This is a genomic window from Faecalibacterium sp. Marseille-Q4137, from assembly GCF_017377535.1.
GTDB lineage: Bacteria > Bacillota > Clostridia > Oscillospirales > Ruminococcaceae > Faecalibacterium > Faecalibacterium duncaniae.
The window spans coordinates 1-57671 of record NZ_JAFREK010000015.1 but is presented as its reverse complement, the minus strand read 5'-3'; the positions used below and the strand labels follow the sequence as shown (position 1 = coordinate 57671).

Below are 57671 nucleotides of genomic sequence, written 5' to 3'. Positions count from 1 at the left end.
TCAGCTCTTTCATTTTACGATATTCTGTGATATATTTAGTGTACCATCCCCGTAAGGGGGCGAAGACTAACAATGCGGTACATTCGGCTTGGCCTGAATGGTACCATCCCCGTAAGGGGGCGAAAATTGAGACCAGACCTTTCGAACCATCGGCTTCTTGGTACCATCCCCATAAGGGGGCGAAAACCATAATCTTGTACCTCCATGTTGTTGCGTGTTTGGTACCATCCCCGTAAGGGAGCGAAAACCCGAGAAGCAGGGCGGCATCTGCGTCGCCGTGGGTACCATCCCCGTAAGGGGGCGAGAACCCCGCTCAACATACGCCTTACGCTCATCCTTGAGTACCATCCCCGTAAGGGGGCGAAGACGGGCAAGCAAGGCCTCCCAAATCAACCGCTTGGGTACCATCCCCGTAGGGGGCGAAAACTGGACTATTGTTGCAGTCTGGATAGAGATTTTAGTACCATCCCCGTAAGGGGACGATAACGCGAATCTTGCGATTGCGCTTGCTAGCTTTGCGATTGATTGTAACTTATCCCCGTAAGGGGACAAAAAACTCCGCACCAAAAGATGCGGAGTTTTTCTTTTGCAAATCTTAACTCTTTGTCTTCCATGGGCTGTCCCTCTATGAACGGAACGATTGCAGCTGCTGTGATATTTTCTCTGCTGCGGCTTTTGCATAGCTACAAAATGTGTTATAATAAAGCCAATTCCAAGCATCTCTTACAAAATCAGCAAATACGTTTTCCGTTTATTGTGCAATTGTTCCACAATCCGTAAAGGAGATGGTATTTTGAACGTTCTCACCCTGCAGTCCACCTATGGCGGACTGCTGCACGACACCGGCAAAGCGGTGTACCGTGCCGGTGGGCAGCGCGGCAGCCACAGTGAACAGGGCTACCAGTTTTTGCACGGCGTTTTGTTCGGTGCAGGCTGGGCACCGGCGCTGGACTGTGTGCGCTACCACCACGCCGCCGCGCTGCGCGGTGCTGCAAAGGCTCTGCCAGCCGATTCCCCGGCCTATATCGTTTATCTGGCAGATGATCTTTCTGCCGCCGCAGACCGCCGGGAGGTCGAAGGCGAAAGCAGTTCCTTCCGGCGGGATCTTCCGCTGGACTCGGTGTTCACCCACCTGAACGGTTCTCACCCCGGCTGGATGATGCCTGCGCAGCCACAGGACGGCAGCCTGAAGCTGCCACGGCAGCAGCAGCCGCTTTCCGCTTCCGTCTATGCAGATGCCGTACGCAAGCTGAGCGAGTGTCTGCCGGATCTGCAGCCGCAGCCGGAGTGGATCAACTCGCTGCTGGGGCTGCTGGAAACGCAGTTCAGTTGTTTTCCGTCCAGCACCTTTACCGGCGAAAGCCCGGATGTTTCCCTGTTCGACCACGCCAAGACCACCGCAGCCATTGCGGCATGCATCAGCGAATATGTGCAGGCAAACAACATCACCGACCTGCGCAAGGCACTTTTTGAGCAGGAGAAGGATTTTTGCCAGAAGGGCGCGTTTCTGCTCTATACCGCCGATTTTTCCCGCATTCAGAAGTTCCTTTATACTGTCCATACCGAAAACGCCCTGCGCTCCCTGCGCAGCCGGTCGTTCTTTCTGGAGCTGCTCATGGAGCACTATCTGGACGAGCTTCTGGCCGGGTGCGGCGTGTCCCGCGCCAACTTGATTTACAGCGGCGGCGGGCACTGCTATGTGCTGCTGCCCAATACTGCCGCCGTGGCCGATACCCTGACCCGGTGGAACCGGCAGTTCAACCGCTGGCTGCAGCAGCAGTTCGGCACCCAGCTGTTTCTGGCCAACGCATGGACACCGTGCTCCGGCAACGACCTGACCAATACCCCGGCTGAAAAAAGCCCCTACAAAGAGCTGTTCCGCCGGGTGAACCGTCTGCTGGAGCAGCACAAGTTCCACCGCTATACCGCAGAGGATCTGCGGCAGCTGAACAGTACCGCCGCTTACCCGGATGGCCGGGAATGCAAGGTGTGCGGCACCAGTGCCAACCTGAAGGATGATCTCTGCCCTTGGTGCAAACTGTTCGTAGATCTTTCCATTAAGATCCAGAACAAGCGCGTTCTGGTAGTAAGCCGTCAGCCCTCGGCTGCCGATGACTGCACGCTGCCTGCACTGGATGGCGGCAGCGAATATCTGTCCCTGACGGATCAGCTCTCTGCCCGCAAACGGCTGGCTTCCGGCGAGCCGGTCGCGCGTGTATATACCAAAAATGTACCGTCCACCGGCCTTACTTACAGCACCAACCTGTATGTTGGCGATTACACCGCCAGCAATAGCATGGAAGAACTGGCAGAGCAGTCCGAGGGCGTGCGCCGCATTTCGGTCTGCCGTATGGATGTGGATAACCTCGGCCATGCCTTCATCTCCGGTTTTGAACAGGAGAACGAGAAAGACCCGGTCAAACGGATGCACTATGTTACCTTGTCCCGCACCTCGGCGTTCTCCCGGCAGATGTCGCTGTTTTTCAAGTGCTACATCAACGGCATTCTAGAGGGCTTGCATGTAAGCATCGTCTACGCCGGTGGCGATGATGTGTTCCTTGTGGGCGCATGGAACGATGTTCTGGAAGCAGCACAGCGCATCCAGAGTAATTTCACTGCATTTTCCTGCGGGGCACTGACACTCAGCGCAGGCATCGGCATCTTTGATGACCATTACCCCATCCGGCTTTCCGCCGAGGAAACCGCCGCGCTGGAAGAAGCCGCCAAGCATCTGCCCGGCAAAAATGCAGTGGCACTGTTCACGCCGGAGCGCAAAGCCGTCCGGGATGCAAAGGGCAATCTGCTGGTGCAGCCGGAGCAGGGACATATCTATGCGTGGGATACGTTCCGCACAAAGGTCCTGACCGAAAAGGTCGGCTGCCTGCAAAGCTTCTTCGGCAGGGATAACGCTGAGCACGGAAACGCCCTGCTCTACAACCTGCTGGCACTGCTGCGGGAAGCAGAAAACGACCGCATCAACCTTGCACGGTACGCTTACCTGCTGGCGCGGCTCTCCCCCAAAAAGAGCGCGCCGGACTATCCGCTCTACAAGCAATTTTCTCACAGCATGATGGACTGGGCTTTAGACGCCGTGCAGCGTCACCAGCTCATCACCGCAATTTATATTTATGTCTATCAGAACAGAAAGGGTGGCGACACAGATGGCAGGATGGAATGATAATGGCCGCAGCTATGGCGGCGGTAGCTATAACAACAGCCGAAGCGGATATAGCAACAGCTACAACGGAAACCGCAGCGGTTCCAGCAGCTATAACAGCCGTAGCAGCTATGGACCGCAGAAAGAGCTGCCGCCGGAGATCACGCCGAAAAAGGTGCCGGAAGATTATGTAGACGAAGCCGAGCGTATTATGCGCAGCCTGATGAGCCAGCCCAAAAAAGTGACCACTAGCAAGATCCGCAACCTGCTGAGCCTTGTGACAGATATCTATAACGAGGAAAACATCCGCACCGAGGAGAAACTGCGACCCGAAAGTGTGGTCAAGCTCAACCTGATGCGTGTGCGGGTGGCTTACGAGTGTGGACGTGACAATCGTGATGATACTGTAAAGACCTTTGTAAGGCAGACAAACCTGCTGGAATACCTCAAAGGCATTTCCGATGACCGTGCGGATCTGATCCGTTTTGCTCATTACATGGAAGCGCTGGTGGCTTTTCACTGCTACTTTAGCAGCAAGGAGGGGTAATTATATGTATGGAAAAATTCTGATCCGGTGCGATCTGGAAGTGCGCACTGGTATGCACATCGGCGGTTCCTCTGCCTTTTCTGCCATTGGTGCTGTGGACAGCCCGGTGGTGCGTGACCCCTATACCGGTTATCCCATCGTACCCGGCAGCAGTCTGAAAGGCAAGCTGCGTACCCTGCTGGCTCGCAGCACATATCAGGATATCGAAGCAATGGCAAAAGCCGGAAGTTGCGACAAAGACCCCGAGCAAATCCTCCGCCTGTTCGGTTCCTCGGAACCGGTGCGTCGTTCCCGCCTGCAGTTTGCGGATGCCTTTTTGTCCAATGCCAAAGAGCTTTCCAATGTGGGTGTGACCGAGGTCAAGACCGAGAACGCAATTTCCCGTGCAAACTCCGTGGCCAATCCCCGCCAGATTGAGCGTGTGATCGCCGGCGCAAAGTTCGGTGTCAGCATCGTTTACGATGTGACCGACCCGGCACAGGTCGAGGAGGATCTTTCTCTTCTGGCCAAAGGCATGAAGCTGCTGCAGATGGATTATCTGGGCGGCCATGGTTCCCGCGGCAGCGGCCGTGTCAGCCTGAAAAACTTTGCGCTGGAAGGCTATGGCGCGCAGGTGGATCTCAGCCGCCTGAAATCCCTCTTTGATGAGGTGGATAGTTATGAACTATTTTCTGCTTAAGCTGCAGTTTGACACAGCTGTTCATTTCGGAGGAGCCGACTCCGCATTGTCACTTTATACCTCCGAAGAAACCCTGCGGGCAGATACCCTGTTTTCTGCCTTCTGCCATGAGACCCTCGTCCAGCATGGAGAAGAAGCCCTAGAACAGCTTTGTGCGCAGGTCCGGCAGGGAAAATTCCTGCTCAGCGATACAATGCCCTGGTATGGCGAAACGTTTTACCTGCCAAAGCCCATTGCCGCATCGGAATCCACTGAGGAAGTGGAAACCACCCTGCGTAAAAAGGTAAAAAAGCTAGCATGGGTCCCTGTGTTGGAATTTGACCGCTACGCCAGAAGCCTGCATGAAGGTCATTTCACCCCTGACGAGCAACCGGAAAGCTTTGGCACCCACTATGAGCAGACCAAGGCAGCCGTTCCCATGCAGGGGGATACCACGCCGTATCAGGTTGGACTGTTCCGTTTTGCGCCGGACTGCGGACTGTATTTCATCTGCGGATTTACCGAAGATGGTCAGGATGAAGATCTGGAGTATTTGCTGGATTGGCTGGGCGCTACCGGCATCGGCGGCAAAGTCAGCTCTGGTTATGGAAAGTTCCATATTGTAGACAAGATTTATCTGAACGAACCTTTTGACGATCAGACGGAGTGGATGTATCACGCTCTTTCTGCCGAGCATGCTCCTTATCTGCTGCTGAGCACCAGCCTGCCGCAGACAGATGAACTGGATAATGCATTAGAGGGTGCCTCCTTCCAGCTGGTGCGCCGCAGCGGCTTTATGGCCTCCGATCGTGTGGAAACTCCACTGAAGAAAAAAACGCAGTATGCCCTTTCGGCAGGATCTGTCCTGCAAAATCGTTATCAGGGTGCTTTGTATGATGTTGGTTTGTCGGATGTGCATCCGGTATACCGCTATTCCAAACCGATCTTTATGGGGGTGACATTATGATTCAGCAGGATCATCTGCAGATCTTTGACCTTACTCTGAATGTATGGGCACCTCTGTTTGTTGGCAATGGCAGCAGTTATACCAAAAAAGAGTACATGTACAACACCCGCAATGGCAAAGTCTCCTTTCTGGACGAGCAAAAATTTTTCAGCTTTCTGGTCGAGCACGATCTGGTGGACAAGTACGGGCAGTTTATGCTTAGCGAGCAGTCCAATCTCTGGGCATTTCTGAGCAAAGACTGCGGCATTTCCGATGCAGAACTGAAAACACTGACGCGCTATCAGATCGAGGTGGGAGATGCTCTGGATGCTGAGCACTCGCTGAAAGAGATCCATGCCTTCCAGCGTGATGCACAGGGCCACGCCTACATTCCCGGCAGCAGCATCAAGGGTGCGCTGCGTACCGCATGGCTGCTGAGTGCGGTATTGGCTGACCGCAGTACCGGACACAGCCTTGCGCCAAACCGCCGGGCCACCTTTCCGGAAGAGAAATATGTCAACCAGCTGCATCTGCACACTCTGAAAGATGGAAACATCGCTTCGGACGCCGTTAACAGCATTTTCCGTGGCATTCAAGTTTCCGACAGCCTCCCCATCCCGGATACGCAGATGGTCCTTGTCGGAAAATTTGATGCACTTGTGAACGGTTCCTTTGCGAAGGGCAGTAATCGCGGCATCCCCATGTGTCGGGAATGCGCAGCGTCTGGTACTAAGGTACGCTTCAAGCTGACGCTGGATCAGTCGGTGCTGAAGGGGCGCATTACCAAGGAGTCCCTTCTGGAGGCCATTCAGCAGTTTGATACTTATTATGCGCAGACGTATAGCAGGCACTTCACTCCGCCAAGCGGTGCAGTCAACCTGCCGCGGCAGCCACACCTGATCCTTGGCGGCGGCTCCGGCTTTTTTGCCAAGTCGCTGGCGTACCCCTATCTGGGTGAAGAAGAGGGGCTGCGCTGGACGGCAGAACAAATGAAACAAATGTTCCGCAACCACAAGCATGAGCGTGATGCCGAAAATGGCATTTCCCCGCACACCATGAAATATGCTCGCTTTCGTGGTCGGCTTTATCCCTATGGATATTGCGGGGTGAGTATCTTATGATCCAGCAGATTCAACTGGTTTTATCTCCGCCCAATGATGTGCGGATTCCCCAGTCGTGGTCCTATCGTCTGTATGGCTGGCTGATGTCACAGATTTCTTCTGAATTTGGAGAGCAGATGCATCTGCAAGGGGAACATCCCATTGCGCATTTTCTATGTTTTTCACCGGAAAAGCAGTCTTTGATCTGGACGGTCAATCTGCTGAATGACGCTGCTCGACAGGTAGTTTTCCCCGTTTTGGAATCTGCAAAGGAAATCCCTCTGCATGAATTAACACTCCCCGTTTCAGAGGTTCGCATCTTTCCGGCAGTCTCCGCTGAAGAACTGATCCGTTCTGGACGTTCCCACAGCGAAACCCGTGCCAAAATTGCTTTTCTGTCGCCTTGCGCCTTCAAGCAGTCCGGCCGCTATACTATTTTCCCGCAGGAAACTCTGCTTTTGCAAAGTCTGATTGCGCATTGGAACACTGCCTTTCCAGAATATGCCCTTATCGATCCTGATGCACTGCAAGCTTTACAGCAGGGGCTTCATATTGTGGATTATAATCTCCATACCACACGTTATCTGTTGAAAGAAACGCGCATTCCAGCCTTTCAAGGCAATGTGACCATCGAGGCACGCCTTGCACCGCCGCTTCTGGAACTTTGGAACGCGTTGCTCTCTTTTGCATCCCATGGCGGAGTTGGCATCAAAACCACTCTTGGAATGGGAGGCACTGCTGTGGATTTTTATAAAAAAACACCCGTTATATAAGCCTCATTGCTATCGAGAGACTGTTGCACTGCATCAGTCTCTTTTTATTGTAGCATCATACAAATTATCACGAGCTCTATTATTTTTAATAAAAGCAATGCAGATACCGTATATTTTCTGAGATTAAGAACTTCTTTTTCAATCAGATGCGGTTTATCCTCGATCATTGAATATTCTTCTAACGGGCGCTATAATAAAAGAAAACGGTAAGGAAGTGCACCTATGCTCTACCCCGGTCTGTACGAACAGGTCATCAATAACGCACTGAACCGCGAGCTTGCAGAGATCCCGGAAGCCCGCAAGTCTACTGCGCCCATCGACACGGCGGAGGCTGCCAAGGTGCTGGCGCAGTATCTGACCGACGTGGTGCAGAAGGGTCTTGAGAACGTGCAGGACAACGGCGGCGGCATCGAGGCGCAGATCCAGCTGGCAAACCAGATCGTGACCACCATCCAGAACACCACACAGGAAGCTGACTTTGCCGCGCTCGGTGTTGACCAGCGGGCAGAGCAGCTTCTTGCGCTTTTGCAGCAGAATGACCCGCGCCTTGCTACAGGAAAAAGCGCAAAGGACCTTGACCGCCCGGAGACCTCCATTGCGCAAAGTTCCTTGTTTACCGGCGCTATCCATGAGCCGCAGATGTACACGGAGCTGAAAAAGGAGATCGTTTCCGCCGACCGCATTGATATGCTGGTCTCCTTTATCAAGTGGAGCGGCTTGCGCCTCATCATGGGCGAGCTACGGCAGTTTGTGCAAAGCGGCGGTGAGTTGCGCATCATCACCACCTCTTATATGGGCGCTACGGACGTAAAAGCCATCGAGGAGCTGCGCGCGCTGCCCAATACAAAGATCAAGGTCAGTTATGACACCAAGCGTACCCGCCTGCACGCAAAAACCTATGTGTTTTACCGGGACACCGGCTTTACCACAGCGTATGTTGGCTCCTCCAACCTGTCTAATGCGGCAATTTCCAGCGGTCTGGAATGGAACGTCAAGGTGACCCGAAAGGACCTGCCGGAGACCATCGAAAAGATCGCAGCCACCTTTGAAAGCTACTGGAACTCCAGCGAGTTTGAATATTACGATGAAGGGCAGCGGGAAAGGCTGACCCGCGCCCTGAAAGCCGAAAAATACAGCGAGGCCGACCACAGCGGGATCTATACCCTGGATATTTTGCCCTATTCCTACCAGCAGGAAATTCTGGACCGACTGGATGCCGAGCGCACCGTTCGGGGTTACAACCGCAACTTGGTAGTCGCCGCCACCGGCACCGGCAAAACTGTGATCTCCGCACTGGATTACAAGCGCTTCTGCAAACAGCATCCGGGGCAGCCCTGCCGTCTGCTGTTTGTGGCACACCGAGAGGAGATTCTGAAGCAGAGCCTGTACACCTTCCGGGCGGTGCTGAAGGATGCCAATTTCGGAGAACTGTATGTGGGCAGCCACAAAGCCGACAGCATTGATCATCTGTTTGTTTCCATCCAGACCTTCAATTCTCAGGAGCTTGCCGCTAAAACGGCAGCGGATTTCTACGATTACATCGTTGTAGACGAATTCCACCATGCAGCTGCGCCCACCTACCAGAAGCTGCTGGAGTATTACCAGCCGAAGATCCTGCTGGGGCTGACTGCTACCCCGGAACGTATGGACGGCAAAAGCGTTCTGGACTATTTCGGCGGGCGCATTGCCGCCGAGATCCGTCTGCCGGAGGCCATTGACCGGAAACTACTTTGTCCCTTCCAATATTTCGGCGTCACTGACACCGCAGATCTGAGCAGTCTGAAATGGCGTACCGGCGGCTACGACAAAAACGAGCTATCCAACCTGTACACCCTCAGCGGCATGGTGGCGGAGCGCCGCGCTGACCTTGTGGTGAACTCCATCCTGAAATATGTCACCGATATCGACGAGGTGAAGGGTCTGGGCTTCTGCGTTTCCATCGCTCATGCCCAATTCATGGCGCGCTACTTTAATACCCACGGCATCCCGTCTATGGCACTGACCGGCGACTCTCCTGACGAGGAGCGCAACGCCGCCAAGCAGCGGCTGGTTTCCGGGGAACTCCGTTTTCTCTTTGTGGTGGACATTTACAACGAGGGCGTGGATATCCCCGAGGTAAACACGGTGCTGTTCCTGCGTCCTACCGAGTCGCTGACCGTGTTTTTGCAGCAGCTGGGGCGAGGCTTACGTCTGGCAGAAAACAAGGATTGCCTGACTGTTTTGAATTTCATCGGGCAGGCCAACAAAAAGTATAATTTTGAGGAGAAATTCGCAGCACTGCTCTCCAACACCACCCGAAGCGTCAGTCGGGAGCTCAAGGAGGGCTTTGTCTCCGCGCCTAAGGGCTGCTACATTCAGCTGGAGAAAATTGCTGCAAAATATGGTGCTGGATAATATCAGCGCCTCCTATGACCGCACCTCCGGGCTTGTGGCGCGGGCGGCTGCCTTCACCGAGGATACCGGCCTGCCCCTGACACTGGGGAACTTCCTCGACTACTATCATCTTGACCCCCGTGCAATTTACAGCAAAAAGGTCTGCTTCAGCAGGCTGTGCGTCCGCGCAGGGGCGGCATCCGATTTTACAGAACCTTTGGAAGAAACTATGACCAAAGCCTTTGCACGCTTTGCGGTCATCGATTCCCGCAGGTGGATTCGTTTTTTGCTGGGGCTTCTGCCAAAATTGGACAACACCGACTTTGCGGCTCTATCACCAGTAGAGAAGAGGATGATGCAAATGTTCTGTGTAACTCTCTGGGGTAAGGCTGCAGAAAGCTGGGAGGATGAAGAAGTTCTCGATAACCTGTATGCCCTCTCGGATAGTCCCGTTTTGCTGGGGGAACTGCAGGCACTTTTGCAGTATCAATATGACCGCATTGATTTTATCGACGAACCTGTGGATGTAGGCTTTGATTGTCCGCTGGACCTGCACTGCACCTATACCCGCGACCAGCTGCTGGTAGCACTGGACTTTTTGAAGCCCGCCACTGTCCGCGAGGGCGTGAAGTGGCTGCCGGAAAAGCAGCTGGACGTATTCTTTGTGACCCTGAACAAAGCGGACAAGGATTACTCTCCCACCACCATGTACAAGGATTATTCCATTAATGAAAGCCTGTTCCACTGGCAGAGCCAGAGCACCACCGCCGAAAACTCTGCCACCGGGCAGCGCTACATCCATCACCGGGAAAAAGGAAGCCGCGTGCTGTTATTCGTGCGTGAGTTCAAGGCAGATGCCCGTTTTGGCGGGGCAGGAGCGTATACCTATCTGGGCACGGTGAACTATGTGAAGCACGAGGGCTCCCGCCCCATGAACATCACATGGAAGCTGGACCGCCCGATCCCTGCAAAGTTCCTCAAAAAGACCAACAAGCTGGTGGTCGGTTAAAAGGAGAATATCATGAAGGTTGTTCGCGTTGTTGCAGCTGTGATCTGCGACGATATTCAGACGAAACATAAAATTTATGCCACCGCCCGCGGCTACGGTGAGTATAAGGGCGGATGGGAATTTCCGGGCGGCAAAATCGAGCCGGGTGAAACCCCGCAGCAGGCGCTGAAACGAGAAATCAGGGAAGAGCTGGATGCCGAGATCGCGGTAGGCGATTTGATTGGTACCATTGAATACGATTATCCGACCTTTCATCTTTCCATGGACTGTTTCTGGTGTGAGGTGGTCTCCGGCAAACTGGTGCTGAAAGAAGCCGAGGCTGCACGCTGGCTGACTAAAGAGGAGCTTGATTCTGTTCCGTGGCTTCCGGCGGACCAACTTCTTTTAGCGCAAATTCGTCCTGCATTATAATTTTTTATGATAAATTCCTCTCTTTAGCTTTCTCAAATTTCCATTTTTCACCCAGATATAATAATCATGATCCAAAGCCTCTGAGTCGAAAGACTCAGGGGCTTTTTATGTCTGGAGGTGAGCACTTTGTTATTCCGCACCATCACTATCATTATTACCATCGTATTTTAAAGCGCAGCTGCGCAGAAAGGAGAAAGCATTATGAACTTTTGGTCCGAAATCGTCAAAGAGGTTGGCACCGTCCTGGTGGAAGTCCTCGTCCGCATCGCTGAAGAAATGGAAAACAACAATTGATCACAGTACACTGAAAAGGAGATTTTACTATGCCCGCAAATGTTGAAACGATGTTCTCTGTCCGTGAGACCCCTTGGCACGGCCTTGGCCGTATCATCATGGATGCCCCTGCAAGCCGTGAAGCCTTGGAACTGGCCGGTCTGGATTGGCAGGTGGAAAGCCGTAATATCTATTCCGGCACGGGTGCTATGATCCCCGGCTATCGCGCAAATGTCCGCAGCACTGATGATGCTGTTCTGGGCGTGGTATCTGACCGCTACCGCATTGTGCAGAACGAAGAAGCATTTCAGTTCACCGATGACCTGCTGGGTGAAGGTGTTACTTACGAAACTGCCGGTTCTTTGCAGGGCGGCAAGAAGGTCTGGATGCTGGCAAGGCTTCCGAGGAAATATCTTATCGCTGGAGATCAGGTAGTACCATATCTTGTGATCTTCAACAGTCATGACGGCAGTTCTGGTGTGAAAGTGGCCACGACTCCAATCCGTGTGGTCTGCCAGAATACTCTGAACCTTGCGCTGAATACAGCAAAGCGCAGCTGGACTGCACGCCACACCGAAAATGTTCTGCTCCGCGTGCAGGATGCCCGTGAAACCCTGCAGCTGGCCAGCAACTATATGGTTGAACTCGGCAACCGTGGCGAAGAGCTGGCTCGCATCGATTTATCCGATCACAAGGTGCAGGAGTTCATCAATGAGTTTTTCCCGATTTCTGAGGACCTGTCCGATTGCCAGCGGAAGAATAACCTGCGCTTGCAGGAAGATCTGAAGGCTCGCTATTATAACGCACCGGATCTGGAATGGGTCGGCAAAAACGGTTGGCGCTTTATCAACGCAGTCTCTGATTTTGCTACCCACGCAGATCCTCTCCGCAAGACCAAAAACTACAACGAGAACCTGTTCCTGCGCACCGCAGAGGGCAACCCCATGATCGACAAGGCTTACAAGATGGTGCTGGCCGCAGCATAAAGGAGCAAGCCATGAATGATGTAAATAACCGCATTTTCAGGGAATTCACGGAATTTTTTGACAACGTTGAGAAGAGTGCTTCTGAAATCAGCGTTACCATGGCTTATGAGATCACGATGAAAAGTACCATCAGCACCGCCATTATTGTTTTGGAATCCGAGGGCAGACTGGAGGAGCGCTACTGGAACCATCTCAGGGTGCAAAATAATATTCTGGATTTTCTTTATGACCTGTGGGTTGGCTCTTGCCATTCATTGGCCAGCGACTTTTCCACCATCATGAAAGACTTGGTGGAATATGACTTCATTCTTGCGAATCTATTATGAAAGAAAGGATGCAAAGCGCATGAAAAGATTGATTTCAACTTTGAACCTGTCCAAAGAGGATTGGCTCCGCTACCGCAAATGCGGCATTACCGGCACGGATGCCGGGGCTATCCTTGGCCTGAATCCCTACCGCTCGGCATTTCAGGTGTACCACGATAAAATCAGCGATACCATTGAAAATATCGACAACGAAGCCATGCGGCAGGGCCGTGATTTGGAGGATTATGTAGTACAACGCTTCACCGAGGCCACCGGTCTGAAGGTACGCCGAGCAAATGCCATTTACCAGAGTGAGGAACATCCGCTGCTTCTGGCAGATTTTGACCGCCTGATCGTTGGGCAGAAAGCCGGGTTGGAGTGCAAAACGGTCTCGCCGTTTTCTGCGGACAAATGGGCTGATGGAAAAATCCCTGCACATTACATGGCTCAGGTCAATCACTATCTGGCTGTCAGCGGTTTTGACTGCTGGTACATTGCTGCTCTGATTTTCGGGAAGGAGCTGGTGATTCACAAGATCACAACCGACAAAGAAGTTCTGAACAACCTCATTGCCAGAGAAGAGCACTTCTGGAAATACAACGTGATGCCCGAAATTCCGCCTGTACCTACCGGAAGCGAAGGGGATACGCAGCAGATCAATCAGCTGTACTCTGCAGATGATCGAAACAAAACTGCCGATCTGAATCCCATCCGCAATCTATTGGACAAGCGGCAGGAGCTTTCTGATCAAATCGAGCAGATGGGACAGGAGAAAACAGCTATTGAGCAGCAGATCAAGCTGCAAATGCAGGATGCCGCCTATGGCACAGCACCGGGCTATAAGGTGTCGTGGATATCCTCCGAAAGTAAACGGGTAGACTCCCAGCGTTTGAAGAAAGAACAGCCCGATATTTTCAATCGGTACAGCAAGAATGTAAGCAGCCGCAGGTTTACCATTATCCATGCAGCATAATTTTTGTACGCCTATAGACACACAAAATTTGCGCTTCAGCTATTTTTGTTTAATAGAAAAGCACAATACTGTTTACACAACAATAATTGTATGCTAAGATAAGAATATGAGGTGATGCACGATGGTTCTGCGCAAAAGTTATTTGGATAAGATCATTCCTTTTATCGATCAGGATCTGATCAAAGTTCTGGTTGGAATCCGGCGCTGTGGAAAAACAGTCCTTCTCGGTCAGATCAAGGACGTGCTCCTTCAGCGCAACATTCCCGCACAGAACATTATTCAGGCCAATTTTGAGTCCATGCGCTTCCGCAGCACCCGTACTGCAGAAACGCTTTACGACTACATCGCAGAAAAAGCGGAAGGCTGCACCGGCAAAATTTATATTCTTCTGGATGAGATTCAGGAGGTGGAGCGCTGGCAGATTGCAATCAATTCTCTTCGTGTCGATTTCGATTGTGATATTTACCTGACCGGCTCCAATTCCAAGCTGCTTTCCGGCGAATTGGCAACCTATCTTTCCGGACGATACATCCAGATTCAGGTTTTCCCCTTTTCGCTGGCCGAAGCAAAACAGCAATGCATTGAAAACGGAACCTATACTTCGGACGAAAAGCTCTTCGCAGACTATTTGAAGTACGGCGGTTTTCCGCAGCGTTTCTTCCTCCCTGACGATCATTCAATCACCACCTATCTGGACGATCTTTACGAGGCTATCATTGTCCGTGACATCATGCTACGCCACAATATTCGCGAACAGACCGCATTACGTAATGTCCTTGCATTCCTGCTGGACAATATCGGCAATCCGTTTTCTGCCCGTAATATCAGTGGACGCATGGTTTCGGAAGGAATCAAGACAACCACTGCTACCGTACTGAACTACGTTGATTATTTCAAGGAAGCCTTTATCCTTCTGAATGCAAGCCGCTATGATATCAAAGGAAAAGCGCTCCTGTCCAGCACAGAAAAGTACTATGCAGTCGATCTTGGCCTGCGGAATGTTATCAAGAAAAGCGAAAAGCTTGACAGCAACAAGCTGTATGAGAACATCGTATATCTGGAAATGCGGAGCCGTGGCTATGAAGTTCATGTCGGCAAGATGGACGACACCGAAATTGATTTTATCTGCTACCGTGGAGATGAAAAGCTCTATATTCAGGTTGCTTACCTGATCACTCCCGCCGATGAAGAACGGGAGTTCGGTAATCTTGAGCGGCTGCACGACAACTATCCTAAGTATGTTATCAGTGGTGATTTGATGAATTTAAGCCGAAACGGAATCATTCATCGAAACATCATTGATTTTCTGCTCAATCCGTAATTTTCACATCATGGGGCACAACAGTTGACGCTGTTGTGCCCTTTTTTCTTTATCAGAATTGGAGGCATTCTTATGGAAAATCCATTCGTAAAATTATTTGCTATCGACTTCAAAGACCATGTGGAGGTCAAGAAGTCCGGCAATACCGAGCTGAAGTATGTGAGCTGGGCGTATGCCTGGGCAGAGGTGAAGAAGCTGTATCCCGCTGCCAGCTATGAGGTCAAGAAATTCAACGGTCTGCCCTATGTTTATGACCCCATAACCGGCTTCATGGTGTATACCTCGGTCACGATTGAGGGCATTTCGCACGAAATGTGGCTGCCTGTACTGGATGGCGCAAACAAAGCCATGAAAGCTGTGCCTTACACCTATACCACCCCGAAATGGGACTACAATCCGCAGACCCGCCGCCGTGAAAAGATCGGCATGGAAGAACGCACCGTAGAAGCAGCCTCCATGTTCGATGTGAATAAAGCTATCATGCGGTGCTTGGTGAAGAACCTTGCTATGTTTGGCCTTGGCCTGTACGTTTATGCCGGAGAGGATTTGCCGGAAGATGCTGCACCGCAGCCGGAGGCTGAACCTCAAAAGCAGCCGAAACCGAGATCCTCTACCCCGAAGCAGGAACAGCCGCCCATGCCCTGCATCTGTGTCCGCTGTAATCAACCCATCAAGAGAGTTAAGTTGAAAGATGGCTCCATCATGCAGGCGGCAGAACTTGCAGCTACCCATGATGGAATGTGCGCAGACTGCTATAAAGCCACCAGATTGAACGTAGCATAATAAAACTGCTCTATTTCGATGTCACTTGATTCTTGTATGATTCTATATTTCATGGTACACTTACAGTAGTAAGTTCTGAAAGCTCATCTCTATGAGCGGAAAGGAGCATTGCATGGCAGATTTGCAGTTTCCTGTTGGGATCTCAAATTTCTCAGAGATTCGTACCAAAGGATATTATTATATTGATAAGACCAATCTGATTGCAGAGATTCTGGATGGCGGCATTCCTAAAGTCAACTTGATTACTCGCCCTCGTCGTTTCGGAAAATCTCTCGGTATGAGCACTCTCGCAAATTTTCTGGACATCACCAAAGACAGCAAGCAGATGTTTGAGGGATTGGCGATCTCCAAAAATACGGAACTTTGCAAAAAGTGGATGAATCAGTGTCCTGTGGTCTTTTTCTCTTTCAAGGACACGGACGGTCTGACCTTTGAAAGTGCCTATGGAATGCTGTGCATGAAGCTGGCATTTGCATTTCAGGATTATCAGTTTCTTTTGGACGACGATGCTATTTCCGACGATGACAAAGGCATCTTTAAGCGGATTCTGGGACGCACTGCATCAATGGATGAAACCAAAAGCTGCTTTTTGCTATTGACCCGGATGCTGGAAATCCATTTCAAAAAGTCGGCGGTCGTCATTCTGGATGAGTATGATGTTCCCATTGCCAAAGCCAGCAGCAACGGATATTATTCGCAGATGCTGGACGTGATGCGGGCTATGATGAGCACCACGCTCAAAGACAACACCTCCCTCGACTTTGCTGTTGTTACTGGCTGCCTGAAAATTGCCAAAGAAAGCATTTTTACCGGGACGAACAATTTCGTTTCGGATACGATTCTTTCTCCCCGGCTGAGCGAATCCTTTGGTTTCACACAGGCAGATGTAGATCAAATGCTGAAAGATGCTGGTCTTGAATCACAGTCTGCTGAAATCAAGGCATGGTACGACGGTTATCATTTTGGCGATGCAGACATTTATTGTCCGTGGGACGTGATCAGTTATCTGCGAGATTTCCAGTATGGTGTAGCACAGAAGCCGAAAAGCTATTGGAAAAACACCAGCGATAATGCTATTATCCGTTCTTTTATCGACTATGCAGGTGACAATATCACCACGAAGCTCGAAACGCTGATGGCTGGCGGCTCCATTGTCCAGCATATTGAAGAAAACCTGACCTACGATTATCTGCACTCCTCTGAGGAAAATCTTTGGAGTGTGCTGTATCTGACAGGCTATCTGACCAAGGTGCGGGATAAGGATCTGACAGATTCGCTGCCGGATGGCTGCTCTGCGCTGATGATTCCAAATGCAGAGATTCGGGAAATTTTTGAAACCACTGTAAGCAAATGGTTTGATGACAGTGCAAAGGCATGGAACCGCAGCCCTTTGTTTGATGCAGTCTGGAGCGGAAACAGCGAAGCTCTGACAAAAGAAATGACCAAGCTGCTGCGCATGACCATCAGCTACCATGACTATCGGGAGGATTTTTACCACGCTTTCCTTGCAGGCATCTTTACTGGTGCTGGCTATGTGGTAGAATCCAACAAAGAGCATGGCGAGGGTCGTAGCGATGTTATCGTAAAGGATATCCGCAATGGCCGCGTGGCAATTTTTGAAGCCAAGTATGCCAAAACTCTGGATGCTCTGCCAGATGCCTGTGATACCGCCATTCAGCAAATCGACGACCGGATGTATGCGGCAGATTTCAGGGATGACTATGATGACATTCTCTGCTACGGCATCGCATTCTTCAAAAAGCGTTGCATGGTAAGGAAAAAATAATTATCTACTGGGGAGTATCTTTGGATGCTCCCCTTCACTTTTTACAGGACAGTCCAAATGGATTGTCCTGTTTTTATTTGGAGGTACACAATGGAAGAAGAAGTCAAAACCACCGGCTGAGCCGGTGGCTTGAGTAAGCCCTAGAAGGGCATAATACTAGCAAAGCCCCTTAAGGGGCCACGAATGGGTCTGTCAACTGCATTCCTTTCTCGTGGCAGGTCCCTCAAGGGGCCTTTTTATTTACGCCTTAGTTTCCTTGCTACCCGTAAACGGGTCTACGAACTCCTTAAAGCTCAACTGATCGGCAATCTGGTCCTGTTGCAGTTGATTTTTAATGTACTCTTGGATTTTCTTTTTGTTCTTTCCTACCGTATCCACGAAGTATCCCCTGGCCCAGAAATGCCGATTGCCATACTTATACTTCAGATTTGCATGTCTGTCGAAAATCATGAGACTGCTCTTTCCTTTGAGATATCCCATGACGTAGGAAATGCTGTACTTCGGCGGAAAACTTATCAGCATGTGGATATGGTCAGGGCAGGCCTCCGCTTCAATGATTTCAATACCTTTTTGTTCGCACAACTGGCGCAGTATCTGCCCTATATCCTTTTTGATCTGACCGTAAATTACCATTCCCCGATATTTCGGTGCAAACACTATATGGTATTGACATCTCCACGTGGTATGGCTTAAACTATCTACGTCTTTGTTATCTTTCATTTCAAAGATAAACCTCCCTGTTCCTAGAATGTGGTTGGCAAACCCACACTCTATTCTACGGGGAGGTTTCTCTTTGTCTAGGGCTAAAGCCGTTTTTATTCCACCAGCAGAGCTGGTGGTTGTCGCTCGCTTAAGCTACCCAAAAGAAAAGGCCGCTTACCTTTTCAGGTAAACGGCCTTACGTTTGGTGGAGCATTGTCCACGGCACTCGAACCCAACACTTCCTCACGGGTGACCGTTTTGGCATCATCCGTGAAGTTGAAATTGAGTACGACCCGGTCATCAAAGACGTAGACCGAGTTGACAAAGGTATCAATGATCTGCCGCTGGTGTTCCGTGCTGCCCACGTCACCCTTGCGGAATTTTTCAAGCCAGAACCGAATCCACTCACGGGTCAGGACGGGCTTTTTCAGCTCTTCTTCCAGAATGCTGGTGTTCAGGGCTTCTTTCCGGGCTTCCAGCTCGTCCAACCGCTGCTTGGTGGTCGAGGTCAGGATGCCCTGTTCAATGGCTTCCAGAAGGTTTGCGAGCCGTTTCTCCGTATCCCGGAGCTGCTCTTTCAGAACAGGCAGCCGGGTGTTCTCCTGCTGCTGGGCTTCCATGACCAAATCTATCAGCCGTTCGATAATTTCATCGCTGAAGATCACCTTAATGGCGGTGTCCACCACGAACCGTTCCAGCGGCTCCTTGCGGATAGCCTTCAGGTCACAGTGCGCCTTGCCGTGGCGCTTGGCGTTGCCGCACTTGTAGTAATAGTAGGTGTTTCCCATGTGGCTGGTGCCGCTTTCGCCACCCATCAGGGTGCCGCACTTGCCACAGAACAGCTTAGTGGTCAGCAGATAGCTCACATCCTCTTTTGCAGGCCGACCGTGGGCGATCCTGTTCTGCTCGAAACGCTGCTGCACCCGGTCGAACAAATCCTGATCAACAATAGCCGGAATGCCGCCCGGCGTCACAATGTCCTTGTAGCGGTATTCGCCGATGTAGCGGCGGTTGCGGAAGATCTGGAAGAAGCTGTTCTTTACGAACGGCTTCCCGGTGCGGGTACGCAGGCCGCGCTCATTCAGGGATGCTGCAATCTTCTCAGCCGGTTCGCCGTCGGCGTACCGGGTGAAGATCTCTTGCACGATGGGAGCCGTCTCCGGGTCGATATGGTACAGCCTGTCCTCCTTGCCAATGGTGAAGCCCAGCGGCACCACACCGCCGTTGTACTTGCACTGGAGGGCGTTTTCGCGCTCACCGCGCGCCACTTTCAGGGCGAGTTCGGCGGAATAGTATTCCGCCATGCCAATCAGCATACTCTCCACCATAATGCCTTCAGGCCCCTGCGAGATGGGTTCCATGACAGACACCAGATGGACACCGTTCTTTTCCAGCTGGTACTTGTAGTTCACGGCATCGAATCGGTTCCGGGCAAAGCGGTCCAGCTTCCAGACCAGAACTACGTCGAAGATTTTCTTTCCGCTGTCCTTGATCATCCGCTGAAAGTCTGGGCGGTCATCCGTTTTGGCAGAGTAGGCACGGTCAATGTAGGTGCCGACCACGGTGATGCCGTTCTTCTCGGCGTAGTCCTTGCAGTCGCGCAGCTGTCCCTCAATGGACGCTTCACGCTGGCTGTCGGATGAATAGCGGGCGTAGATCACGGCGGTCATGGTTGCACCTCCTTGGCGCGTATTCGACTTGCCTTTATCGTATCGGGTCAAGCGCAGCTTGTCAACAATCTGCGAGCAGATTGAAATGTGAAAATTGCGAAACGCAGCGAAAAAGGTGAGAGCAAGAATCGTCCCGTGGCCACAAATTTTCAATTCTTGAAAATTCTTGCCACTTTGGGACAGCTTCTTGTTGGGGCGTGCCTGCCCCAAACCCTGCTGGAACGAGTACGGCAAACTGGAATTTATAGTCCTCTCAAAACCAATTTGCTTTTTCTTCTCGAAATACGGGAATATCACTATCTCGATATGGATTGTAATTATGAAGATTGCAACCAAACTCTTTTAATGATTTTATTTTGTTATCCTGTGTCCATACAATTAAAGATATTCCGTCAAATTCTTCAACATTTCCATTATTCATTTTGCTTTTAAAATACCACTCCACGATTGTTTGATTGCCTTGATGAAAAAATTGCTTAATCTCCCAGACAAGAACACTTCCGCGTGTATTCCATTCGTCAAACCAGTGCTTTACCGTTTTGCGGTTTTCATATTTAGGACTCCAACTCTCAGTATATACAACATCATCTGTAAAAATATTGTCAATTCCTAAATCTGCTTTCTTAATCCACATATCAAACCATAATCGGATAATTTTTTCTCTCTCGTTCATAAAGTACCTCCATAACTTCCGATTTACTGGGCTAAGCCGAGTATACCACACTCCACCATGAAAGAACACCCCGATATAGTGAAATTTTGCCATTTTTCTGCGTACGTGCGTACACGATCCGCAGGGATTCTAAGGGGCTTGACCCCTTAGCACACGGACTTTGGAACAAAGTCTAGTGTGTTACACCTTGCCAGAGGTGTACAGGCTCCCGGTACGCACGTACGCAGCAATTGCCATCAATGCGCCATATAGATGGCGATCAAGTTCGCACAAAGCGACCTTGATCCCGCAAAACAAAAGGCAGGATACCACCGTCATAGTGATACCCTGCCTTTGCTCGTTTAATGCTCTGTGTAGTCCTTCCGCAGAACTTCCGATAAACAAAAAACGTACCCAAACCCTTTCTCATAGAGAATCGGGTTCGAGTACGAACTGTATGGTGGAGAATTAGGGACTCGAACCCCAGACCCCCTGCGTGTGATGCAGGTGCTCTAACCAGCTGAGCTAATCCTCCGAATCGGAACAAGAGAATTATACCACAACCGAAGTGGATTGGCAAGCCCTAATTTTGATTTTTTCGCAATTTTTTCCCACTGCGAGGCAGTTGCTCTTTTGCGCAAAATAGTGTATACTGAAATTGCGCATTCCAGCGCAAAAAGAGAGGTTTTTTCAATGCTGACACTTCGTGGGATCATTACCATTCTGGTGCTGGCAGGGCTGTTTGCCCTGGCAGTGGTCTGGATTTCCAAGCAGGGCGGCTGGAAAGGCGAAGGCTGCGGCGGCAACTGCGCCTCCTGCCACCAGCACTGCGATACTCCGGAAAAGAAAAAGCACTGACTGCAATGCCCCCGGATGGCTGTCCGGGGGCATTTTGCGTCACAGGGCACCGTAGCGGGCGGCAAAGACAGCTACAGTGCTCAGCAGATCGAGCTGGGCTTTCTGGTAGGTGGTGCGTCCGATGCAGAGCCGCTCCAGCACATCCTCCTCCTTGCGGCGCTCCAGGTAGCGCAGCTGGAGCAGGCCTGCACGGATGGGGTCGGCGGTGCGGTAATACTCCTGCGTCTGCTGGATGGCCCGGGCCCAGCCCCAATTGGCCGGGCTGCGGGCCCACTGGCGGGTACCGTAGTTCTGCAGGGCCTCCCGGGTCTTTCTGCGCTGTTCAGCGGTCATCACGCCGCCCCCTTTCTTTGGCACATCCGGGTGCCCGGGCCAAAGAAGCAGGCATCCCGCTGTTCCATGGTCAGCCCCAGCATGGCAGAAAGACGGTCGGCTTCGCTGACTTTGAAATCGCTCTCGTCGTTCAGCTTCTGATGCAGGGCGCTGCTGCTGATGCCCAGCACCCGTGCCACATGGCCCAGCTTGAGGCCCTGGCTTTCAATGTAGGCGCGGATCTGTGTGGTATTTGTCATCAAAGGTTCTCCTTTCATCTGGATCTCTGCGTGTCGTTTCACAATCTTTGGTTGTATTATAGTTCGACGTTGATTTTTTGTCAACTATTTTACCAAAATCGCGCGAAAATCGTTGATTTTTAAGAACTTTTCTGATATACTCACGGCAGAACATTCTTTTTCAAGAAAAGCGAGGTCTCTGCCATGTCAGAACTTTCCCGCCGTATCTTACAGCGTCGGCTCGAGCTGGGGCTCTCTCAGGAAGAGCTTGCCCAGCGGATGGGCTACCGCTCCAAATCCTCCATCACCAAGCTGGAAAAAGGGGTCAACGACATCCCGCAGTCCAAGGTGGAGGAGTTTGCCGCTGCATTGGAGACCACACCCGCATGGCTGATGGGGCTGGAAAACACTGCGTTTGTCCCGCCGGGGTTTGAGCCCCTGCCCGAAATGGTGCGGGTGCCGCTGGTGGGCAGCATTGCCTGCGGCTCCCCCATCACCGCCGAACAGAACATCGAATGCTACATCGGTGTTCCTGCCGCATGGCACGCCGACTTTGCCCTGACCTGCCACGGCAGCAGCATGGCCCCCACCATCTGCGATGGTGACATCGTCTGCATCCGCTGCCAGCCCGAGGTGGAGCAGGGCGAGATCGCCGCCGTGCGGATCGGCGACGAGGCCACCTTAAAGCATTTTCACCGGCAGGGCGACACCGTTATGCTTCTGGCCGACAACGCCGCCGTCTGCCCGCCCATGATCTATGCCGGGCCACAGTTGAACGAGATCCAGATCGAGGGCAGAGCCGTGGGCTTCTGCAGAGGTTTATAATATGAGCAACGAAACCATGACCCTGAAGGTCATCGCACACATCCACACCGCCTTCCCCACCAAGTTCGGCATCCCCCGGCAGAGCGGGCTGGTGGACGGCCTGCGGGGCGAGATCATCTTCACCCCGGAATACCGCAACGCCGATGCCCTGCGCGGACTGGAGGATTTCAGCCACATCTGGCTGGTGTGGCAATTCTCCGGCGCGGTGCGGGAGAGCTGGTCTCCCACCGTCCGGCCCCCGCGCCTGGGCGGCAACACCCGGATGGGCGTGTTTTCCACCCGCTCCCCCTTCCGGCCCAACCCGCTGGGCCTTTCCAGCGTCAGGCTGGAGTCCATCGAGCACCGCCCGGAGGTGGGCCCGGTGCTCATCGTGCGGGGCGCAGACCTGATGGACGGCACCCCCATCTACGACATCAAGCCCTACATCCCCTACGCCGACTGTCACCCGGACGCGGCGGCAGGCTTCACGGCACAGACCCAGACGCACAGGCTGCAGGTCGAATGCCCGCCGGAACTGTGGGAGACCGTGCCCGCCGCCGAGCGGGACGGCCTGCGGGGCGTGCTGGAAAACGACCCCCGTCCCTCCTACCAGCACGACCCGGAACGGGTATACGGAATGGAGTTTTCGGGATTGGAAGTCCATTTTGTCGTAGATGGTGCTGTTCTGACCGTGACCGGCATCACCCGCCGCTGAGAGGTACCGCCGTGGAACTGCGTACCATCAACACCTTTTTGCATATTGCGGAGCTGCACAGCTTTTCCCGTGCGGCACGGGAGCTGGGGTATTCCCAGTCGGCAGTCTCCGCGCAGGTGGCCCAGCTGGAAGCCGAATTGGAAACGCCGCTCTTCGACCGGGTGGGCAAAACGGTTCGCCTGACCGATGCCGGACAGACCTTTCTGACCTATGCCCGTTCCCTGCTGGCCACTGCCGAGCAGGCCAAGGCGGCCCTGCAGCCTGCCCGGCAGGTCAGCGGCACCCTGCGGGTGGCACTGGCGGATTCGGTCTGCAGCACCTTTCTGCCTGACCTGTTGCAGCGGTATCACGCCCTCTGCCCACAGGTAGAGCTGGTGCTCCGTACCGCCACCGACGATGAGATGCTCCAAATGCTAGGCTCCAATCAGATTGACCTGGCATACACGCTGGACAAGCCGCTGCTGCAGCCCAGCTTTGTGCTGGCCGTGGATGAGCCGGAGCCTATCTGCGTGGTGGCCCCCGCCGGGCACCCATTGGCCGGGCAGGCGGAGGTCACGCTTCAGGAACTGGCCGGGCAGGAATTCCTGCTGACCGAGCGGGGCATGAGCTACCGCGATGCCCTCGACCAGTGCATGGCGGCGCAGGGGCTGGCCATCAAGCCCTTCCTCGAACTTGGCAGCGCTTCCCTGCTCTGCCAGATGGTCGAGCACGGCATGGGGCTCTCCTTCCTGCCCGAGTACATCGTGCAGAATGCCCTCGCCGCCGGAACGCTGGCCCGCCTGAATGTCCCCGCCTGCCGCGTGGAGATGCGGCGGCAGCTGTTCTACCACAAGGATAAATGGCTCACCCCCCAGATGAAAGCCTTCATTGCGCTGGTGCAGAGATAAAGACAGCGATAAAAAATAAGCCTTTCCGTTGGTGTCACACTGTGAGGTGCACCACACGGAAAGGCTTGTTATTTACATTATTTTTTCAACAGGTCGGAAAGGCACTGCACCGTCCGGCCATGGTAGCCGGTGACGGTCTCGGCGTGGAGCAGGCTGCTCAGGACGCTTTCCTCCACACACTCGGCCACTGCCCGGAACAGCGGGTTGATGGCATCATCGTGGAGCATCTCCATGGGCAGGAGGGCTTTGTCCGAGTAATGCGGCATCCGGTTGGCCGTGGTAAAGGCCAGAACGATCTCACCCGAACCGTTGCCGCAGGCACTGCCGGTGCGGGAAAGCCCCACCAGCGCCCGGTGGCAGAGCCGCCGCAGCTGGCGCTCGCTCAGGGGGATATCCGTTGCCAGCACCGTGATGATGGAGCCCTTGTCCTCATGGGGCGGGATGCGGGCTTCCAATAGCTCGTGGATGGGTGTGCCCGCCACGATGAGGTCATCGAAGGTGGCGTGATTGGAGAGCACCAGTGCCCCGATGGTGTAGGACTTACCGTCCAGCTCCACCAGCCGGGAGGCAGAACCGATGCCGCCCTTCAGCCCATGGCAGCGCATTCCGCGTCCGGCACCCACTGCACCCTCGGCGAAATCGGCTTTGCAGTCTGCCAGAGCGGCAGCCACATGCGCCTCGGTGACATGCAGGCCCCGGATATCGTTCAGGCCGCTGTCGTTGCACTCGCAGACGACCGGGTTCACACTGCCGGTGGTCTCGCAGATATCGGGGTTGCGCTCCAGCATATATTTGACCAGCGCCGTCTCCACAGTGCCCACACTCAGGGTGTTGGTAAACAGGATGGGGGTCTCCAGCGTGCCCAGCTCATCGATCTGGACAAGGCCGGTGGTCTTGCCGAAGCCGTTGATGACATGGCAGGCCGCCAGCACTTTGTCATGGAACACATCCCCGGGGTGGGGCAGCAGCGCGGTCACACCGGTCTGGATGTCGCCATCCGCCAGTGTGCAATGGCCCACCGTCACGCCCGGCACATCACTGATCTTATTGCGCCCCCCGTGGGGCAGATGCCCCACCCGGAAGCCCCATTCATTCTTATCGATTCCCATAAAAACCTCTCCGTCCTTGCTTTACAATGCTGCCCTTCCTGATCCGAAAGGCAGAAAAACAGTCGTGCGTAAACCTGGCTTCCCCATGGGGGAGCTATCGCCGCAGGCGGTTGAAGGGGGTCACCCCTCAGAGTGCTTCACGCGCTGCATCTCTCCCAGATCATAGGGGGTGTTCTGGTAGACATAATAGTTCAGCCAGTTTTCATACAGCAGATGGGCGTGCGCGCGCCAGCGGAAGAGCGGCGGCTGGCTGGGGTCATCGTTGGGGTAGTAGTTTTTGGGCACTGCAATGGGCAGGCCCTTGGCCACATCCCGCTTGTACTCCGCATCCAGCGTATATTTGTCGTACTCCGGGTGGCCGATGACAAAGATCTGACGGCCGTTCTCGGTGCTCATCAGGAAAGGCCCTGCCTCATCGCTCTCGGCAAGGATGCGCAGCGCACCGCAGTGGTCAATATCCTCCCGACTCATGGCGGTGTGGCGGCTGTGGGGGGCATAGAACACCTCATCAAAGCCGCGCACCAGCGGATTGGAGGGCCGGATGACCCGGTGCTCGAACACGCCGAACATCTTGGCAGGCAGCAGCTCCTTGCGGATGCCGTAGTGGTAGTACAGGCCCGCCTGAGCGCCCCAGCAGACATGCAGGGTGGAATAGACGTTCGTCTCGCTGAAATCCATGATCTCGCACAGCTCCGGCCAGTAATCCACCTGCTCAAAGTCCATGGTCTCCACCGGAGCGCCGGTGATGATCATGCCGTCGTAGCGGTTATGCTTCACCTCGTCAAAGGTCTTATAAAAGGCTTCCAGATGGGCCGCCGAAACGTGCGTTGCCTCATGGCTGACCGTCTGCAGCAGGGTCATGTGCACCTGCAGCGGCGTGTTGGCCAGCAGCCGGGCAATCTGGGTCTCGGTGGCGATCTTGGTGGGCATCAGGTTCAGGATCAGGATCTCCAGCGGGCGGATATGCTGGGACGCTGCCCGCTCCCGGTGCATAACAAAGACATTTTCCTCATACAGGGCATCGTAGGCGGGGAGCGTTTTCGGGATGATGAGGGGCATAGATGGTTACTCCTTTAGATGGCTTGCCCTCTCCGTCATTGCTCTGCAATGCCACCTCCCCCAAAGGGGGAGGCAACGCATCTCCCAGGTTCAGCATCTGCTGACCATGGGCCGCAATTGGCTCTCCCCTTAGGAGAGCTGTCACCGCAGGTGACTGAGAGGGCGAGACCGTTAAATTTTATCCAAAGCCTGTGCGATATCTGCGATCAGATCCTCGGCGCTTTCCAGACCGCAGCTCATGCGCACCAGCTCTGCGGGCACACCGGCGGCTTTCAGCTGCTCATCGTTCATCTGGCGGTGGGTGCTGGAAGCCGGGTTCAGGCAGCAGGTGCGGGCATCGGCCACATGGGTCTCAATGGCGGCCAGCTTGAGCTCTTTCATAAAGGTGCTGGCAGCTTCGCGGCCGCCGGCCAGACCAAAGCTGACCACGCCGCAGCTGCCATTGGGCAGATACTTTTCAGCCAGTGCGTGGTAGGGGCTGGACTCCAGGCCGCAGTAATTCACATAGGCCACCTTGGGATGGCTTTCGAGGAACTTTGCCACGGCCATGCCGTTGGCGCAGTGGCGCTGCATCCGGACATGCAGGCTTTCCAGGCCGAGGTTCAGCATATAGGCATTCATCGGGGACTGCATGGAACCGAAGTCCCGCATCAGCTGAGCCGTTGCCTTGGTGATAAAGGCACCCTCTTTGCCGAAGCGCTCGGCGTAAGTGATGCCGTGGTAGCTGTCGTCCGGGGTGCACAGGCCGGGGAACTTCTCGGCGTGGGCCATCCAGTCGAACTTGCCGCCGTCCACGATGGCACCGCCCAGCACCGCACCGTGGCCGTCCATGTACTTGGTGGTGGAGTGGGTCACGATATCCGCGCCCCACTCAAAGGGGCGGCAGTTGACCGGCGTGGGGAAGGTGTTGTCCACGATCAGGGGCACGCCGTGGGCGTGAGCAGCCTTGGCAAACTTCTCGATATCCAGCACGGTCAGGGCGGGGTTGGCAATGGTCTCGCCGAACACCACCTTGGTGTTGGGCCGGAAGGCAGCGTTCAACTCCTCCTCGGTGCACAGCGGGTCCACAAAGGTGGCCTCAATGCCCATCTTCTTCATGGTGACAGAAATGAGATTGAAGGTGCCGCCGTAGATGGTGCTGGATGCCACGATATGGTCACCGGCCTCGCAGAGGTTGAACAGGGCAAAGAAGTTGGCTGCCTGACCGCTGGAGGTCAGCATGGCGGCAGTGCCGCCCTCCAGCTCGCAGATCTTCTTGGCCACAAGGTCACAGGTGGGGTTCTGCAGGCGGGAGTAGAAGTAGCCGTCGGCTTCCAGGTCGAACAGCTTGCCCATATCCTCGCTGGTGGCATATTTGAAGGTGGTGGACTGGATGATGGGGATCTGGCGGGGCTCGCCATTGCCGGGCGTATAACCGCCCTGCACACAGATGGTATCACGGTTCATTGCAACATACTCCTTTACTGGGTTTGTCCGAATAGCACAATTCCCCGCAGGAGCACATGCCTCCGGCGGGGAATTGAAACGTTGAATTTTACTTCCCGTCCGGGACGAAATGAGGAGAGAACTCCTTCCGTCAAAGCCTTTCGGCTTTGCCACCTCCCTCAAAGAGGGAGGCTTTAAGGCTCCCTCTCCGAGGGAGCTGGCGCACGAAGTGCGACTGAAGGAGTTACTTCCTCAGCCGCTTATCGCTTCTGGTGGCCCAGAAGGTGCCAACGGTCTGGAAGATCTGCACCAGCAGCACCAGCAGGATGACACAGACGATCATAATGTTGGTCTGGTAGCGGTAGTAGCCGTAGGAAAGGGCGATCTTGCCCAGGCCGCCGCCGCCGATGACACCGGACATGGCCGAGTAGCCCAGAATGGTGGTCAGGGCCGTGGTCATGCTGGAGATCAGGCCGGGCAGGCACTCGGGGATCATTACCTTGGTGATGATCTGGAACGGGGTCGCACCCATGCTCTGGGCGGCTTCCACCACACCCTCATCCAACTCGCGCAGGCTGGTCTCCACCAGACGCGCCACAAACGGGAAGGCCGCGACCACCAGCGGAACGATGGTGGCTTTGGTGCCCACGGTGGTGCCCACGATGATACGGGTCAGCGGAAAGACGCAGATCATCAGGATCAGGAAAGGCACACTGCGCAGGATATTGATGATGATATTCAGCAGGTGCATCAGCCAGCCGGGCAGGGGCAGAATGCCGTCCTTATCACCGGCCACCAGCAGCACACCCAGCGGCAGGCCGATGACCAGAGAGAACGCGGTGGAGAGCACCGTCACATAGAAGGTCTCCCAGATGGCAAAGCCATAATCTGCAATGGTCATTCTCCGGTCACCTCCTCCACCGTAATGCCGGGCTGTGCCCGCATGTAGGCAGCAGCCTGTTTTGCTTCGTCCAGGTCAGCGGGCAGCTTGAGCAGCATGGAGCCGTAGCACTGGCCGCTCAGGTCGCGGGTATCGGCGCTGAGCACCGACACCAGAATGCCCTTTTCGGCGGCAAGGCTTGCCACCAGCGGTTTTGCGGCGGAAGAACCGTTGAAGGTCACACGCACCACATGATCGTCCGGTGCAAAGCTGGACAGGTCGCGGGCAGCACTGCCGCCGTTGGGAGCCACCAGACGCTTTGCTGCGGTGGTCTTGGGGTTGGCGAAGATCTCCTTCACCTCGCCCTGTTCCACCACAACGCCGCCGTCCAGAATGGCAACGTGATCGCAGATCTCCTCCACAACGCTCATCTGATGGGTGATGACCACCACCGTGATGCCCAGCTTCCGGTTGATGTCCTTGATCAGGGTCAGGATGGAGTGGGTGGTGTTGGGGTCCAGCGCGCTGGTGGCCTCATCGCAGAGCAGGACCTTGGGGTCAGTTGCCAGTGCGCGGGCAATGGCAATGCGCTGCTTCTGGCCGCCGGAGAGCTGGGCCGGGTAGGCGTTGGCCTTATCGGGCAGGCCCACCATTTCCAGCAGCTCCTTGGCGCGCTTTTCGGCTTCCTCTTTCTTCACACCTGCCAGCTCCATGGGGAAGCAGATGTTCTTCAGGCAGCTGCGCTGCATCAGCAGGTTGAACTGCTGGAAGATCATCGTGATCTCCCGGCGGCGCTGGCGCAGCTGGGCGGGCGTGAGCTTTTCCATCTCCACGCCGTCAATGACCACGCTGCCCTCGGTGGGGCGCTCCAGCAGGTTGATGCAGCGCACCAGCGTGGATTTACCCGCGCCAGACATGCCGATGATGCCGTAAATCGAACCATCCGGGATGGTCAGGCTGATGTCCTTCAGCGCATTCACTGCGCCGTCCTTCATCTGGAAGGTCTTGGAAAGGTGTTTGATCTCGATCACAGGGATTCTCCTTTTGATGTAACATCCTTGCCCTCTCCGTCATTGCTCCGCAATGCCACCTCCCCCAAAGTGGGAGGCACTGCATCTTCCGGGCGCAACAACAGCTGACTGTGGGCTGCAATTGGCTCTCCCTTTGGGAGAGCTGGCAAAGCCGTCAGGCTTTGACTGAGAGGGCGAGCCGCGTTTCCTTAACCCTCGATCGGGCTCAGATCGCTCTGCTTGCCGCCGTAGATGCCCATGGGTTCAACGTGGATACCGGCAACGGAGACCAGGTGGGTGCCCTTCTCCTCATTGAAGTTGTCCAGGTAGGGCTGATGCTGGAAGTAGTTGGTGTCGCACTGGCCATCCTCAACGATGGTGTTGGGGATCACATAGTCATCGTACTCCTGGATGTCCAGCGTAATGCCCTTGTCGGCCAGGATCTGCTTGCAGACCTCCAGGATCTCGCAGTGGGGAGCGGGGGTGGCAGCGCAGCTGACGGTCTCGCCGTTCAGTGCGTCATAATCGATGGAAGGATCATAGCCGTCGGTGGGGTCCTCCACAACAGAGACCACAGCGCCGCCGTAGCTCTCGGTCATAAAGTCCTTGACCTGCTGGCTCTGCAGGGCAGCGACCAGAGCCTTGATCTTGGGCTCGTTCTCGTTGCCTTCCTTGCAGACCAGAACGTTAACGTAGGCAGAGGTGCCATCCTCCATGGCCAGAGCGTCGGTCATGGGGTCCAGACCGGCGGAGATGGCGTAGTTGGAGTTGATGACAGCGTAGTCCTCATCCTGCAGGACGTTGGGCACCTGAGCAGCCTCGACCTCGTCCACATTGACGTTCAGGGGGTTCTCTTCGATGTCGTTCTTGGTGGCGGTCAGGCCTGCATCTGCCTTCAGCTTGAAGAAGCCGTTCTTCTCCAGCAGGGTCAGAGCGCGGGCCTCGTTGGTGGTGTCGTTGGGAACAGCGACCTTGATCTTGTCCAGCTTGGCAGCGGTGGAGGCAGCCTCAGAGGATGCAGCGCCGGAAGCAGCGGAGCTTGCGGTGGAGGAAGAGCCGCCGCAGGCGGTCAGGGCAGCGGCAGCAGCGGCCACGCCGGAAACTTTCAGAAAATTACGACGAGTGATCTTAGACATTTTGTTTTCCCTCTCTACTTTTACAAAAATGTTTTTGTGCGGTGCGGCACCATCCGCACCCTTTGCACCGGAAGCAAAATAAAAAACGCTTCCGTCCTCAGCGGGCATACACCCACAAGGACGAAAGCGTAAAACTTCCGTGGTACCACCTTGGTTTACTGTCCCCTCACAGAGACAGCCTCACTGCTGCGGCGTTTTGCAACGCGACAACCGGACGCTGTAACGGGCGCTCCCGTCGCAGGCTTAGCACTCTTGCACTTCGCCCCCGCGGCTCCGAGACCATTTTCAGTCCCCTGTTTCCTGCCCTTTTCCACCGCCCGGGCTCTCTGGAAGGATCAATGCGAAAACCTACTCTTCTCTTCACAGCCATTTTTGTGATATTGCATACATAATACCCCACTCTTCCGGGTTTGTCAACCCTTTCAACGAAGTTTTTCAGTAGGGAATTGCCCGCTTACTGCCGGCCGGCATCCTGCTCCGTGCTGTACAGCACCATCAGGTGGTTGGCGCTGGCTTCCAGTTGGGATTTTGTCTGCCGGAGGTTCGCTTCCTCGGTCTCGTTCATCTTTTCGGGCTTATCCTTGCGCAGGCAGCGGCGCAGGCTGGCAAGGTCGTTTCTGACTCGGTTCTTCTCGTCCTTGTCCAGCTCCTTTTTGCACTTGGAGAGGGCTTCATCCACCTTGTAAGCCAGCATCTCGGCCTGGTTGTGGAGCTCCAGCCGCTCCCTGCGGCGGGTATCCTCCTCCTCGTAGGCAGCGGCATCGGCCATGGCGCGCTGGATCTCGTTCTCAGAAAGATTGGTGCTGCCGGTGATGGTGATGTTCTGCTCCCGGCCGGTGCCCAGATCCTTTGCAGACACCTTGACCACGCCGTTCACATCAATGTCAAAGGTGACCTCGATCTGGGGCTTGGAGGAGAAGCCGGAGCGGATGCCGGTGAGCTTGAATTTGCCCAGGCTCTTGTTGTCGCGGGCAAAGTGGCGCTCGCCCTGCAGCACGTTGATCTCCACGCTGGTCTGCATGGGGCGGGCCGTGGTAAAGATCTGGCTCTTGCGGGTGGGAATCATACTGTTGCGGGTGATGAGAGGAGTGGCCACGCCGCCCAGTGTCTCAATGGACAGCGTCAGCGGGGTGACATCCATCAGCACAAGGCCCTGCGCGGCCGCACCGGTGGCACCGGCCAGCTTTCCGCCGCCCTGCAGCAGACCGCCCTGCACGGCGGCACCCATGGCCACGCATTCATCGGGGTTCAGGGTATGGCTGGGCTCACAGCCCAGCAGCTCCCGGACCTGCCGCTCCACAGCTGGCATCCGGGTGCTTCCGCCCACCAGCAGGACTTTGCCCAGCTGGCTGGCGGAAATCCCGGCATCCCGCAGGGCGTTCTGCACCGGCTGAACGGTGCGGGCCAGCAGGTCACCGGTCATCATCTCAAACTGGGGGCGGCCCAGGTTCAGATCCAGATGGTGGGGGCCATCCTTGCCCACCGCGATAAACGGCAGGTTCAGCTGGGCGGAAAGCGCACTGGAAAGCTCCTTCTTGGCCTTTTCCGCTTCCTCCTTCAGGCGGCCCATGGCGGCGGGGTCCTTGGTCAGATCGATGCGGTCAGACCTGCGGAACTCCGCCACAGCCCACTCAACGATGCGCTCGTCAAAGTCATCGCCGCCCAGATGGGTATCGCCGCCGGTGGCCAGCACCGTAAAGGTGCCGTCCTCGATCTCGATGATCGAAACATCAAAGGTGCCGCCGCCCAGATCATAGACCAGGATCTTCTGGGGAGCTTCGTTGTCCAGGCCGTAAGCCACCGCGGCGGCGGTGGGCTCGTTGATGATGCGCAGAACATTCAGGCCCGCAATGCGGCCCGCGTCCTGAGTGGCCTTGCGCTGGCTGTCGTCAAAATAGGCAGGCACCGTGATGACGGCCTCGGTCACCGGTTCGCCCAGATAGCTCTCGGCATCGCGGCGGATCTTGGTCAGGATCATAGCGCTGATCTCCTGTGGGGTCAGGTCTCTGCCATCGATATGCACCCGATGATCAGAACCCATGTACCGCTTGATGCTAGACACCGTACGACCGGAGTTTGTGGCGATCTGGCGCTTTGCCGCGCCGCCCACCAGACGCTCGCCATCCTTGGTAAAGGCCACCACGCTGGGGGTGGTGCGCTCGCCTTCGGCGTTGGTGATGACCACAGGCTTGCCGCCCTCCACCACCGCCACGCAGGAGTTGGTGGTGCCAAGGTCGATTCCGATCACTTTGCTCATAGTGCTTGTCCTCTTTTCTTCGGCGCAGAATATTTCCTTGAATATCTTACCGGTTTCCTATGACGATTTCTTAGAACAAATGTAAAGAAACTGTGTTTCAGGCGTTTTTATCGTCGGCCAGCAGCTGATCGGTCAGCAGTTCAGCCTCCCGCAGCCAGTCGGCAGCATCCGTTTCGCCCTCGGCCTGCAGGATCCGAAAGCCCTGCACGGCTTCGGCCACCTGCAGCAGCGCCTTTTTGCGGGAGAGGTACTGGGTCTCGTACTGGGCAAGACGCAGGCAGACCTGCGGGGTGTAGGCGATGTCCGGCACCTCCCGGGCAGCGCTCTGGGCGCGGCGGTAGTATTGCAGGGTCTCCGCCATCTCCCCGCCCGATGCGGCACAGTCATCCCCCAGGGCGATCATGGCCTGCACCTCCCCGGCCTGCGCGGCCTTTTTCCACATCCGCCGGGCCTGGGTCTTATTCTTCCGGACACCCCGGCCATAATACAGGCAGTCCCCCAGGGCAGAAAGCGCCTCTGCGCTGCCCGCCTCGGCGGCGGCAGTGTAGCTGGCCGCTGCCTCCGGCCAATCTCCGGCCCGGGCGGCGGCGTGCCCGGCTTCCAGCTCCTGAGCGCCGGGGTTGTCGCTTCCCCGCTCCGATCTCAGCAGCCCGCTGAGCAGGGAGACATCCAGCGTGGCAGAGCTTGTCCACGGGTCCAGCACTACACCATCGATGCCGTCCGTTTCCAGCGCATACTCCATGGCGCTGCGCAGGCTGCGCTCCACCATGGGGCGGGTTGCGCTGGCCTTTTCCGCCTCGGCGTTCTTTACCGAGGTGAACAGCGGCAGATAGTGCCGCTCTTTCCGGGCGTGGAGCAGCCAGGGCGGCAGGCCCTCAGCCCGCTCCTCCGGGATGGGCAGATGCGCCCAGGGGGCGGCCCCGCTCTGGGGGTCCACCGCCGCATCCAGCGGCACCAGTACCTTGGTCTGCAATTCCAGCGCATAGTTCAGGGCGTTCATCAGGCTCCAGAAATGTTCCTCGTTCTGCTCCCGGTACAGCCGCGCCACGGCCTCCTCCACAAACGGGCAGCCTGTGCCCACCGGCCCGTACTGCGGCGCAGTCCGCTTTTTTCCGCTGCCCACCGGCCGGAAGCGCCGACCGCCCATGTTGTATGCCATTTGCCTCACCCTTCTTTTTCATCAATAGGATAAGTATAGCAGGAATCCGCAAATTTCACAATATTTTCCCGCAGGCAGCCGAACGCAAAAACAGCAGGCGGCTGCACATGGCCGTCTGCTGTTCGGTTCACTCTTCTGCCGGTTTTGCCGCATCGTCCAGATAGTCCTCGATGCTGCCGATGCTGTACCGGTTCTCGTTGGCTTCCACGCTCCGTGCACTGGCATCGTAGCAGGCTTCCAGAATGGGCATCACTGGCTGCTGGCCCTCCGGGTCGGTCAGATGTCCGATGGCCCGGGCCTCATAGTAGTTGTCGATGATCTGGTTCACGATCCGTTTGCGGTCACGGAGCGGAGTCTGCAGGTTGGCCAGCTGCTCCTGCCGGATGCCGCAGCTGTTGCTGCCGTGGTCACCGAACAGGATGTAATACTCCTGCTCGATCTCCAGCGGTGCAGCCTGATGCAGATAATAATCCGCCAGTGTCCTCCGCTTCTTTTCGGTGCTGAAGCCCTTGATATCCTCCATGCCGCGCGGAAAGAGTTCCGGATGCCGGATCCACATTTCATAGGGCCCCACCGGCAGGTGCAGAGTATCGAATACATCCAGATAATCCTCCAGCGCAATGCGGATCTCGCCCCGCTCCCATTTCTGAATGGTGCGCTTGTCCCGCCCCAGCATATCCGCAAGCTCCTGCTGGGATCTGCCCGCCACGTTCCGGGCAAAGGCAATGGCTTCCCCGATTCGGTTCCGGTAGTTGGTCATATTCTTTCCCTCCTGACACACACTTGTCCACCAGGCATTCCAACGTCTGGCGACATAAAATACTTTCCTCTGGATAAAAGGATACTGGTTTGTCCCGCCTTCTGTCAAGAGTCGTGAATTCAATCCATTTACGTCAAATTCTTGTAAAATGTGTCAAACATGCCGGACAGCCGCCTTTTTTGCAGCGATTTCGCCGCTCTGTGGGGCAGCCGCTCCCTGTCTTAAACAACGTTCGAGCCATTTTGTCCTTTTTCACCTGCCGGAGGCGGCCGGATGTGTCAGGTACACCACGCCATGCAACGCAAAATATTTTTTGAAAAAAATTCCTCTTCGGCAAGTTTTTCCCAGCGCATCCGTTTCCATACACGCAAAAACCGCCCATAGCCGTCAAAAACAGCCATGGGCGGGTGCTTTTTCTTTATGCCAGTTTATTCAGCCTTACGGCAACGTAGGGATCAGGGAGCTTGAGCTCGTCAGCAAGGTCGGCTTCAGATTCGTACTTCTCCGCCGCCATGCCCACCACAACGCTGCACACGTCAAAGCGTCCGGCAGGCGAAAGGGCCGTAACCTTGGCTTCTCCATCGGCAATGGCGGTCACCACGCCATCCGCATCCACGGTAACGACACCGGGGTTGCTGCTGACCCATGTAATGGGCACGCTGCCGCCGCCCTCCACCGCAACGGTGGCCGTCAGACGTTCCTGGGTACCCACGGTGCGGAGCAGCAGGTCACTCTTGTTCAAGGTCACCTTGCCGATATCCGAAGTCACCGTGACGCTGCACCGCAAAGCCTGGCCGTTGGAGACCATTGCCGTGATGGTGGTGGTGCCCGCCGCCTGAGCCGTGACAAGGCCCTTATCGCTGACTGTGGCAACCTCGGGGTTGCTACTCATCCACTGGTAGACATAGAGGAAGGAGTGGTCGCTGTTGGTCAGCTGGAGCTGATGGGTGGGGTGCAGGTCATTGTACTGCAGCACAAGGCTCAGGCTGGTGGTATCCAGCGTGGGCTTTTTTCTGGCTGCTTCTTCATTTTTGCGGGTCACGGTCACCTTGCAGGCGGCGCGTTCGCCGTGGTCGGAGATGGCGGTGATGATGGCAGTGCCTGCATTGCGGCCCGTCACCTTGCCGTCGCCATCCACCGTGGCAACATTGGAGTTGCTGCTCATCCAGACGATGAAGTAATAATCGCTCTGTCCGCTGGTGTACAGGTAGCCCTTGGGGCGGGGGTCATCATCGGTGATCTCCAGCTCCATCTCGGTCAGCTCCAGTTCCAGCTTGGAGCCGGTTCCGGTCAGGCCTGTCAGCACACCGGGCGCGGCCTGCGCGGGCAAAGGGGCAGCCAGCAGGGCCCCGCTCAGAGCCAGCAGGGCCAGAAGCCGCCCCGCGGTTTGGAATTTCCATTTCATTGGGTCGAACTTCCCTCCTTGTTTCATCCCATGGGATCAAAGGAATGCCGCACACATGGAAAAATTTCGCGTCCATGATTTTTCTCACTACTGATTCATTTTACACGTCCGGCCAATGTGGGTCAAGTTTTTCGCCCAAAGTGCTGTGCTTTCGCACCCGATTTCGTGGACTATACCAGTTTTTCCGGAAAATTTTGTGCAAAAAGAACGCCGCAGTCCCGGCGTGGGAGCTGCGGCGTTCCGGACAGGATCAATAATTGTGCTTTTTCAGCTCAAAGTAGCTCTGGGGATGTGCGCAGACCGGGCACTTCAGGGGAGCCGACTTGCCGATATAGGTGTAGCCGCAGTTCCGGCACTGCCAGACCTGCTGCTCTTCCCGGGCAAAAACCTTGTTGTTCTTCAGGTTCTCGGCCAGCTCACGGTAGCGCTCCTCGTGCTCTTTCTCGATCTGCGCCACCATGGTGAACAGGGCAGCCAGCTGGGTAAAGCCCTCTTCCTTGGCCTCTGCGGCCATCCGGGGGTACATCTCGGTCCACTCGTCGTGCTCGCCGCCGGCTGCCATTTCCAGGCAGGTCATGGTATCGGGGATGGAGCCGCCGTTCAGGGCCTTGAACCACATCTTGGCGTGCTCCTTCTCGTTGGCAGCCGTCTCCTCAAAGATCGCTGCCAGCTGCTCATAGCCCTCCTTCTTGGCCACGCTGGCGAAGAAGGTATACTTGTTGCGGGCCTGGCTCTCGCCTGCAAAGGCTTCCCACAGGTTTTTCTCGGTCTTGGTACCCTTGAGTTCCATATTCATGCTCTCCCTTTGTTTGTGCGGTGTATCATTTCGCCGCCGGTGACCGCCGGGGCGTTCCTTCTGCACTGATTATACCAGAGTTCCGAATTGAAATCAAGAATAATTCCTATTTATTTTGAGAATATTTCTCAGTTATGCTGTTTCAGGGCGCAGACCGCAATGCTCAAAGCGCTCCATGCCGCCTGATACATCAGGACAGCGGCCACCGACAGGGTGCCGATGCTGCCCGCGTAGGTCAGCAGAACACCGATGACCACCGAGAACCAGACCGAGACCATCTGCACTGTGGTGGCGCTCGTCTCGGCATTCTGGGCCTTTTCCGCCGCGCGCAGGCCGCCGATCAGGCTGGCAAAGCCCTTATCATGCAGCATACAGCAGCGGGCAGTCTCGTCCGGCTGGGCAGGGGTCAGCGCGCTGCACTGCTCCTGATCCAGCAGGGTGATCATCCCCTCGGGCAGATGGTAAGCCTCGGTGATGTGGCGGGCCGTCAGGCTGGGGTCCTCACAGGTGACCAGCAGGCGGATGTTCTCCCGCTGCAGCACCTCCAGACCGCGGGCGGCGTTGCGGCCGCCCACATAGTGGAGCACGAACATGGCGTGCAGGCTGCCGGAAACAGCCAGATACAGGATCTGCAGCGCGCCGTTTTGGGAGTGCTCATCCTCGTACTCCTGCTCAGGCAGGGGCACGCCCTCCCGCTCCATGTACAGCCGGTTGCCGATGAGCACCCGGTTGTTATCGCACCAGGCGGCAAAACCAAGGCCGTGGTGGACCTCCAGATCCTTCACAGGGTACAGGATCTCGGTGCGGTCCTCGATGATCTGACGGAACAGGCCCCGCAGGGTCTCACAGCTGTGGTTGAGAATGCTGGCCGCATAGAGGATGGCACGGTCGATGCGGCCGCCCTTGAAGATGCGGATGTCCTCCAGATTCACGCTGTCGGCGGTAAAGAGCTCGTCGGCATCCACCTGCACGGTGTCCACACCGCCCAGCTCCTCAATGGCAGCCCAACCGGGCACCACGGCACCGGCGGCGGCAGCGGTCTTTTGCAGGCGCAGAGAAGCGATGCCCGCAACCAGGGTGGAGGACAGCGGTGCCCCCATGCAGAGCATGGAGGTCAGGGCTGCGGCCATGCCGTTGGGCCCGCCGCCAAACAGCAGGAACACCAGTCCGCTGAGCACGGCGGCGCCCAGCAGGATCAGGGCCGTCTTGCGGGCGCGGCGCTCACTGGCGCGCTCCCCGAAGCTCTGCTCCACCAGCGCCTCGTCCCACTGGACAGGGCGGCTGAGCAGCACCCATGGATCTTTCTGATCCAGGCTCCGGGCCAGCACCCGGATCAGGTCCTTATCCCGGACGCGGAACGCGCCCTGCAGCCCCTCGGGGGATCGGACGGCAAGGTCGTAGCCGTTTCTGACGGCAGTCAGCAGGACACGGCTGCCCAGCAGGGCCAGGAACAGGCCCAGTGCGGCCACGCCGGAAAGCAGCGTCCAGCTGGAGTTCTGATAGCTCTGGGCGTTGAGCAGGGCGACCGCAGCCTGCACCAGCGCACCGCAGGCGGCCAGCGCCGGCATGGTGTCTGCACTGGGGCGGCCCTTGAGACCCTGCAGACCATCCCGCAGGACAGGCCAACCCACAGCCAGCGCACCGGCCAGAAAGAGCAGGTTGGCGGCATAGAACGCCGCCGGGGCGATCACAGGGTCAAGGGAGGCCACAGGGGCCAGCAGCCCCTCGGCAACAAGGCCAAAGTGGAGCAGCACCACGGCAAGGATGCCCTCCAGCACACACCGCAGCGTCAGCTCCGCGCCCATCCGGCGGAGCTTCTCCCCCACCTGCTCGGGCGTTTCCGGCTCGGCTTCTTCTTCAGGCTTCTCCTCAGCCTCCGGCGCGGCAGGGGCCGCTTCCCCAGCGGGCTGGGCCGGGGCCTCCTCTGCCGGGGCGGCAGGCCGGGCGGGTGCTTCGTCCTCTTCCAGCCCCATCAGCGGCAGGCTCATGCTGTCGTCCTTGCTGGGGGCCTCGGTGCGGGTAGGGGCCTGCGGCTCGTTCTCGTCCGCGCCCTTGCCAAAGAACTGGAAAGCCGTTTCCGGTTCCGGCTCAACCTCTGGCGCGGCTTCCGGGGCAGACTTCGCCTGCTTTACCGACTGATCCTCGGCAAACACCATGGGGATTGCCGGGCCCTCAGGCGCTGCGGGAGCTTCCGGCTCCACGGCCAGCACCTCTTCGGGGGCATCCTGCACCTCCTCCACCGGGGCGGGCTTGGGGGTGCCATAGAGCATGGCCTTGAGTTCGGCCATCTCTGCATCCTCCTGCTGCTCCTGCGGGGTCAGGGGTTCCCGGCGGCGGGGCGGCTCCGGCTTTTTCTCGGGCTGGGGTGCGGGCCGGGGTTCCGGCTTCGGCGCTGCGGGGGCTTCCGGCGCGGTGGGCAGAGCCACAGGCTCTGCTTCCTCCAGCTCTCCGGGCTCCAATGCCAGCTCCAGGCCGGCCTCGGCTTCTTCCTCATGGCCCAGCACGATCTCACCCGTGGGCGGCAGCTCATTCTGCACGGCCGGGGCGGCGGCAGGCTCTTCTTGGGCCTTTTCGCGGTGAAAGAGTTTGCCCAGCAGGCTGCCGGTATTCTCCTTTTCCTCATCGCGGCGCTTCATCTCTTCGGGCACCTGTGCCACGCTGGTGCTGAAAAACGTGCGGAACTTCTCGTTCTGCGCATCGATCTCTTCCTGTGTCAGCTCTTTGCGCTTATCATCCTTTGGCATCCTAGTCCCTCCCTGTTCTGGTCACGGCGGTCTGGCCGCTGTTTCTTACTCTGCGGCGCGCTGGCTCTGGATCTCGTACAGGATGATGCCAGCCGCCACCGAAACATTGAAGCTGTCCACACCGGTACCCTGAGCAGCCATATCCAGCCGCACCACACCATCGCAGAGCTTTTTCACCAGCTGGGATACACCGCTGCCCTCGCTGCCCAGCACCAGTGCGATGGGGCCGGTCAGGTTGTTCTTGCGCAGGGGCACACCGTCCATATCGGCACAGTAGACGAACACCCCCTGATCCTTCAGGCGGCGGATGGTCTCACCGATGTTGGCCACGCGGGCCACAGGCAGGCGCTCGGCCGCACCGGCGCTGGACTTGATAACGGTGGGGGTCACGGACGCGCCGCCCCGCTTGGGGATGACGATGCCGTGGGCTCCGCACAGCAGAGCAGAGCGCATCACCGCGCCCAGATTGTGGGGGTCCTCGATGCCGTCACTCAGCACCAGGAAAGGGGGCTCCCCCTTCTCTCTGGCAACGTTCAGCAGGTCCTCCACGGTCACATATTCGATCTCGCTGGCAAAGGCAGCCACGCCCTGGTGGCTCTCGGTGCCGGTCATCAGGCGCAGCTTGTTGGGATGCACCCGCTTGACCGTGGCCCCGGCCTCCTTGGCCATGGCGGTATAGTAAGCTGCCACAGCGGGGGCCATGCCCTCCGCGATCAGCACGGTATCCACGCCGGAACCGCTCTTGAGCAGCTCGGTCACGGGGTTTTTGCCGTAGACCAGGCTCTCATTCTTGGGCTGCTCCTCCGTGCTGCTGCGGCGGGGGCGGCGCGGCATTTTCTGTTCGTCCATTGATGTGTTCTCCTTCCATTCTATGGCAAGGCGGGCCGTTTGAGCCGCGCCATGGTTTCGTTCTGTTTCAGTTTTACTATATTTTGACACTGATACATTCTAAAGTATAGCATACCCCGGCATTCTTCGCAATGTTTGCCGAAGGCAAAAGTTTCCCACATTCAGCAGGCTATACAACCGGTAATTCGGCTCAAATTTTTCCACATGTTGAAAATCCGGTGGAAAATGTTCAAAAATCAAGTTTGTACGCCCACTTTCCGGGTGGAATTCCACAGTTTCCACCGAGTTTTCAACCTCTCAGGTTCGACACGCAAACTTTCCGCCGTACTTTTTGTAAAATTCAAGTCGGAATTATGACAATTTTTTGAAGGGAGATCCAGTGGTTTTTGCCAGAATCTCCAACATCAAAATGCCCAATGTGAATTTGTGTTGAAAACGCCGCGGGAACCGCCTTGATTTTATCCTGTAATTGGGGTATACTACCCTTAGGTTCGTTAAAGGATGCGCAATCTTGTATCCAAAACGGCTTTTTCACCCCAAAATGATTTTGCGGAGGTAATGAATAATGTTGGTAAATGCAACCGAAATGCTGATCAAGGCACGCGATGGCCACTACGGTGTGCCTCAGTTCAACATCAACAATCTGGAGTGGACCAAGGCAGTCCTGACCGCCTGCGAGGAAATGAAGAGCCCCGTTATCCTGGGTGTCTCTGAGGGCGCAGGCAAATACATGACCGGCTTCAAGACCGTTGCCGCCATGGTCAGCTCCATGGTGGAGACCATGGGCATCACCGTTCCCGTTGCCCTGCACCTGGACCACGGCACCTACGAAGGCTGCAAGGCCTGCGTTGAGGCTGGCTTCTCCTCCATCATGTTCGACGGCAGCCACTACTCCATCGAGGAGAACGTGGAAAAGACCAAGGAGCTGGTCGCTCTGGCACACTCCAAGGGCCTGAGCATCGAGGCCGAGGTCGGCTCCATCGGCGGCGTTGAGGACGGCGTTGTGGGCGCTGGCGAGATCGCAGACCCCGCCGAGTGCGCAAAGATCACCGATCTGGGCATCGACTTCCTGGCTGCCGGCATCGGCAACATCCACGGCGTTTACCCCGCCAACTGGAAGGGCCTGGACTTTGAGGCTCTGGACCGCATCCACAAGGCTACCAACAACATTCCTCTGGTCCTGCACGGCGGCACCGGCATCCCCGACGAGATGATCCAGAAGGCCATCAGCCTGGGCGTTTCCAAGATCAACATCAACACCGAGTGCCAGCTGGTCTTTGCTGAGGCCACCCGCAAGTACATCGAGGCTGGCAAGGATCAGCAGGGCAAGGGCTTCGACCCCCGCAAGCTGCTGGCTCCCGGCGCTCAGGCCATCATCGACAAGTGCAAGGAAAAGATCGAGCTGTTCGGCTGCGCAGGCAAGGCCTGAGCCGAAGCGCATCTCCTGAGCACATTCCCGCCCCATAAATGATACTGCCCCGCTGTTCTGTGCATCACAAAACAGCGGGGCATTTTTTTGTAAGCCAGTCCGCAAAAAAGGGGGCTGCTGCACCGGTTTTTCCCGTGTGCCGCAGCCCCTCTTCTTTACTGGTTCAATTTTGCAAACGCTTCCCGCACATCGCCGGAGAAGTAGAGCGTGCCCAGCGCGCACACGGGGCCGGTGCCCCCAAGGGCGACCGCCCGGGCCACACCGGCTTCAATGGTGGAAGCGGGCTCGGCCCTGCCGCCCCGGGCGCGGATCTGTTCGGCCAGCGTCTCGGCGGACATGGCGCGGGGGGTATGGGCCGCTACGGTGACGAACTGCCCGGCCAGCGGCAGGAGCAGTGCCAGCATCTCATCCACATCCTTGTCCGCCATGATGCTGAGCAGGAACACAAACTTCTGCCCCGGAAAGCGGTCCCGCAGGCTCTGCACGGTGGCCCGCATTCCGTGGGCGTTGTGGCTGCCATCCAGCAAAAAGACGGGCGAATGCCGCAGCAGCTCGAACCGGCCCGGCCAGCGCACCTGTTCCAGACCAGCACGGATGGCGCTATCCGGGATGTTCCAGCCCCGGCTGCGCAGCACCCGCAGGGCCGTAATGGCCGTGGCGGCGTTCCGGGGCTGATAGCTGCCGATCAGGGGCAGGCGGATGCCGTTCAGGCCGTCAAAATCAAAGGTGACAGCATCCAGATCCCCGTCCTCGATGGTCAACCTGCTGAGATCCACCACGGTCAGCGGCGCGTGCCGCTCTGCCGCCGCACGGGCGATGACGGCATCGGCCTCGGGCACACCGCCATAGCTCACCACCGGACTGCCCGGCTTGATGATGCCCGCCTTGGCCGACGCGATATCGGCCAGGGTGGGGCCCAGCTCCTTCACATGATCCATGCCCAGCGCCGTGATGACCGCGCACTCCGGCGGGTCGATGACGTTGGTGGAATCCAGCGTGCCGCCCAGGCCCACCTCCAGCACCACGATGTCGCATTTCGTCTCAGCGAACCAGAGCATCCCCAATGCCGTGATGATCTCGAACTCGGTGGGGATATCGGTCATGGCATCGGCAGCGGGCTTCACACGCTCCACCAGCCGCACCAGCGCCTCGTCCGGGATCTGTTGGCCGTTTACCTGAATGCGCTCGTTGAATCGGTTGATAAAGGGCGAGGTATACAGGCCCACCCGGTAACCCGCCGCCTGCAGGCAGGAGGCCAGCATGGCCGCCGTGCTGCCCTTGCCGTTGGTGCCCGCCACATGGATGAATTTCAGCTGCTTGTGCGGGTTCCCCAGTGCGGCCAGCAGGGTCCGGGTGCGGGTCAGGCCCGGCTTGTGCCCCGCCCACTGGACGGCGTGGATATAGTTCAGTGCTTCCTCGTAGTTCATTGTGCAATGCCTCGGATCGTTTTGTTTTCCAGCAGCAGGCGCACCAGCACGGTGTTCACCGCCGCCAGGACCAGCGCGTTGGGAATGCGGGTCACCAGCACGCTCCACGGATAGTTATAGAAGAGGTGGAGTGCCAGCGAGTTGATGACAATGGAGCCCACCGCATGGCCGGCAAACACGCTGATCTGGGTGCGCAGGCCCAGCCGCAGGTTGGGCAGGACGCGCCAGAGAAGGCCCGCCGTCAGGCCGATGGAGCCTGCTCCCAGCGTGATCAGCGGATTGATGGCGTAGCCGGAAAGGGTGCCGCCGATCATATCGGCCACCGCACCCACGGCAAAGCCCTCCACCGGCCCGAACAGCACACCGGCCAGCAGGGTGGGCAGGCTGCCCAGGTTGAACCGGACAAAGCCGGTGGAAATGCTCAGCACCCGGGCAAACACGATGCTCATGGCAGTGAGCAGGGCCAGCATGGTGAGCTTGCGGACGGAATTTCTGGAATGGTTCATATCAATTGTCCTCCCCTGTTTCGGGAACCGCGGGGCGGGCAATGCAAAACGCCCTCCCCTGTGACAAACCGCACAAAGGAGGGCGTGATTCAACGGTTCACATCCAGACGGGGCCGCAGACGGCCCCGTCTGCACCCAAGTCCATGCAGCAGCGGGATGCAGGCCATGCACCGCGGGTCTTACCTTCGTCCGCAGCACAACTCCCCGTTGATGCGGCACTTAACGCGCATGGCCTTACTCTGTTGATGGTCTTATTATATGCCTTTTTCCGGCCCATTGCAACCACAACTCCCATCATCTTTCCCAATTCGCGGGGCAGATTTTTGGCGGGGTGCACAATTCCGGCCTACGCAAAAAGCCCTCCGGTGCGTCTCGTCCCGGAGGGCTTTGGGGTACAAAAGTTCTGGTCAATTACTGCACATCGGTCAGCTCAGCCAGCTTGTGGAAGATCTCGGTGTTGTCATACACGCCGCGGAACTTGTCTGCACCCTGACCACGGGCGTAGAGGTTCACCATGGCACCGGTGTGGGCGTAGGTGGTATGATCCACACCGGACTTGTGGTTGATGGTGTGGCAGATGGCCATGCTGAAGGGGATGTAGGTGCCGTACAGCTCATAATCCTGCTGGCTCATCTTGCTCTGGCTGGAAGAGCCGACCTTGAGGGTGCGCTCGTAAGCGGTGCGCAGGTTCTCCACCTCGTAGTCGGTCAGCAGCAGCTTGCCTGCGTTGGCGGCATCGGGGTCGGTGGGCAGGGTCAGGCCGAAGTTTGCCTTCACATCCTGCATGGCAGTCTCGAAAGGAGTCTGATCCCTCACGTAGTTGTTCACATAGGTAGAATCGAACTTTGCGTAGGACATCTTCTGGTGGGCCAGGTTGGTCAGGAAGGTGTCGTAGTTGGTGGTCTTGTAGCCAATGCCCAGGCCGCCGGTCTCGTGGTCAGCGGTCACCAGGATCAGGGTATCATCGGGGTGCTGGGCATAGAACTCCACAGCGGCCTGCACCGCATTGTGCATCTCGATCACATCATGGATAGAGGCAGCGGCATCGTTGGCGTGGCAGGCCCAGTCGATCTTGCCGGACTCCACCATCATAAAGAAGCCGTTGCTGTTGTCCAGCAGCTCAATGCCCTTGCGGACATAGTCGGTCAGCTGCCACTCTCCCGGAGCGGCATCCATGGCGTAGTTCATGGCCTTGCCGTCGGCCAGATTCTCGGCAATGATCAGGGTCTTGCCTGCCCCGGCCTTCAGGGCAGCAGCACCGGCCTGGGTGGTGACAACATTGTAACCGGCCTGTGCAGCCACCTCGTGGTTGTTGGGGCCGGTGCCATCGCCGTTCACCTTCTGGAACTCGCCGCCTGCGAAATACTCAAAGCCGGAGTTTGCCAACTCCACGCCGATCTGATAGTAGTTCTTGCGGGTCTTCTGGTGTGCATAGAAGGCAGCAGGGGTGGCATGGTCAATATTCACCGTGGAAACGATGCCAACCTTGTAGCCCTTCTGCTTGTGGAGCTTCTCCGCAATGGTCTCATAGGGCACATCACGGGTCCAGGGGCACATATTGATGACACCGCTCTCGGTCTTTTTGCCGGAAGCGATGGAGGTGGCGGTGGAAGCGGAGTCCGGGCAGAAGGAGGTGCTGTCGTAGGTGGTCACGCTGCCCACCTCCGGGAACTGGGTAAAGCTCAGCTCTGCCTCGGTGATGGCACCGTTGTTGGTGACAGTGCCCTGATAGAACCGGGCAGACTGGATCTGGGCAGTGCCCATGCCATCACCGATGAACAGGAAGATGTACTTGGGCTTCTTCTGGAACAGGCCAAAGCAGTTCTCCTCGTCAGCTGCGGTGGAAGCAGCCGGAGCGGCGGCGTTTGCAGCCACGGGGGCAGCAGTCATCAGACCGGCGGCAGATGCCACAGCACCCACTTTCAGGAAACTGCGGCGGGACATTTTATGTTCTTTCATACGATAATTCCTCTCTTATCCTGAGCCCTCCCGGGCCCTGTTGCAATGTATCTTGGGAACGGTTCTATTGTACCCATTCGGAGAAAGAGGGGAAACCATGGTAAGGCAAATCTTAGGTAAACCTTGGGCAATGAAAAACAGGCATTGGTAAAAAACAGGTGGTCTTTGTAAAATCGGATTGTTCCTGCCCGAGGGCACTTTTATTCCGTCAGGATTCGCCCCGGATCGGTTGCATCCGATGGGCAAATCGTGTATACTGTAACCCGATTTTTATTTGCGGAGGGAGGGGTGCACATGTCCGTTTTGTGTCTGGGCGAAGTCTGGCTGGAGCTGAACGCCGCCACGGCTCCGGAGCTGACGGAGACATTCCGGGCGCAGACCGGCGGCTGGGGTGCAGGCTTCTGCCGCCAGTACGCCGCATTGGGCGGGCAGGCGGCTCTGCTGGCCCAGCTGGGAGCCGACCCCTTTGGCCGCAAGCTGGCGGCCCGGCTTGCCCGGGATGGTGTGGATTGCTCCCTGCTCTGCTTCACGGATGCCTTCCCCACGCCGGTGGTGTTCACAGGAGCAGACACCGCTCTGCCCTACCGTGCCCACACCGCCGGGCTGGCCCTTGGGCCGGAACAGCTGGAGGCCGCCCCGTTCCGGGGAGCCTCTGCCTTCTGCTTTTCCTCCGCCGGGCTGGTGGACAGCCCCCTGCGGCTGGCCCACCTCGAGGCCCTTGCCGCCGCCCGGGATGCCGGGGCGCTCTGCTGCTATCTTCCCCGGCTGGCGCAGGCCGCGCCCTACTGGCCGCAGCGGGAGGCCCTGTGCCAGACCGCCCTGCAGTTTCTTGACCGGGCAGACGTTCTCTTTTTAGAGGAGAGCGACCTGCCCCTCCTCTTCGGCTCCCGGGAGCTGCGCACAGCCCTGTTTGCCCTGTTCACCGGCCATGTGCAGCTGATCTTTTTCTACAAAAAGGACAGGATTCTTGCCTTTACACGCAGTGTTATGGCTTCTGCCGCAAAAAAAGACCAGAGCCCCGCTCTGGTCTTGTATCGGATGGAACAAATGGGAATTCATGTAATCGATTTGCCACGGTTAAGGGAGCATGTACTAGGACAGTTACTGAGTAACGATGCAAACACAACGGAATGCCAAGGGCTCCCCTACTAGGGGAGCTGGCGAGCGAAGCGAGACTGAGAGGTTTAATCCGTAACCAAACAAAAACAGCCAGCGCCGTGGAAAGGAGGAGAAAGCGGCGCTGGCTGTGTATGAGAACTCCCAAACATTTGCGGCTGTCAGGAGATGGTTGGTAGTCTGTCCGCTGCCTTGGCTATTGCCTCGCATCAGCAGGGGACAGTGTTTTTTAAAGGGGCCGCGCCGCCCGGTTTCTGCCGGAGATGCGCGGTTTTCATTGCCTGCATGGCATCTTGGGAGGATGTTTTTCTGTTCCTCCCTGACTGCACCCTTATTGTACAGGATAAAAATGGAGTTTCTTTGTGAGGAATTTGAACAAATTGAAAATAAACGGAGCCGCTGCACATCATTTTGTACAGCGGCTCCGTTTTTTACGATTTTTCTTTAATTTTCAGCCAGATTACCGGTGTAGAGCTGGTAATACTTGCCCTTCTTGGCGATCAGCTCGTCGTGGCTGCCGCGCTCGATGATGCGGCCCTGCTCCAGAACCACGATGCAGTCTGCATTGCGGACGGTAGACAGGCGGTGGGCAATGACAAAGCTGGTGCGGCCATACATCAGGCCGTCCATGCCCCGCTGGACCAGCGCCTCGGTGCGGGTATCAATGGAGGAGGTCGCCTCGTCCAGGATCAGCACCGGGGGATCGGCAACCGCGGCGCGGGCAATGGCCAGCAGCTGGCGCTGCCCCTGCGACAGGTTTGCACCGTCGTTGGTCAGCATGGTGTTGTAGCCATCAGGCAGACGCTTGACAAAGCCATCGGCATTGGCCAGCTTTGCGGCGGCAATGCACTCCTCATCGGTGGCATCCAGACGGCCATAGCGGATGTTCTCCATGACCGTGCCGGTGAACAAGTGGGTATCCTGCAGAACGATGCCCAGAGAGCGGCGCAGGTCGTCCTTTTTGATCTTGCGGATGTTGATGCCATCATACCGGATCTTACCGTCTGCGATATCGTAGAAGCGGTTGATCAGGTTGGTGATGGTCGTTTTGCCGGCACCGGTGGAGCCGACAAAGGCGATCTTCTGGCCCGGGCGGCCATAGAGGTTGATCCCGTGCAGAACGGTCTTTTCCGGCACATAGCCAAAATCGACATCGGTAAAGGTGATGTCACCCGCCAGCTTGTGGTAGGTGGTGGTGCCGTCGTGGTGGGGATGCTTCCAGGCCCAGATGCCGGTGCGCTCGGTGGTCTCCACCAGCTCGTCATCCTTGCCATACTTGACGTTGACCAGGGTGACATAGCCCTCGTCGGCCTCGCTGGTCTCGTCCATCATCTTGAAGATACGCTCCGCACCGGCCAGTGCCATGATCACGCTGTTGGCCTGCATGGACACCTGGCTGATGGGCATATTGAAGCCCTTATTCAGGCTCAGGAAGGCCATCACGGTGCCCAGGGTCATGCCGCCGACATTGCCAACGGCCATGGCCGCGCCTGCCAGAGCACAGACTGCATAGCTGGTATTGCCCAGCTGTGCGGTAACGGGCATGATGATGTTGGCGTAGCTGTTGGCCTGCTCGGCGCTTTCCTTCAGTTTATCGTTCAGCTGCCGGAAGCCATCCAGAGCCTTCTGCTCGTGGGTGAACACCTTGACGACCTTCTGGCCCTCCATCATCTCTTCGATGTAGCCGTTCACCTTGCCCAGATCCTTCTGCTGGGCCACAAAGTACTTGCCGCTCATGGAAGTGATCTTCTTGGAGCAGAACAGCATCAGGGCCACCATCAGCATGGTGACAACGGTGAGCTGCCAGCTCATCAGGCACATGCTGGTGAACACGGACACGATGGTGATGGCGCTGGACACCAGCTGGGGGATGCTCTGGCTGATCATCTGGCGCAGGGTGTCCACATCGTTGGTGTACACCGACATGATGTCGCCGTGGGGGTGGGAGTCAAAATACCGGATGGGCAGGCTTTCCATGTGGGTGAAAAGCTGGACGCGCAGGTTGCGCAGGGTGCCCTGGGTCACGTTGACCATGATACGGGCGTTGAGCCATGCGGCCAGCACGCCGATAGCGTAGATGCAGCCGATGCGCACCAGTGCGCCTGCCAGCGGGCCGAAGTCCGGCGTGGCCTGCTTGGTCATGGGGACGATGTAATCATCGATCAGGGTCTTGAGGAAGAGGCTTGCCTGCACATTTGCCAGCGCGCTGACGATGATGCAGACCAGCACAAGGATGCAGTGGGGCAGATAGTGCTTGAACACCTCATCCATGATCCGCTTGAGCAGCTTGCCCGGGTTCTCGACCTTCGGCTTGGGGCCGCCCACCCCACGGGGGCTGGGGCCCTTTACTTCTTTCACCTGTGCCATTACTGCTCACCTCCCTGCTTGTCAAAATCGCCGCCGCCCTGGGTCTGGCTGTTGTAAACTTCCTGATAGATCTTGTTTGTCTTGAGCAGCTCCTCGTGGGTGCCCAGACCGTTGATCTGGCCGTTGTCCAGCACCAGGATGCGGTCTGCATCCTGCACGGAGGAGATGCGCTGTGCAATGATGATCTTGGTGGTGCCGGGGATCTCCTCCCGGAAGGCCTTGCGGATCTTGGCATCGGTGGCGGTATCCACGGCGCTGGTGCTGTCGTCCAGGATCAGCACCTTGGGCTTGCGCAGAAGCGCGCGGGCAATGGTCAGGCGCTGCTTCTGGCCGCCGGACACGTTGGAGCCGCCCTGCTCGATCCAGGTATTGTACTTGTCGGGGAAGCGCTCGATGAACTCATCGGCGCAGGCCAGCTTGGCCACCCGGATGCACTCTTCCTCGCTGGCGTTCTCATCGCCCCAGCGCAGGTTGTCGAGGATGGTGCCGCTGAACAGAACGTTCTTCTGCAGCACCATGGAGACCTCCCGGCGGAGGACATCCAGGCTGTAATCCTTAACGTCCACGCCGCCCACCTTGACAGAGCCGGTCTCGGCATCATACAGGCGGGGGATCAGCTGCACCAGGCTGGATTTTGCACTGCCGGTGCCGCCGATGATGCCCAGCGTCTCGCCCGGCCGGATGGTAAAGGTGATATCGTTCAGCACCGGCTGACCGCTGCCGTGCTTATACTTGAAGGTCACGTGGTCAAACTCAATGCTGCCGTCTGCCACCTGCTGCACCGGTGCCTTGGGGGCGGGCAGGTCGGTGGTCTCGTCCAGCACCTCCACGATACGGCGGGCGGAAGCGGCGGACATGGCGATCATCACAAAAGCCATGCTCAGCATCATCAGGGCCATCAGGATGTTCATAATGTAACCGAACAGGGCGTTCAGCTGGCCGGTGGTGATCGCACCGTTCAGGACGTAATGTGCGCCGAACCAGCTCAGGGCGATGTTGCAGCCGTACACAGAGACCAGCATGGCGGGATTGTTGAAGCTCAGACGGCTCTCGGCGTGGACGAACTGCTTGTACAGGCTCTCGCAGGCCTTGGTGTACTTCTCGTTCTCAAAGTGCTCCCGGACAAAGCTCTTGACCACGCGGATGGCCGAGACATTTTCCTGCACGGAGGCGTTCAGGTTATCGTAGTTCTTGAACACCTTATCAAAGATGCCGAAGGTGGGAACCATAATGCCTGCCAGCACTGCCACCAGGAACACGATCGCCACCAGGAACACCATGGTCAGCGAGCGGCTGATCATGGAGGCCATGATGAGCGCGAAAACCAGATGGACGGGGGCACGCACACACATGCGCTCGATCATCTGGAACGCGTTCTGCAGGTTGGTCACGTCGGTGGTCATACGGGTGACCAGACCAGCCGTGGAGTACTTGTCGATGTTGGAGAACGAGAAATGCTGGATGTTCTCATACATCGCATCGCGCAGGTTGCCTGCAAAGCCGGTGGATGCCGTGGCGGCAAACCTGCCGGCCAGCACGCCCAGCAGCAGGGCAATGGCCGCCACCAGGAAGGTGAGCAGGCCGTACTTGACAACGGCGTTCATATCGCCCTTTTCAATGCCCTGGTCAATGATAAAGGCCATGATGGTGGGCAGCAGCACATCCATGATGGCTTCCAGAGCAGATAGGATCGGTGTCAGGATCGCGGCGCGCTTGTACTCGCCCAGATGTGACACAAGTTTTTTGATCATCTGTTGTAATCCTCCTGAAGTTTATTTGCAGGGGTCATTCCAGCCCCTTGCGCAGCTTGTTCAATAACCGCAGAAGCTCTGCGTTTTCCTCTTCCGTCAGCAATCCGGCCACAAACTCATCGGTCTGGTGCAGGGAGAGTATCGTCTTTTCATGGACGCGGCCCCCCTCTTCCGTCAGGATCAGCCGTTTGAGCCGGGCATCCTGCGGCACGCTCTGGCGCTCGATGTAGCCCTTGCGCTCCATCAGCTGCAGGATGTTCGTCACGGTCGAGCGTGTGATGGAGAACTCCCGTTCGATATCGCGCTGGTACACGGGCTCGTTCTTGTGCCAGTAGAGGTAGCTCATGATCCAGTCGTGCATGGGGGTCACGTTGTCCACGTTGTTCTCCCGGTGGAACTGGTTGATCTTGCGGAAGATCAGGTTGTTCACCCGGCGCACCTGTGCCGGGATGACCTGCGGCGGCTCCCATGGGGGGTTGCAGCAGGGTTGTTTGTTGCTTTCATCGTGCATAATGGTTTCCCTTTTGAATTGTTTGTGGCAGGATTGTTTTCTTTAGAACTGTTTGATGCCGTACAATATCATAACGCACGATTCGATCATTGTCAATAGGAGACGCAAAATAAAATCCAGAAGCGCCCCACCGAACGGCAGGGCGCTTCCACTGGGCGCTGATTTTGCTTCTGCTGGCTCAACAGCCCTTGCTTTCTGACCAGAATATGCTTTAATAAAAGCAACTATGGGCGCTGCGCCCCCGAATACTGCAAGGAGAATCCTATGGAACAACGGAACACCCGCCTGCGGAACGCGGGCTTCGTTACCTTCTTTTTCAGCGGCATCTGCACCATTTCCAGCGGTGTGGTGGTCAGCCTGCTACAGGAGGAATACGGCTTTGCCTACGGCATGACCGGCACCCTGCTCAGCCTGCTGAGCATCGGCAACCTGCTGGCGGGCCTGCTGGCCGGTGCGCTGGTGGGAAAAATGGGCATGAAGCCAAGCGTCCTGCTGCTGACCATCGGCTATGCGGTGGGCTACGGCCTGATGGGCCTGACCGGCCTGCCCATTCTGCTGGCGCTGGCCTTCTTCATTGTGGGCATTGCCAAGGGCAGTGTCCTGAACACCTGCACCATCCTTGTCAGCGGCAACTCTGCAGACCGCACCCGGGGCATGAACACCATGCACGCCTGCTACGCCTGCGGTGCCCTGCTCTGCCCCTTTCTGATCTCTGCCGCGGCCAGGGTCAGCACCACGCTGGCCGTGCTGGCGCTGGCAGCGCTGGGTCTGGTGCTCTGGCTGGTATACCTGTTCACCCCCATGGCAGGCCGCGCCAAGGCCAAAGAAGCTGTCACCGATTGGAGCTTTTTGCGCTCCTCCCGCTTCTGGCTGCTCACCGGCCTGCTGTTCTGCCAGAACGCCGCCGAGCAGAGCGTTGTGGGCTGGATGGTCACCTACTTCAAGGACAGCGGCATCATTGCAGGCACGCTGGCGGCCTATACCGTCACCGTGATGTGGGGTGCCACCCTGATCGGCCGCCTGCTCATCGCCTTTGTGTTCCCGCTCCGGCAGCCCCGCAAGGCCATGGTGTTTATGGCGGTTTTCTGCACAGCCTTCTACTTTGCCATGATGCAGACCCACAGCCAGCTGCCTGCCATCCTGCTGCTGTTTGCCTTTGCCTTCTCCATGGCCGGTATGAACCCCACCGCCGTGGCCAGCGCCGGTAAAATGACCACCGTGACCAGCATGGGCATCATGCTGCCGGTGGCATCCAGCGGCGCGATCCTGATGCCCTGGGTCATCGGCAAGGTAGCTGAAAGCGCCGGTCTTGCTGTTGGTATGGCAACCAACATCGTGCCCTGTGTGGGGCTGATCGTCTTTGCAATTCTGGTGTCCAGAATGCGGGAGGAGTAAACCTCTCCTGGCAGGAGAGGCAAGCAGCAGGCGACTGAGCGGTTCATCCCCTCGCCTTTGCGCTGAACTCACACCCACAGTAATCCTGACGGTAAAGCCCGTACTCCTCCGAGAGCTGGAGAGAGCGCAGGTAGCCGTTCTGCTTTTTGAAATCCGAGGGCAGGTGCCTGATGCCGAATTCGGCTTCAAGCTCCTGCCCGATTTGATTGATGCGGGCAGCATCCTTGTGGGGGCTGATGGAGAGCGTGGTGGTGAACCAATCAAAGCCGTGCTCCTTTGCGTACTGTGCCGCCCGGCGCATCCGCAAACGGTAGCAGACGGTGCACCGCCCGCCCCGCTCCGGCTCGTTTTCCAGCCCCTGCACAGCCGTATAGAACTCCTGCGGGTCGTAGTGGTCCTCGATGACCGTGACCCCCAGCGGGTGCGCCTGCGCCACGAACTTTTTCAGCTCCTCGCCCCGGCGGTAGTATTCTTCGGCAGGCCAGGTGTTGGGGTTATAGTAAAGCACCGTGATCTCAAAATACCGGCACAGCTTTTCCAGCACGGCGCTGGAACAGGGCCCGCAGCAGGCATGGAGCAGCAGCTTTGGCCGCTGCGGCCCCAGCGTTTTCAACACTTCGTCCATCTGCTGTGCAAAATTCAACTGTTTTGACATCGGTTTCATCCTTTGTTATACTTGCTTTGATTCAAATAGCTCCCTCCTGCTGCCTCGCCAAAAGAGCCGCAGCTGCCGGAAGGGGCATCCCGGTCATATTATATCACATTTTATCTAATAGGAGAACTGCGATGACAAACGAGAAGATCGCCCGCATCAACGAGCTGGCAAAAAAGAGCAAGACCACCGGCCTGACCGATGCCGAAAAGGCAGAGCAGCAGGCCCTGCGGCAGGAGTATGTTGCGGACGTAAAGGCCAGCCTGCGCGCCCAGCTGAACAACACCTCGATCAAAGAGCCGGATGGCACGGTCCACAAGCTGGGGAAGAAGAACTAAAGCAGCATCACGAAGAGGAGCGCCTGGCGGATAATTGAGAGAAAAGTGTTTCTTCCCTCTTTTTTTGTTCCGCGTTTCGTGCTATACTATAATTGTATTGTTGCGGACATTTCCGCGGGCGGTACAGATTCCCAAGGTGGCGTATCCCGGGCAAGGTGCACGGAAAAGGCTGTCTTTTGAAAAAATGATAAAGAGGTCATTTATTATGCTTACTGCAATTACGGGTATCAACTGGGGCGATGAGGGCAAGGGCCGCATGGTCGATCTGATCAGCCAGGAGTATGACATCGTTGCACGGTATCAGGGCGGCAACAACGCAGGCCACACCGTGAAGAACGAGCGCGGCAAGTTCGTGCTGAACCTGCTGCCCTCCGGCATCCTGCGCCCCAACGTTGTCTGCGTGATGGGCAACGGTATGGTCATCGACCCGCACCATCTGGACGGCGAGATCAACAATCTGCGGGAGCAGGGCATTTCCATCACCCCCGATAACCTGAAGATCTCCGACCGGGCCACCATCACCATGCCCTACCATGTCGATCAGGACGGCCTGGAAGAGGCCCGCCTGGCCAAGACCGGCGCACAGTTCGGCTCCACCAAGCGCGGCATCGCCTACACTTACGGCGACAAGTACATGAAGAAGACCCTGCGCATGGGCGACCTGCTCCACCTGGACGACAGCGTGAAGAAGCGCCTGGTGACCATGGTGGATTCCAAGAACCTGGTGATGGAGGGCAGCTACCACTCCGCTCCCATCAGCGTGGACGAGATGTGGGCATGGCTGGAGAAGTATGCCGCCATCTTCAAGGATTACATCTGCGACGTGGGCCAGTATCTGGCTGACGCAGATGCCGCCGGCAAGAAGGTGCTGTTCGAGGCCCAGCTGGGCGCTCTGCGCGACATCGACTTCGGCATCTACCCCTACACCACCTCCTCCAACGTCATCGGCGCTTACGCCCCCATCGGCGCAGGCATCCCGGGCCATAAGCTGACCAACAGCATCGGCGTGATGAAGGCTTACTCCTCCTGCGTGGGCGACGGCCCCTTTGTCACTGAGCTGGCCATGACCGAGGAAGAGAAGCACGCCCTGCGTGAGGCTGGCCACGAGTACGGTGCAGCCACCGGCCGTCCCCGCCGTGTTGGCCCCATCGACCTGGTGGCAAGCCACTACGGCGTGTTCTGCCAGGGCTGCGATGAGGTTGCCCTGACCCTGCTGGACGTGCTGGACTACATGGAGAAGATCCCCATGGTCACCGGCTACAAGCTGACCGACGGCACCATCACCAAGCGCTTCCCCATGGGCATGGCTCTGGACACCGCACAGCCCGTGGTGGAGTATCTGCCCGGCTGGCACTGCGATATCACTGCCGCCCGCAAGTGGGAGGATCTGCCCCAGGAAGCCCGCGATTACGTTGAGTATCTGGAAAAGGCTATTGGCTGCAAGATCACCTACATCTCCGTGGGTGCCGAGCGTGAGGCCTACATCCACCACAACGTCTGATCCGCGCCACAGAACCCGCCGCATTGAAAAGGAAGCGTGACTATGTTTGATATCATCACGGACAGCGCCTGCGACCTGACCCCTGAGACGGCCGCAACACTGAATATTGAGATCATCCCCTTCTATGTCTCGCTGGACGGTGAGCACTACCGCAAGGAAGGCAAGGAGATCGCCGTGCGCGATTTCTACCAGTTCATGGTAGATAACCCCTCGGCCTACCCCAAGACCAGCCTGCCTTCTCTGGAGGATTTTGAGACCGCCTTCCGGGCCCATGCCGAGGCGGGCCGCCCGGTGCTCTGCATCTGCTTTACCAGCAAGATGAGCGGCTGCGTGGGCAGCGCCCGCAACGCCCGGGAGCTGGTGCTGGAGGATTTCCCCGATGCTAAGATCGAGGTCATTGACAGCACCGCCGCCACCGTGACCGAATCCATCGTGGTGGAAAACGCGGTGGCCATGCGGGATGCAGGCTGTACGCTGGACGAAGCCGTGACCTGGCTGGAAGCGGAAAAGATCACCAACCAGATCTTCTTCACGGTGGGTAATCTGGACTACCTCATCAAGGGCGGGCGCATCGGCAAAGTCACGGGCCGTGCCGCCAACATTCTGGGCATCAAGCCCATGATCCTGTTCAAGGAGGGCGAGATCTTCTCCGCTGGTGTGGCCCGCGGTCGCCAGAAGAGCTTTGAGAAGGCCCTCGACCTGCTGATGACCTATCTGGCCGAACACAACGGCACGCCCGACGACTACTGCATCACGGTGGGTTACGGCTACGATGCCGACGAGGGCAAGCGGCTCTGGATGCAGACCCGCGCCGCCCTGCGCGCCAAGTACCCCACCTGCGAGTGCAATGTTGTCCTGCTGCAGATCGGCTGCACCATTGCCGTGCACACCGGCCCCTATGCGTTGGGCATGGGCGTGATGCGGCGGTGGAAAAAACAGTAACTCCCTCAGTCGCCTCCGCCGGCGACAGCTCCCTCTCAGAGGGAGCCTTACGGCAGCGAAAAGCCTCCCTCTCAGAGGGAGGTGGCATTGCGTCAGCAATGACGGAGGGAGTTCCCACATAGTAAAAAAGAAGCCCCGACGAATGTCGGGGCTTCTTTTTGTTTTTCAGCCTTGATTTTTACGATGCACGATCACAGAAGACGGTGACACGGGTCTTGCCGCCGTAGGTGCAGGTGTACAGCACCAGGGCGTAGCCGCTGTGTTCCACTTCCTCCACACTGTGGGGGTCAAGCACTTCGACCTTGTTCACGACGTACTCATTCACGATGCCGTCCATATCGGTGAAGGTGACGCTGTCCCCCGCTGTGAGGGAGGTCAGCTTGCCGAAATGGCTCTCGTAGTTGTGTGCCGCAATGACCAGATCATCGGTGCGGGAAGAGCCGAACTGGCGGCAGGGGGCGATCTTCAGGCGGGGGTAGCTCCACTCGCTCATCACCGGCAGGTCAATGCCGATGGCGGGAATGGAGATCTCACCCACATATTCGTTGCCGTCGATCTCCACCACCGGGAGCTCGGGGTCCAAGGGGCCGCTCTCTGCCTCCGGTTCCGGGGTCTCCACCTTCTGCTGAAGGTCGGCTACCACGGTCTGGGCCTCGGCACCGGCGTGGGCATCCTCGTAGCGGTTGTAGGCGTACAGGCCGCCAGCCGCCAGCAGGAGCACCACACCCAGCACGATGCAGACAAGCCCGGGAGATACTTTACGCATTCTTTTCACGTTTCTTGCTGCGCTCCATCAGGTAGGCACCCACGGCCACCAGCACCAGACCGCTTGCCGTCAGAACAGGTATGGGCCAGTTCAGCTGACCGGTCTGGATCAGTTTGGGGCCTTCGGCCGGGCGGGCATCCGCCACCACGCTGGCCGGGGCGGTGGGCTCCGGTGCACTAGGG

General features: G+C 57.0%; 49 protein-coding genes, 1 tRNA gene, 2 pseudogenes, 1 riboswitch and 1 other annotated feature. Of the genes and pseudogenes, 24 read left to right on the top strand and 28 right to left on the bottom strand.

Annotated elements, in window-relative coordinates:
* The first annotated feature begins 793 nt into the window (after positions 1 to 793).
* From cas10 to J3353_RS07910, 14 genes and pseudogenes are all read left to right on the top strand, one after another.
* Positions 794 to 3178, top strand: a complete 2385-nt coding sequence (gene cas10, locus J3353_RS07975) for a type III-A CRISPR-associated protein Cas10/Csm1 (RefSeq protein ID WP_207684610.1) — start codon at positions 794 to 796, stop codon at positions 3176 to 3178.
* Complete coding sequence (csm2, locus tag J3353_RS07970; RefSeq protein ID WP_207684609.1) at positions 3162 to 3704, top strand: type III-A CRISPR-associated protein Csm2; 543 nt, start codon at positions 3162 to 3164, stop codon at positions 3702 to 3704. Before cas10 ends, csm2 begins: the two co-directional genes overlap by 17 nt.
* A 4-nt stretch (positions 3705 to 3708) precedes the next feature.
* Positions 3709 to 4383 carry a type III-A CRISPR-associated RAMP protein Csm3 gene (csm3, locus tag J3353_RS07965; RefSeq protein WP_207684608.1) on the top strand — a complete coding sequence of 225 codons (675 nt, stop codon included), beginning with the start codon at positions 3709 to 3711 and terminating at the stop codon, positions 4381 to 4383.
* Complete coding sequence (csm4, locus tag J3353_RS07960; RefSeq protein ID WP_207684607.1) at positions 4364 to 5329, top strand: type III-A CRISPR-associated RAMP protein Csm4; 966 nt, start codon at positions 4364 to 4366, stop codon at positions 5327 to 5329. Before csm3 ends, csm4 begins: the two co-directional genes overlap by 20 nt.
* On the top strand, positions 5326 to 6429 hold the full coding sequence (gene csm5, locus J3353_RS07955) for a type III-A CRISPR-associated RAMP protein Csm5 (protein WP_207684606.1): 1104 nt from the start codon (positions 5326 to 5328) through the stop codon (positions 6427 to 6429). The genes csm4 and csm5 overlap by 4 nt, the downstream gene beginning before the upstream one ends.
* A complete protein-coding gene (gene cas6, locus J3353_RS07950) occupies positions 6426 to 7181 on the top strand; it encodes a CRISPR system precrRNA processing endoribonuclease RAMP protein Cas6 (protein ID WP_207684605.1) in 756 nt (251 codons plus the stop codon). The genes csm5 and cas6 overlap by 4 nt, the downstream gene beginning before the upstream one ends.
* A 222-nt stretch (positions 7182 to 7403) precedes the next feature.
* Positions 7404 to 10563: pseudogene (locus J3353_RS07945) on the top strand (DUF3427 domain-containing protein).
* A 12-nt stretch (positions 10564 to 10575) separates the two neighbouring features.
* A complete protein-coding gene (locus J3353_RS07940; protein WP_207684604.1) occupies positions 10576 to 10974 on the top strand; it encodes a (deoxy)nucleoside triphosphate pyrophosphohydrolase in 399 nt (132 codons plus the stop codon).
* A gap of 323 nt (positions 10975 to 11297) precedes the next feature.
* Positions 11298 to 12233, top strand: coding sequence for a DUF932 domain-containing protein (locus J3353_RS07935; RefSeq protein ID WP_207684603.1), 936 nt, complete (start codon positions 11298 to 11300; stop codon positions 12231 to 12233).
* An 11-nt stretch (positions 12234 to 12244) separates the two neighbouring features.
* On the top strand, positions 12245 to 12559 hold the full coding sequence (locus J3353_RS07930; protein ID WP_242700898.1) for a DUF3848 domain-containing protein: 315 nt from the start codon (positions 12245 to 12247) through the stop codon (positions 12557 to 12559).
* A 19-nt stretch (positions 12560 to 12578) separates the two neighbouring features.
* A complete protein-coding gene (locus J3353_RS07925; RefSeq protein ID WP_207684602.1) occupies positions 12579 to 13511 on the top strand; it encodes a YqaJ viral recombinase family protein in 933 nt (310 codons plus the stop codon).
* A 121-nt stretch (positions 13512 to 13632) separates the two neighbouring features.
* Positions 13633 to 14832: an ATP-binding protein gene (locus J3353_RS07920; protein WP_207684601.1), complete on the top strand. Its 1200-nt coding sequence runs from the start codon at positions 13633 to 13635 to the stop codon at positions 14830 to 14832.
* A gap of 72 nt (positions 14833 to 14904) precedes the next feature.
* Positions 14905 to 15615: a DUF1071 domain-containing protein gene (locus J3353_RS07915; RefSeq protein WP_207684600.1), complete on the top strand. Its 711-nt coding sequence runs from the start codon at positions 14905 to 14907 to the stop codon at positions 15613 to 15615.
* 112 nt (positions 15616 to 15727) lie between these two features.
* On the top strand, positions 15728 to 17401 hold the full coding sequence (locus tag J3353_RS07910) for an AAA family ATPase (protein ID WP_207684599.1): 1674 nt from the start codon (positions 15728 to 15730) through the stop codon (positions 17399 to 17401).
* A 240-nt stretch (positions 17402 to 17641) separates the two neighbouring features.
* Here J3353_RS07910 and tnpA read toward each other — a convergent pair whose 3' ends face one another.
* The 4 genes from tnpA to J3353_RS07890 form a co-directional block, all read right to left on the bottom strand.
* On the bottom strand, positions 17642 to 18121 hold the full coding sequence (gene tnpA / locus J3353_RS07905; protein ID WP_207684598.1) for an IS200/IS605 family transposase: 480 nt from the start codon (positions 18119 to 18121) through the stop codon (positions 17642 to 17644).
* Positions 18122 to 18285: 164 nt separating this feature from the next.
* Positions 18286 to 19773, bottom strand: a complete 1488-nt coding sequence (locus J3353_RS07900; protein ID WP_207684597.1) for a recombinase family protein — start codon at positions 19771 to 19773, stop codon at positions 18286 to 18288.
* A gap of 253 nt (positions 19774 to 20026) precedes the next feature.
* Positions 20027 to 20446, bottom strand: coding sequence for a nuclear transport factor 2 family protein (locus J3353_RS07895; protein ID WP_003864537.1), 420 nt, complete (start codon positions 20444 to 20446; stop codon positions 20027 to 20029).
* A gap of 437 nt (positions 20447 to 20883) precedes the next feature.
* Positions 20884 to 20960 (bottom strand) — tRNA-Val (locus J3353_RS07890).
* A 158-nt stretch (positions 20961 to 21118) separates the two neighbouring features.
* Here J3353_RS07890 and J3353_RS07885 point away from each other — a divergent pair.
* Positions 21119 to 21283: a FeoB-associated Cys-rich membrane protein gene (locus tag J3353_RS07885; protein WP_098924342.1), complete on the top strand. Its 165-nt coding sequence runs from the start codon at positions 21119 to 21121 to the stop codon at positions 21281 to 21283.
* Between the two features lie 39 nt (positions 21284 to 21322).
* On the opposite strand, the gene J3353_RS07880 is transcribed toward J3353_RS07885, so the two are convergent.
* Both J3353_RS07880 and J3353_RS07875 read right to left on the bottom strand, forming a co-directional pair.
* Positions 21323 to 21616, bottom strand: coding sequence for a hypothetical protein (locus J3353_RS07880; RefSeq protein ID WP_005935258.1), 294 nt, complete (start codon positions 21614 to 21616; stop codon positions 21323 to 21325).
* Positions 21616 to 21855 (bottom strand): helix-turn-helix transcriptional regulator, encoded by a 240-nt coding sequence (locus tag J3353_RS07875; RefSeq protein ID WP_099357280.1) that lies wholly within the window; start codon positions 21853 to 21855, stop codon positions 21616 to 21618. Before J3353_RS07875 ends, J3353_RS07880 begins: the two co-directional genes overlap by 1 nt.
* Positions 21856 to 22038: 183 nt before the next feature.
* On the opposite strand from J3353_RS07875, the gene J3353_RS07870 reads away from it, so the two are divergent.
* From J3353_RS07870 to J3353_RS07860, 3 genes are read left to right on the top strand one after another with little or no spacing between them, the layout of a single operon-like run.
* Positions 22039 to 22659: a LexA family transcriptional regulator gene (locus tag J3353_RS07870; protein WP_005935252.1), complete on the top strand. Its 621-nt coding sequence runs from the start codon at positions 22039 to 22041 to the stop codon at positions 22657 to 22659.
* A 1-nt stretch (position 22660) separates the two neighbouring features.
* Positions 22661 to 23353, top strand: coding sequence for a tRNA (N6-threonylcarbamoyladenosine(37)-N6)-methyltransferase TrmO (gene tsaA / locus J3353_RS07865; protein ID WP_207684596.1), 693 nt, complete (start codon positions 22661 to 22663; stop codon positions 23351 to 23353).
* 11 nt (positions 23354 to 23364) lie between these two features.
* Positions 23365 to 24240, top strand: coding sequence for a LysR family transcriptional regulator (locus tag J3353_RS07860; protein ID WP_207684595.1), 876 nt, complete (start codon positions 23365 to 23367; stop codon positions 24238 to 24240).
* Positions 24241 to 24317: 77 nt separating this feature from the next.
* On the opposite strand, the gene J3353_RS07855 is transcribed toward J3353_RS07860, so the two are convergent.
* The 13 genes from J3353_RS07855 to rlmB all read right to left on the bottom strand — a co-directional run bounded on the left by J3353_RS07855 (position 24318) and on the right by rlmB (position 40829).
* On the bottom strand, positions 24318 to 25349 hold the full coding sequence (locus J3353_RS07855) for a P1 family peptidase (protein WP_207684594.1): 1032 nt from the start codon (positions 25347 to 25349) through the stop codon (positions 24318 to 24320).
* A gap of 120 nt (positions 25350 to 25469) precedes the next feature.
* Entirely contained in the window at positions 25470 to 26408 is a 939-nt protein-coding gene (gene metA / locus J3353_RS07850; protein ID WP_117477148.1) for a homoserine O-succinyltransferase, read from the bottom strand.
* 171 nt (positions 26409 to 26579) lie between these two features.
* Positions 26580 to 27854, bottom strand: coding sequence for an O-acetylhomoserine aminocarboxypropyltransferase/cysteine synthase family protein (locus J3353_RS07845; RefSeq protein WP_097771608.1), 1275 nt, complete (start codon positions 27852 to 27854; stop codon positions 26580 to 26582).
* Between the two features lie 223 nt (positions 27855 to 28077).
* Positions 28078 to 28734: a methionine ABC transporter permease gene (locus tag J3353_RS07840; RefSeq protein ID WP_097771607.1), complete on the bottom strand. Its 657-nt coding sequence runs from the start codon at positions 28732 to 28734 to the stop codon at positions 28078 to 28080.
* Positions 28731 to 29744 (bottom strand): ATP-binding cassette domain-containing protein, encoded by a 1014-nt coding sequence (locus J3353_RS07835; RefSeq protein WP_207684593.1) that lies wholly within the window; start codon positions 29742 to 29744, stop codon positions 28731 to 28733. The genes J3353_RS07840 and J3353_RS07835 overlap by 4 nt, the downstream gene beginning before the upstream one ends.
* A gap of 188 nt (positions 29745 to 29932) precedes the next feature.
* Positions 29933 to 30859: a MetQ/NlpA family ABC transporter substrate-binding protein gene (locus J3353_RS07830; protein ID WP_207684592.1), complete on the bottom strand. Its 927-nt coding sequence runs from the start codon at positions 30857 to 30859 to the stop codon at positions 29933 to 29935.
* Positions 30860 to 30972: 113 nt separating this feature from the next.
* Positions 30973 to 31232: a binding site (T-box leader), on the bottom strand.
* Between the two features lie 81 nt (positions 31233 to 31313).
* The gene (gene dnaK, locus J3353_RS07825) at positions 31314 to 33116 is read right to left on the bottom strand and encodes a molecular chaperone DnaK (protein ID WP_207684591.1); all 1803 of its coding nucleotides are present in this window, start codon (positions 33114 to 33116) and stop codon (positions 31314 to 31316) included.
* Between the two features lie 97 nt (positions 33117 to 33213).
* Entirely contained in the window at positions 33214 to 34275 is a 1062-nt protein-coding gene (locus J3353_RS07820) for an SseB family protein (protein ID WP_207684590.1), read from the bottom strand.
* 127 nt (positions 34276 to 34402) lie between these two features.
* Positions 34403 to 35035 carry a helix-turn-helix domain-containing protein gene (locus J3353_RS07815; RefSeq protein ID WP_117477145.1) on the bottom strand — a complete coding sequence of 211 codons (633 nt, stop codon included), beginning with the start codon at positions 35033 to 35035 and terminating at the stop codon, positions 34403 to 34405.
* Positions 35036 to 35453: 418 nt separating this feature from the next.
* Positions 35454 to 36440: an Ig-like domain-containing protein gene (locus J3353_RS07810; RefSeq protein ID WP_035394831.1), complete on the bottom strand. Its 987-nt coding sequence runs from the start codon at positions 36438 to 36440 to the stop codon at positions 35454 to 35456.
* Between the two features lie 250 nt (positions 36441 to 36690).
* Positions 36691 to 37230 (bottom strand): rubrerythrin, encoded by a 540-nt coding sequence (rbr, locus tag J3353_RS07805; protein WP_097771602.1) that lies wholly within the window; start codon positions 37228 to 37230, stop codon positions 36691 to 36693.
* 134 nt (positions 37231 to 37364) lie between these two features.
* Positions 37365 to 39980, bottom strand: coding sequence for a cell envelope biogenesis protein OmpA (locus J3353_RS07800; RefSeq protein WP_207684589.1), 2616 nt, complete (start codon positions 39978 to 39980; stop codon positions 37365 to 37367).
* 45 nt (positions 39981 to 40025) lie between these two features.
* Complete coding sequence (gene rlmB / locus J3353_RS07795) at positions 40026 to 40829, bottom strand: 23S rRNA (guanosine(2251)-2'-O)-methyltransferase RlmB (protein WP_005935208.1); 804 nt, start codon at positions 40827 to 40829, stop codon at positions 40026 to 40028.
* A gap of 565 nt (positions 40830 to 41394) precedes the next feature.
* Between rlmB and fba the strand changes: the two genes are divergently transcribed.
* A complete protein-coding gene (gene fba / locus J3353_RS07790; RefSeq protein ID WP_117477141.1) occupies positions 41395 to 42258 on the top strand; it encodes a class II fructose-1,6-bisphosphate aldolase in 864 nt (287 codons plus the stop codon).
* Positions 42259 to 42413: 155 nt separating this feature from the next.
* Here fba and J3353_RS07785 read toward each other — a convergent pair whose 3' ends face one another.
* The 3 genes from J3353_RS07785 to J3353_RS07775 form a co-directional block, all read right to left on the bottom strand.
* On the bottom strand, positions 42414 to 43685 hold the full coding sequence (locus J3353_RS07785; RefSeq protein WP_207684588.1) for a folylpolyglutamate synthase/dihydrofolate synthase family protein: 1272 nt from the start codon (positions 43683 to 43685) through the stop codon (positions 42414 to 42416).
* A complete protein-coding gene (locus J3353_RS07780; RefSeq protein ID WP_207684587.1) occupies positions 43682 to 44191 on the bottom strand; it encodes a folate family ECF transporter S component in 510 nt (169 codons plus the stop codon). The genes J3353_RS07785 and J3353_RS07780 overlap by 4 nt, the downstream gene beginning before the upstream one ends.
* Before the next feature lie 147 nt (positions 44192 to 44338).
* A riboswitch (THF riboswitch) is annotated at positions 44339 to 44435 on the bottom strand.
* Between the two features lie 167 nt (positions 44436 to 44602).
* The gene (locus J3353_RS07775; RefSeq protein WP_207684586.1) at positions 44603 to 46150 is read right to left on the bottom strand and encodes an alkaline phosphatase; all 1548 of its coding nucleotides are present in this window, start codon (positions 46148 to 46150) and stop codon (positions 44603 to 44605) included.
* A 294-nt stretch (positions 46151 to 46444) separates the two neighbouring features.
* Between J3353_RS07775 and J3353_RS07770 the strand changes: the two genes are divergently transcribed.
* The gene (locus tag J3353_RS07770) at positions 46445 to 47302 is read left to right on the top strand and encodes a PfkB family carbohydrate kinase (protein WP_207684585.1); all 858 of its coding nucleotides are present in this window, start codon (positions 46445 to 46447) and stop codon (positions 47300 to 47302) included.
* Between the two features lie 408 nt (positions 47303 to 47710).
* Here J3353_RS07770 and J3353_RS07765 read toward each other — a convergent pair whose 3' ends face one another.
* From J3353_RS07765 to J3353_RS07755, 3 genes are read right to left on the bottom strand one after another with little or no spacing between them, the layout of a single operon-like run.
* Positions 47711 to 49633 carry an ABC transporter ATP-binding protein gene (locus J3353_RS07765; RefSeq protein WP_207684584.1) on the bottom strand — a complete coding sequence of 641 codons (1923 nt, stop codon included), beginning with the start codon at positions 49631 to 49633 and terminating at the stop codon, positions 47711 to 47713.
* On the bottom strand, positions 49633 to 51384 hold the full coding sequence (locus J3353_RS07760; RefSeq protein WP_207684583.1) for an ABC transporter ATP-binding protein: 1752 nt from the start codon (positions 51382 to 51384) through the stop codon (positions 49633 to 49635). Before J3353_RS07760 ends, J3353_RS07765 begins: the two co-directional genes overlap by 1 nt.
* A 34-nt stretch (positions 51385 to 51418) precedes the next feature.
* Entirely contained in the window at positions 51419 to 51895 is a 477-nt protein-coding gene (locus J3353_RS07755; RefSeq protein ID WP_156076360.1) for a MarR family winged helix-turn-helix transcriptional regulator, read from the bottom strand.
* A 264-nt stretch (positions 51896 to 52159) separates the two neighbouring features.
* On the opposite strand from J3353_RS07755, the gene J3353_RS07750 reads away from it, so the two are divergent.
* The gene (locus J3353_RS07750) at positions 52160 to 53290 is read left to right on the top strand and encodes a sugar MFS transporter (RefSeq protein ID WP_097773306.1); all 1131 of its coding nucleotides are present in this window, start codon (positions 52160 to 52162) and stop codon (positions 53288 to 53290) included.
* Between the two features lie 43 nt (positions 53291 to 53333).
* Here J3353_RS07750 and J3353_RS07745 read toward each other — a convergent pair whose 3' ends face one another.
* Entirely contained in the window at positions 53334 to 53954 is a 621-nt protein-coding gene (locus tag J3353_RS07745) for an epoxyqueuosine reductase QueH (RefSeq protein ID WP_097773305.1), read from the bottom strand.
* A gap of 122 nt (positions 53955 to 54076) precedes the next feature.
* Here J3353_RS07745 and J3353_RS07740 point away from each other — a divergent pair, with 122 nt between their 5' ends.
* The 3 genes from J3353_RS07740 to J3353_RS07730 all read left to right on the top strand — a co-directional run bounded on the left by J3353_RS07740 (position 54077) and on the right by J3353_RS07730 (position 56723).
* Positions 54077 to 54280, top strand: a complete 204-nt coding sequence (locus tag J3353_RS07740; protein WP_005935179.1) for a DUF896 domain-containing protein — start codon at positions 54077 to 54079, stop codon at positions 54278 to 54280.
* Between the two features lie 205 nt (positions 54281 to 54485).
* Complete coding sequence (locus tag J3353_RS07735; RefSeq protein ID WP_156060172.1) at positions 54486 to 55781, top strand: adenylosuccinate synthase; 1296 nt, start codon at positions 54486 to 54488, stop codon at positions 55779 to 55781.
* Positions 55782 to 55823: 42 nt separating this feature from the next.
* On the top strand, positions 55824 to 56723 hold the full coding sequence (locus tag J3353_RS07730) for a DegV family protein (protein WP_005935175.1): 900 nt from the start codon (positions 55824 to 55826) through the stop codon (positions 56721 to 56723).
* 178 nt (positions 56724 to 56901) lie between these two features.
* On the opposite strand, the gene J3353_RS07725 is transcribed toward J3353_RS07730, so the two are convergent.
* Together J3353_RS07725 and J3353_RS07720 are read right to left on the bottom strand one after the other, a co-directional pair.
* Complete coding sequence (locus tag J3353_RS07725; RefSeq protein WP_117534505.1) at positions 56902 to 57489, bottom strand: sortase; 588 nt, start codon at positions 57487 to 57489, stop codon at positions 56902 to 56904.
* Positions 57482 to 57671: pseudogene (locus J3353_RS07720) on the bottom strand (peptidase); the annotation flags it as partial. The gene J3353_RS07725 and the pseudogene J3353_RS07720, both read right to left, overlap by 8 nt.

Bases quoted from the DNA above. Each gene is read 5' to 3' on its own strand.
- J3353_RS07785 (WP_207684588.1), bottom strand. From the start codon at position 43,685: ATGAACTACGAGGAAGCACTGAACTATATCCACGCCGTCCAGTGGGCG.
- J3353_RS07870 (WP_005935252.1), top strand. From the start codon at position 22,039: ATGTCAGAACTTTCCCGCCGTATCTTACAGCGTCGGCTCGAGCTGGGG.
- J3353_RS07775 (WP_207684586.1), bottom strand. From the start codon at position 46,150: ATGAAAGAACATAAAATGTCCCGCCGCAGTTTCCTGAAAGTGGGTGCT.
- J3353_RS07745 (WP_097773305.1), bottom strand. From the start codon at position 53,954: ATGAAACCGATGTCAAAACAGTTGAATTTTGCACAGCAGATGGACGAA.
- J3353_RS07895 (WP_003864537.1), bottom strand. From the start codon at position 20,446: ATGAACGAGAGAGAAAAAATTATCCGATTATGGTTTGATATGTGGATT.
- csm2 (WP_207684609.1), top strand. From the start codon at position 3,162: ATGGCAGGATGGAATGATAATGGCCGCAGCTATGGCGGCGGTAGCTAT.
- rbr (WP_097771602.1), bottom strand. From the start codon at position 37,230: ATGGAACTCAAGGGTACCAAGACCGAGAAAAACCTGTGGGAAGCCTTT.
- J3353_RS07830 (WP_207684592.1), bottom strand. From the start codon at position 30,859: ATGTCTAAGATCACTCGTCGTAATTTTCTGAAAGTTTCCGGCGTGGCC.
- J3353_RS07930 (WP_242700898.1), top strand. From the start codon at position 12,245: ATGAATGATGTAAATAACCGCATTTTCAGGGAATTCACGGAATTTTTT.
- J3353_RS07940 (WP_207684604.1), top strand. From the start codon at position 10,576: ATGAAGGTTGTTCGCGTTGTTGCAGCTGTGATCTGCGACGATATTCAG.
- tsaA (WP_207684596.1), top strand. From the start codon at position 22,661: ATGAGCAACGAAACCATGACCCTGAAGGTCATCGCACACATCCACACC.
- J3353_RS07855 (WP_207684594.1), bottom strand. From the start codon at position 25,349: ATGGGAATCGATAAGAATGAATGGGGCTTCCGGGTGGGGCATCTGCCC.
- csm5 (WP_207684606.1), top strand. From the start codon at position 5,326: ATGATTCAGCAGGATCATCTGCAGATCTTTGACCTTACTCTGAATGTA.
- J3353_RS07780 (WP_207684587.1), bottom strand. From the start codon at position 44,191: ATGAACCATTCCAGAAATTCCGTCCGCAAGCTCACCATGCTGGCCCTG.
- tnpA (WP_207684598.1), bottom strand. From the start codon at position 18,121: ATGAAAGATAACAAAGACGTAGATAGTTTAAGCCATACCACGTGGAGA.
- rlmB (WP_005935208.1), bottom strand. From the start codon at position 40,829: ATGGACGAACAGAAAATGCCGCGCCGCCCCCGCCGCAGCAGCACGGAG.
- J3353_RS07760 (WP_207684583.1), bottom strand. From the start codon at position 51,384: ATGATCAAAAAACTTGTGTCACATCTGGGCGAGTACAAGCGCGCCGCG.
- J3353_RS07880 (WP_005935258.1), bottom strand. From the start codon at position 21,616: ATGACCGCTGAACAGCGCAGAAAGACCCGGGAGGCCCTGCAGAACTAC.
- J3353_RS07820 (WP_207684590.1), bottom strand. From the start codon at position 34,275: ATGGCATACAACATGGGCGGTCGGCGCTTCCGGCCGGTGGGCAGCGGA.
- fba (WP_117477141.1), top strand. From the start codon at position 41,395: ATGTTGGTAAATGCAACCGAAATGCTGATCAAGGCACGCGATGGCCAC.
- J3353_RS07920 (WP_207684601.1), top strand. From the start codon at position 13,633: ATGGTTCTGCGCAAAAGTTATTTGGATAAGATCATTCCTTTTATCGAT.
- J3353_RS07730 (WP_005935175.1), top strand. From the start codon at position 55,824: ATGTTTGATATCATCACGGACAGCGCCTGCGACCTGACCCCTGAGACG.
- metA (WP_117477148.1), bottom strand. From the start codon at position 26,408: ATGCCCCTCATCATCCCGAAAACGCTCCCCGCCTACGATGCCCTGTAT.
- J3353_RS07875 (WP_099357280.1), bottom strand. From the start codon at position 21,855: ATGACAAATACCACACAGATCCGCGCCTACATTGAAAGCCAGGGCCTC.
- J3353_RS07755 (WP_156076360.1), bottom strand. From the start codon at position 51,895: ATGCACGATGAAAGCAACAAACAACCCTGCTGCAACCCCCCATGGGAG.
- cas6 (WP_207684605.1), top strand. From the start codon at position 6,426: ATGATCCAGCAGATTCAACTGGTTTTATCTCCGCCCAATGATGTGCGG.
- J3353_RS07735 (WP_156060172.1), top strand. From the start codon at position 54,486: ATGCTTACTGCAATTACGGGTATCAACTGGGGCGATGAGGGCAAGGGC.
- J3353_RS07765 (WP_207684584.1), bottom strand. From the start codon at position 49,633: ATGGCACAGGTGAAAGAAGTAAAGGGCCCCAGCCCCCGTGGGGTGGGC.
- csm3 (WP_207684608.1), top strand. From the start codon at position 3,709: ATGTATGGAAAAATTCTGATCCGGTGCGATCTGGAAGTGCGCACTGGT.
- dnaK (WP_207684591.1), bottom strand. From the start codon at position 33,116: ATGAGCAAAGTGATCGGAATCGACCTTGGCACCACCAACTCCTGCGTG.
- J3353_RS07885 (WP_098924342.1), top strand. From the start codon at position 21,119: ATGCTGACACTTCGTGGGATCATTACCATTCTGGTGCTGGCAGGGCTG.
- J3353_RS07725 (WP_117534505.1), bottom strand. From the start codon at position 57,489: ATGCGTAAAGTATCTCCCGGGCTTGTCTGCATCGTGCTGGGTGTGGTG.
- J3353_RS07740 (WP_005935179.1), top strand. From the start codon at position 54,077: ATGACAAACGAGAAGATCGCCCGCATCAACGAGCTGGCAAAAAAGAGC.
- J3353_RS07900 (WP_207684597.1), bottom strand. From the start codon at position 19,773: ATGACCGCCGTGATCTACGCCCGCTATTCATCCGACAGCCAGCGTGAA.
- J3353_RS07915 (WP_207684600.1), top strand. From the start codon at position 14,905: ATGGAAAATCCATTCGTAAAATTATTTGCTATCGACTTCAAAGACCAT.
- J3353_RS07815 (WP_117477145.1), bottom strand. From the start codon at position 35,035: ATGACCAACTACCGGAACCGAATCGGGGAAGCCATTGCCTTTGCCCGG.
- csm4 (WP_207684607.1), top strand. From the start codon at position 4,364: ATGAACTATTTTCTGCTTAAGCTGCAGTTTGACACAGCTGTTCATTTC.
- J3353_RS07910 (WP_207684599.1), top strand. From the start codon at position 15,728: ATGGCAGATTTGCAGTTTCCTGTTGGGATCTCAAATTTCTCAGAGATT.
- J3353_RS07925 (WP_207684602.1), top strand. From the start codon at position 12,579: ATGAAAAGATTGATTTCAACTTTGAACCTGTCCAAAGAGGATTGGCTC.
- J3353_RS07800 (WP_207684589.1), bottom strand. From the start codon at position 39,980: ATGCCAAAGGATGATAAGCGCAAAGAGCTGACACAGGAAGAGATCGAT.
- J3353_RS07770 (WP_207684585.1), top strand. From the start codon at position 46,445: ATGTCCGTTTTGTGTCTGGGCGAAGTCTGGCTGGAGCTGAACGCCGCC.
- J3353_RS07845 (WP_097771608.1), bottom strand. From the start codon at position 27,854: ATGAACCGTGATACCATCTGTGTGCAGGGCGGTTATACGCCCGGCAAT.
- J3353_RS07750 (WP_097773306.1), top strand. From the start codon at position 52,160: ATGGAACAACGGAACACCCGCCTGCGGAACGCGGGCTTCGTTACCTTC.
- J3353_RS07840 (WP_097771607.1), bottom strand. From the start codon at position 28,734: ATGACCATTGCAGATTATGGCTTTGCCATCTGGGAGACCTTCTATGTG.
- J3353_RS07810 (WP_035394831.1), bottom strand. From the start codon at position 36,440: ATGAAATGGAAATTCCAAACCGCGGGGCGGCTTCTGGCCCTGCTGGCT.
- J3353_RS07935 (WP_207684603.1), top strand. From the start codon at position 11,298: ATGCCCGCAAATGTTGAAACGATGTTCTCTGTCCGTGAGACCCCTTGG.